This is a genomic window from Brachybacterium tyrofermentans (genome assembly GCF_039526165.1).
Lineage (GTDB): Bacteria > Actinomycetota > Actinomycetes > Actinomycetales > Dermabacteraceae > Brachybacterium > Brachybacterium tyrofermentans.
In genome coordinates this window covers 114682-171794 of record NZ_BAAAIR010000016.1, presented here as the reverse complement: position 1 = coordinate 171794, position 57113 = coordinate 114682, and the positions used below count along the sequence as shown (strand labels likewise).

48 protein-coding genes and 1 pseudogene (2 of these 49 only partly in view) are annotated in these 57113 nt (G+C 70.6%); 21 read left to right on the top strand and 28 right to left on the bottom strand.

Features of this window, described 5'->3' with window-relative positions; translation table 11 throughout:
• Positions 1–103: the beginning of a Gfo/Idh/MocA family protein gene (locus ABD093_RS03810; RefSeq protein WP_343922565.1), read on the bottom strand. Its footprint begins 1091 nt before the window's first position; 103 of the gene's 1194 nt are visible here — the first part of the coding sequence; its start codon is at positions 101–103; the stop codon falls past the left edge of the window.
• 339 nt (positions 104–442) lie between these two features.
• Positions 443–2053: an MFS transporter gene (locus tag ABD093_RS03805; RefSeq protein ID WP_193117623.1), complete on the bottom strand. Its 1611-nt coding sequence runs from the start codon at positions 2051–2053 to the stop codon at positions 443–445.
• A 431-nt stretch (positions 2054–2484) separates the two neighbouring features.
• Here ABD093_RS03805 and iolD point away from each other — a divergent pair, with 431 nt between their 5' ends.
• From iolD to ABD093_RS03780, 5 genes are all read left to right on the top strand, one after another.
• Positions 2485–4395 (top strand): 3D-(3,5/4)-trihydroxycyclohexane-1,2-dione acylhydrolase (decyclizing), encoded by a 1911-nt coding sequence (gene iolD, locus ABD093_RS03800; RefSeq protein ID WP_193117624.1) that lies wholly within the window; start codon positions 2485–2487, stop codon positions 4393–4395.
• A gap of 323 nt (positions 4396–4718) precedes the next feature.
• Positions 4719–6215, top strand: a complete 1497-nt coding sequence (locus ABD093_RS03795) for a CoA-acylating methylmalonate-semialdehyde dehydrogenase (RefSeq protein WP_343922562.1) — start codon at positions 4719–4721, stop codon at positions 6213–6215.
• A 57-nt stretch (positions 6216–6272) separates the two neighbouring features.
• Complete coding sequence (locus tag ABD093_RS03790) at positions 6273–7223, top strand: TIM barrel protein (RefSeq protein WP_343922560.1); 951 nt, start codon at positions 6273–6275, stop codon at positions 7221–7223.
• A 16-nt stretch (positions 7224–7239) separates the two neighbouring features.
• Positions 7240–8109: a sugar phosphate isomerase/epimerase family protein gene (locus ABD093_RS03785; RefSeq protein WP_343922558.1), complete on the top strand. Its 870-nt coding sequence runs from the start codon at positions 7240–7242 to the stop codon at positions 8107–8109.
• A 58-nt stretch (positions 8110–8167) separates the two neighbouring features.
• Entirely contained in the window at positions 8168–9355 is a 1188-nt protein-coding gene (locus ABD093_RS03780) for a Gfo/Idh/MocA family protein (RefSeq protein ID WP_193117627.1), read from the top strand.
• A 76-nt stretch (positions 9356–9431) separates the two neighbouring features.
• Here the strand turns inward: ABD093_RS03780 and ABD093_RS03775 are convergent, their stop codons facing one another.
• The 7 genes from ABD093_RS03775 to ABD093_RS03745 form a co-directional block, all read right to left on the bottom strand.
• Positions 9432–11066 carry an ATP-binding cassette domain-containing protein gene (locus ABD093_RS03775; protein WP_343922555.1) on the bottom strand — a complete coding sequence of 545 codons (1635 nt, stop codon included), beginning with the start codon at positions 11064–11066 and terminating at the stop codon, positions 9432–9434.
• Positions 11066–12787, bottom strand: a complete 1722-nt coding sequence (locus ABD093_RS03770) for an ABC transporter substrate-binding protein (protein WP_343922553.1) — start codon at positions 12785–12787, stop codon at positions 11066–11068. Before ABD093_RS03770 ends, ABD093_RS03775 begins: the two co-directional genes overlap by 1 nt.
• On the bottom strand, positions 12784–13833 hold the full coding sequence (locus ABD093_RS03765; protein WP_343922551.1) for an ABC transporter permease: 1050 nt from the start codon (positions 13831–13833) through the stop codon (positions 12784–12786). The genes ABD093_RS03770 and ABD093_RS03765 overlap by 4 nt, the downstream gene beginning before the upstream one ends.
• Positions 13833–14768 (bottom strand): ABC transporter permease, encoded by a 936-nt coding sequence (locus tag ABD093_RS03760; protein ID WP_343922549.1) that lies wholly within the window; start codon positions 14766–14768, stop codon positions 13833–13835. Before ABD093_RS03760 ends, ABD093_RS03765 begins: the two co-directional genes overlap by 1 nt.
• A gap of 215 nt (positions 14769–14983) precedes the next feature.
• Entirely contained in the window at positions 14984–17266 is a 2283-nt protein-coding gene (locus tag ABD093_RS03755; RefSeq protein ID WP_343922547.1) for a four-carbon acid sugar kinase family protein, read from the bottom strand.
• A 184-nt stretch (positions 17267–17450) separates the two neighbouring features.
• On the bottom strand, positions 17451–18851 hold the full coding sequence (locus tag ABD093_RS03750) for a GntP family permease (protein ID WP_343922545.1): 1401 nt from the start codon (positions 18849–18851) through the stop codon (positions 17451–17453).
• 208 nt (positions 18852–19059) lie between these two features.
• Complete coding sequence (locus tag ABD093_RS03745) at positions 19060–20079, bottom strand: 3-hydroxyacyl-CoA dehydrogenase family protein (RefSeq protein ID WP_343922543.1); 1020 nt, start codon at positions 20077–20079, stop codon at positions 19060–19062.
• Between the two features lie 436 nt (positions 20080–20515).
• Between ABD093_RS03745 and ABD093_RS03740 the strand changes: the two genes are divergently transcribed.
• The gene (locus ABD093_RS03740) at positions 20516–22000 is read left to right on the top strand and encodes an Nramp family divalent metal transporter (RefSeq protein ID WP_343922541.1); all 1485 of its coding nucleotides are present in this window, start codon (positions 20516–20518) and stop codon (positions 21998–22000) included.
• 104 nt (positions 22001–22104) lie between these two features.
• On the top strand, positions 22105–22539 hold the full coding sequence (locus tag ABD093_RS03735) for a hypothetical protein (protein ID WP_343922539.1): 435 nt from the start codon (positions 22105–22107) through the stop codon (positions 22537–22539).
• A 121-nt stretch (positions 22540–22660) separates the two neighbouring features.
• Here ABD093_RS03735 and ABD093_RS03730 read toward each other — a convergent pair whose 3' ends face one another.
• The 3 genes from ABD093_RS03730 to ABD093_RS03720 all read right to left on the bottom strand — a co-directional run bounded on the left by ABD093_RS03730 (position 22661) and on the right by ABD093_RS03720 (position 25993).
• Complete coding sequence (locus ABD093_RS03730; RefSeq protein WP_343922537.1) at positions 22661–23512, bottom strand: fumarylacetoacetate hydrolase family protein; 852 nt, start codon at positions 23510–23512, stop codon at positions 22661–22663.
• 238 nt (positions 23513–23750) lie between these two features.
• Positions 23751–24935, bottom strand: a complete 1185-nt coding sequence (rhmD, locus tag ABD093_RS03725) for an L-rhamnonate dehydratase (protein WP_343922535.1) — start codon at positions 24933–24935, stop codon at positions 23751–23753.
• Positions 24932–25993, bottom strand: coding sequence for a zinc-dependent alcohol dehydrogenase (locus ABD093_RS03720; RefSeq protein ID WP_343922533.1), 1062 nt, complete (start codon positions 25991–25993; stop codon positions 24932–24934). Before ABD093_RS03720 ends, rhmD begins: the two co-directional genes overlap by 4 nt.
• Before the next feature lie 439 nt (positions 25994–26432).
• Between ABD093_RS03720 and ABD093_RS03715 the strand changes: the two genes are divergently transcribed.
• Entirely contained in the window at positions 26433–27194 is a 762-nt protein-coding gene (locus tag ABD093_RS03715) for an SDR family NAD(P)-dependent oxidoreductase (protein ID WP_343922531.1), read from the top strand.
• A 324-nt stretch (positions 27195–27518) separates the two neighbouring features.
• Here ABD093_RS03715 and ABD093_RS03710 read toward each other — a convergent pair whose 3' ends face one another.
• Genes ABD093_RS03710 through ABD093_RS03695 form a run of 4 tightly spaced genes read right to left on the bottom strand, consistent with a single transcriptional unit; the run spans position 27519 to position 30836 of the window.
• Complete coding sequence (locus tag ABD093_RS03710; protein WP_343922529.1) at positions 27519–29111, bottom strand: tripartite tricarboxylate transporter permease; 1593 nt, start codon at positions 29109–29111, stop codon at positions 27519–27521.
• 1 nt (position 29112) lies between these two features.
• Positions 29113–29745 carry a tripartite tricarboxylate transporter TctB family protein gene (locus tag ABD093_RS03705; protein ID WP_193117643.1) on the bottom strand — a complete coding sequence of 211 codons (633 nt, stop codon included), beginning with the start codon at positions 29743–29745 and terminating at the stop codon, positions 29113–29115.
• The gene (locus ABD093_RS03700) at positions 29742–30563 is read right to left on the bottom strand and encodes a tripartite tricarboxylate transporter substrate binding protein (RefSeq protein ID WP_343922603.1); all 822 of its coding nucleotides are present in this window, start codon (positions 30561–30563) and stop codon (positions 29742–29744) included. Before ABD093_RS03700 ends, ABD093_RS03705 begins: the two co-directional genes overlap by 4 nt.
• A gap of 36 nt (positions 30564–30599) precedes the next feature.
• On the bottom strand, positions 30600–30836 hold the full coding sequence (locus tag ABD093_RS03695) for a hypothetical protein (protein WP_343922527.1): 237 nt from the start codon (positions 30834–30836) through the stop codon (positions 30600–30602).
• A gap of 329 nt (positions 30837–31165) precedes the next feature.
• On the opposite strand from ABD093_RS03695, the gene ABD093_RS03690 reads away from it, so the two are divergent.
• A complete protein-coding gene (locus ABD093_RS03690) occupies positions 31166–32182 on the top strand; it encodes a LysR family transcriptional regulator (protein ID WP_343922525.1) in 1017 nt (338 codons plus the stop codon).
• 171 nt (positions 32183–32353) lie between these two features.
• The gene (locus tag ABD093_RS03685) at positions 32354–33607 is read left to right on the top strand and encodes an MFS transporter (protein ID WP_343922523.1); all 1254 of its coding nucleotides are present in this window, start codon (positions 32354–32356) and stop codon (positions 33605–33607) included.
• A gap of 342 nt (positions 33608–33949) precedes the next feature.
• On the opposite strand, the gene ABD093_RS03680 is transcribed toward ABD093_RS03685, so the two are convergent.
• The 6 genes and pseudogenes from ABD093_RS03680 to ABD093_RS03660 form a co-directional block, all read right to left on the bottom strand.
• The gene (locus ABD093_RS03680) at positions 33950–34744 is read right to left on the bottom strand and encodes an SDR family NAD(P)-dependent oxidoreductase (protein ID WP_193117647.1); all 795 of its coding nucleotides are present in this window, start codon (positions 34742–34744) and stop codon (positions 33950–33952) included.
• Between the two features lie 100 nt (positions 34745–34844).
• Positions 34845–35801 (bottom strand): annotated as a pseudogene (locus ABD093_RS19685) (2-hydroxyacid dehydrogenase); the annotation flags it as partial.
• On the bottom strand, positions 35798–37081 hold the full coding sequence (locus ABD093_RS03675; protein WP_193117649.1) for an alpha-hydroxy acid oxidase: 1284 nt from the start codon (positions 37079–37081) through the stop codon (positions 35798–35800). The gene ABD093_RS03675 and the pseudogene ABD093_RS19685, both read right to left, overlap by 4 nt.
• A 110-nt stretch (positions 37082–37191) precedes the next feature.
• A complete protein-coding gene (locus tag ABD093_RS03670; protein WP_343922520.1) occupies positions 37192–37995 on the bottom strand; it encodes an SDR family NAD(P)-dependent oxidoreductase in 804 nt (267 codons plus the stop codon).
• 46 nt (positions 37996–38041) lie between these two features.
• Positions 38042–38962, bottom strand: a complete 921-nt coding sequence (locus tag ABD093_RS03665) for a sugar phosphate isomerase/epimerase family protein (RefSeq protein WP_193117651.1) — start codon at positions 38960–38962, stop codon at positions 38042–38044.
• A gap of 310 nt (positions 38963–39272) precedes the next feature.
• On the bottom strand, positions 39273–40052 hold the full coding sequence (locus tag ABD093_RS03660; RefSeq protein WP_193117652.1) for a FadR/GntR family transcriptional regulator: 780 nt from the start codon (positions 40050–40052) through the stop codon (positions 39273–39275).
• A gap of 270 nt (positions 40053–40322) precedes the next feature.
• Here ABD093_RS03660 and ABD093_RS03655 point away from each other — a divergent pair, with 270 nt between their 5' ends.
• From ABD093_RS03655 to ABD093_RS03625, 7 genes are all read left to right on the top strand, one after another.
• Complete coding sequence (locus ABD093_RS03655; protein WP_343922518.1) at positions 40323–41207, top strand: sugar phosphate isomerase/epimerase family protein; 885 nt, start codon at positions 40323–40325, stop codon at positions 41205–41207.
• 152 nt (positions 41208–41359) lie between these two features.
• Positions 41360–42262, top strand: a complete 903-nt coding sequence (locus ABD093_RS03650; protein ID WP_193117654.1) for a phosphogluconate dehydrogenase C-terminal domain-containing protein — start codon at positions 41360–41362, stop codon at positions 42260–42262.
• 62 nt (positions 42263–42324) lie between these two features.
• Complete coding sequence (locus tag ABD093_RS03645) at positions 42325–43824, top strand: GntT/GntP/DsdX family permease (protein WP_226850229.1); 1500 nt, start codon at positions 42325–42327, stop codon at positions 43822–43824.
• A 225-nt stretch (positions 43825–44049) separates the two neighbouring features.
• Positions 44050–45765 (top strand): dihydroxyacetone kinase family protein, encoded by a 1716-nt coding sequence (locus tag ABD093_RS03640; RefSeq protein ID WP_193117655.1) that lies wholly within the window; start codon positions 44050–44052, stop codon positions 45763–45765.
• 42 nt (positions 45766–45807) lie between these two features.
• A complete protein-coding gene (locus ABD093_RS03635; RefSeq protein ID WP_343922515.1) occupies positions 45808–46278 on the top strand; it encodes a ribose-5-phosphate isomerase in 471 nt (156 codons plus the stop codon).
• A 249-nt stretch (positions 46279–46527) separates the two neighbouring features.
• Complete coding sequence (locus ABD093_RS03630; protein ID WP_343922513.1) at positions 46528–47307, top strand: triose-phosphate isomerase; 780 nt, start codon at positions 46528–46530, stop codon at positions 47305–47307.
• A 393-nt stretch (positions 47308–47700) separates the two neighbouring features.
• Complete coding sequence (locus ABD093_RS03625) at positions 47701–48450, top strand: hypothetical protein (protein WP_343922511.1); 750 nt, start codon at positions 47701–47703, stop codon at positions 48448–48450.
• A gap of 51 nt (positions 48451–48501) precedes the next feature.
• On the opposite strand, the gene ABD093_RS03620 is transcribed toward ABD093_RS03625, so the two are convergent.
• From ABD093_RS03620 to ABD093_RS03610, 3 genes are all read right to left on the bottom strand, one after another.
• A complete protein-coding gene (locus ABD093_RS03620) occupies positions 48502–49218 on the bottom strand; it encodes a GntR family transcriptional regulator (RefSeq protein ID WP_343922509.1) in 717 nt (238 codons plus the stop codon).
• A gap of 174 nt (positions 49219–49392) precedes the next feature.
• Positions 49393–50394, bottom strand: a complete 1002-nt coding sequence (locus tag ABD093_RS03615) for a Gfo/Idh/MocA family protein (protein ID WP_343922507.1) — start codon at positions 50392–50394, stop codon at positions 49393–49395.
• Positions 50388–51383: a Gfo/Idh/MocA family protein gene (locus tag ABD093_RS03610; RefSeq protein ID WP_343922505.1), complete on the bottom strand. Its 996-nt coding sequence runs from the start codon at positions 51381–51383 to the stop codon at positions 50388–50390. The genes ABD093_RS03615 and ABD093_RS03610 overlap by 7 nt, the downstream gene beginning before the upstream one ends.
• A gap of 233 nt (positions 51384–51616) precedes the next feature.
• Between ABD093_RS03610 and ABD093_RS03605 the strand changes: the two genes are divergently transcribed.
• Together ABD093_RS03605 and ABD093_RS03600 are read left to right on the top strand one after the other, a co-directional pair.
• On the top strand, positions 51617–52054 hold the full coding sequence (locus ABD093_RS03605; RefSeq protein ID WP_343922503.1) for a VOC family protein: 438 nt from the start codon (positions 51617–51619) through the stop codon (positions 52052–52054).
• Between the two features lie 64 nt (positions 52055–52118).
• A complete protein-coding gene (locus ABD093_RS03600; protein WP_193117662.1) occupies positions 52119–52697 on the top strand; it encodes a sugar O-acetyltransferase in 579 nt (192 codons plus the stop codon).
• 15 nt (positions 52698–52712) lie between these two features.
• On the opposite strand, the gene ABD093_RS03595 is transcribed toward ABD093_RS03600, so the two are convergent.
• Together ABD093_RS03595 and ABD093_RS03590 are read right to left on the bottom strand one after the other, a co-directional pair.
• Positions 52713–53963 carry a nucleoside permease gene (locus ABD093_RS03595; RefSeq protein WP_343922501.1) on the bottom strand — a complete coding sequence of 417 codons (1251 nt, stop codon included), beginning with the start codon at positions 53961–53963 and terminating at the stop codon, positions 52713–52715.
• 50 nt (positions 53964–54013) lie between these two features.
• The gene (locus ABD093_RS03590; RefSeq protein ID WP_343922499.1) at positions 54014–55348 is read right to left on the bottom strand and encodes an aminotransferase class I/II-fold pyridoxal phosphate-dependent enzyme; all 1335 of its coding nucleotides are present in this window, start codon (positions 55346–55348) and stop codon (positions 54014–54016) included.
• Between the two features lie 155 nt (positions 55349–55503).
• On the opposite strand from ABD093_RS03590, the gene pdxS reads away from it, so the two are divergent.
• A complete protein-coding gene (pdxS, locus tag ABD093_RS03585; RefSeq protein ID WP_343922497.1) occupies positions 55504–56412 on the top strand; it encodes a pyridoxal 5'-phosphate synthase lyase subunit PdxS in 909 nt (302 codons plus the stop codon).
• Entirely contained in the window at positions 56406–57002 is a 597-nt protein-coding gene (gene pdxT / locus ABD093_RS03580) for a pyridoxal 5'-phosphate synthase glutaminase subunit PdxT (RefSeq protein WP_343922602.1), read from the top strand. The genes pdxS and pdxT overlap by 7 nt, the downstream gene beginning before the upstream one ends.
• Positions 57003–57057: 55 nt before the next feature.
• On the opposite strand, the gene aceB is transcribed toward pdxT, so the two are convergent.
• Positions 57058–57113 carry the end of a malate synthase A gene (gene aceB / locus ABD093_RS03575; protein ID WP_343922495.1) on the bottom strand. Its footprint extends 1639 nt past the window's final position, so only the last 56 of its 1695 coding nucleotides appear in the window; the start codon falls outside the window, past its right edge; the stop codon is at positions 57058–57060.

Below are 57113 nucleotides of genomic sequence, written 5' to 3'. Positions count from 1 at the left end.
GGCCCAGGTCATAGACGGTTCCGGCCTGGCTCCAGGCGTTGGCGTGGGTCCTGCCGGCCATGCCGGTGCCGATGACGGCGACGGAAAGGGGTGAAGAGGTCATGTCGGGTCCTTTCCCGGGAAGGTGCGGGTCTTGTGTGGTGGTGAGGGGTGCGTGGTGGTGCGGGGTGCGGGGTGGTGCGGGGTGCGGGGTGCGTTGGGGTAGGTGGCTTCGGGGCGGTCGAGGCCGGCGGGAGGCGGTCGGAGGTCGGCGGTCGGCGGTCGGCGGTCGGCGGTCGGCGGTCGGCGGTCGGCGGTCGAGATGGCCTGACGCGTCGGTATGAGGGGTCGATAGCGACGCGTCAGACCTCATCGGCGCGAGCGCTCGGCGCGTGAGCTCGGTGCGTGAGCTCGGTGCGAGAACTCGGTGCGTGAGCTCGGCACGAGAGCCCAGCGCGAGAGCTCAGCGCAGGCGGATCACGCCGCCGGCCTCGCGGAACTCCCATTCGATGCGCTCGAGGGTGAACTTCTTGGTCTCGGGGATGCGCAGGAAGTACCAGATCACCGCGAAGATGTTGATCGCCGCGAAGATCCCGTACGTGGCGACCGGGCCGATCCCGTCCATCATCACGGGGAAGGTCACGGTGACCGCGAGGTTCGCGATCCACAGGATCATCACCGCGAAGCCGTTGGCCGCGCCGCGGATCGCGTTGGGAAAGATCTCCGAGAGCATCACCCACATCACCGGTCCGGGGCCGGACTGCATGCCGAGCATGAACAGCACGATCACCAGCACCACGAGGTAGGGCACGAACGGCGGGATGTCCGGCGAGACCGCCCCGTCGGCCGTGATGTACGGATCGATGCCGAGCAGGAAGATCGCGGTCATCGCGATGAGCGACAGGGTCAGGATGGTCTGGCCCACCAGGAGCACCTGGCGCCGGCCGAAGCGACGCAGCGCGAGCAGGCCCGCGGCCGAGCCGATCACCGAGGCGAGACCGGTGAAGACGTTGAGGATGATCGAGGCCTGGGCGTCGAAACCGGCCGCCATCAGCACCTTCGGCGCGTAGTACATCATCGTGTTCACGCCGGTGAGCTGCTGGAGGATCGCGAAGATGCCGCCGAAGATGATGATCGAGCGCAGCCACGGGACCCGCAGCCCGGCCCGCAGGGTGAGCTTGTCCCGCTTCTCCTCCGCGCGACGGTTGGCCTCCATCTCGGCGACCTCGACGGCCACGTCGTGCGTGCCCTCGATGCGCACCCGCTTGAGGTTCGCGATCGCCTGCACGAGCTCCCCGCGACCCACGTGCCAGCGGGCCGATTCGGGCATCATCCGGATCCCCAGCCACAGCGCGATCGCGGGGATCGAGCAGAGCACCAGCATGAAGCGCCAGGCGTGGCCGTTGCCGTCGGAGACCGCGACGCCGCCGATCCCGGCGAGCAGGCTCCAGGAGGCGGATTCGCCGGCCTCGTAGGTGCCGGAGGGATCGTTGGCCACGACGGCCTCCGGGCCGCCCTGGAGCGAGGCGATCAGGGCGTTCATCCCGAAGGCGATGAACTGTCCGGTGACGATCATGAGCTGGTCGACGGCGACCAGCATGCCGCGCTGCTCCTTGGGCGCCGTCTCCGAGAGGTAGACGGGCACGGTGGTCGAGGCGCCGCCCACGGCGAGGCCCAGCACGAAGCGCGCCGGGTACAGCACCCAGAGGCTCGGCGAGAGGGCGCAGGCCACAGCGCCGACGAAGAAGACGACGGCGAGGATCAGGAGGTTGTGCCGGCGCCCGTAGCGGTCCGAGAGCCGGCCGCCGATGATCGCGCCGACGGCGCAGCCCGCCAGCAGGAAGCCGCCGACGAGGCCCTCCTCGAGGGAGGTCAGGGCGAGGCCGCCGGCCTCCTTGGGCATGTACATGTAGGGCAGGGCGCCGGAGATGACGCCGGTGTCGTAGCCGAAGAGGAAGCCGCCCAGGCAGGCGACGACGGCGAGCAGGCCGATGGAGCGTTTCGGCCCGGCGGCGGGGGTGGTGCGGACGAGCTCGGCGATGCGAGTGCGTTCCGCATGGTGCGACTGGCTCATGTTCCCTCCTTGGAACCTGAGTCCGGTGCGGGACCTCGGGGATCGCGGGGATACACAGGTCTCACCGGAGGCCGGTCGGGGACCGGCAGGGAGTCGGGGAGCCGGGCACGAGCACTCTCGCGGAAGACGTCCATGTCCTACAGGAGTCGCCCTCAAGGCATCTCATGTCCGGTCGAAGTGAGTGTTCGTCACTGACTTGGAGGCAAGCTAGCACAGCGGTCACCGGCGACGGAACCCCTCTATCCCCACTGGGGTCGGCAGCGAGCCGCCCACCAGGGACGACACGGCACAGATCTTGTCCTGACAAACTCTTGACAAGTGCGGGGAACGCTCGGCATGCTGGTCACATCTGAACTCACCGTCGAGTCCCAGCGACAGATGGTGTCACCCAGGGCCCGCCCTTGCGACGGAGCCCGCATCACGGAGGCAGCATGAGCGTCCCCTCGTCGACCCCCGCCGGCACCGTCCGGCTCACCGTCGCCCAAGCCCTCGTCCGGTTCCTCGCCGCCCAGTTCGCCGAGCGCGACGGCGTGCGCGACCGGCTGATCCCCGGCACCTTCGGGATCTTCGGCCACGGCAACGTGGCCGGCATCGGCCAGGCCCTGCTCCAGAACGCCACGGATCCGGCCGACGGGGAGAACCCGATGCCGTACTACCAGGCGCGCAACGAGCAGAACATGGTCCACACCGCCGTCGCCTACGCCCGCACCACGAACCGCCTCCAGGCCTTCGCCTGCGCGGCCTCCATCGGCCCCGGCTCCACGAACATGATCACCGGGGCGGCGCTCGCGACCGTGGACCGCATCCCCGTGCTGCTGCTGCCCAGCGACATCTTCGCCACCCGCACCGTGGACCCCGTGCTCCAGCAGCTCGAGGACGAGACCGCCGGGGACGTCTCCGTCAACGACGCCTTCCGGCCCGTCTCCCGCTACTTCGACCGCATCTCCCGGCCCGAGCAGCTGATCCCCGCGGCGCTGCAGGCCATGCGCGTGCTCACCGATCCCGCCGAGACCGGCGCCGTCACCCTCTCCCTCCCCCAGGACGTGCAGGCCGAGGCGTTCGACTGGCCGCTGGAGTTCTTCCGCGAGCGCACCTGGCACGTGGCCCGGCCGGTGCCCGAGCCCGCCGCCCTGCAGCGCGCGGTCGACGTGATCCGCGCGGCCCGTCGGCCCGTGCTCATCGCCGGCGGCGGCGCCATCTACTCCGAGGCGAGCGAGGCCCTCGCGGCCTTCGCCGACGCCACCGGGATCCCGGTGCTCGACACCCAGGCGGGCAAGGGCGCGCTCAGCGCGGACCACCCCCTGGCGATCGGAGGCGTGGGCTCGACCGGCAACAACGCCGCCAACGAGCTCGCCGCGGAGGCCGACGTGATCATCGGCGTGGGCACCCGCTACACCGACTTCACCACCGCCTCGCACACCGCCTTCCGCAACCCCGAGGCGCACTTCGTGAACCTCAACGTGAAGGCCTTCGACGCCGCGAAGCACTCCGCGACCATGGTCGTGACCGACGCGCGCACCGGCCTGGACGCCCTGCGCGCGGCCCTCGGCGACCATCGGGCTCCTGCCGAGCACGGCGAGCGCGCCCAGCAGCTGCGGGCGCAGTGGGAGGAGCTCATCGAGCCCTGCTTCCAGCCCCACGACCAGGAGCTCCCCGCGCAGACGGAGATCTTCGGCGCCCTCAACGACATGATGGGCGACGAGGACATCGTCATCAACGCCGCCGGTTCCATGCCCGGTGACCTGCAGGCGCTGTGGAAGGCCCGCTCCCCCATCCAGTACCACCTGGAGTACGGCTACTCCTGCATGGGCTACGAGCTGCCGGCCTCCCTCGGCGCGAAGATGGCGAGCCCCACCAGCGAGGTCGTCGCGATCATCGGCGACGGCACCTTCCAGATGGCCCCGCAGGAGATCGCCACGATCGTCGCCGAGCGGGTGAAGGTCATCCTGGTGATCCTGCAGAACCACGGCTGGTCCTCGATCGGCTCCCTCTCGGAGTCCCACGGCTCCCAGCGCTTCGGCACCAAGTACCGGATGCGCAACGAGGAGACCGGGATGCTGGACGGCGAGAAGCTGCCCTTCGACATCCCCGCGAACATCCGCTCCTACGGCCTCGAGGTGCAGGAGGTCTCCGACACCGCGGCCTTCCGCGAGGCCTACCGTCGCGCCGAGGCCTCCGCCGAGGCCACCGCGATCGTGGTGAACACGAACCTGTACGGCCCCAACCCGCCCGGCAACAGCTGGTGGGACGTGCCGGTCTCGCAGGTCTCGCGCCTGGAGTCCACCCAGCAGGCCTCGACCGCCTACGAGGCCGAGAAGGCCCCGCAGCGCCACTACCTCTGACCCCTCCGCCCCGGTCGCGCCCGGCCCGGCCCGGCCACATCCAGCCAGCCAGCCAGCCAGCCAGCCACAGCCAGCCACAGCCAGCCAGCCAAGGCCCGGCCACATCGCATCGACTGGCGGATGGTGTGCAGGCAGCGTCAAATAGGCGCTTGCTGCACACCCTGCGCCACTGGATACGACTGCTCGTCCCTCGCCGTCCACCATCCCCGGCCCTGACCCCGGCCGCAGCCCGATCCCCGGCCGCAGCCCCGACGCCGGCCCCGGTATACGCCCCAGCCCCACCACAGACCACCCCTCACCGCACGACCCGCAAGGAGAACACCATGGGACAGAACGTCCAGCACTGGATCGACGGCCGCGAAGAAGCCGGCACCGGCTCCACCCAGCCGATCCTGAATCCCGCGACCGGTGAGCAGATCCGCACCCTCCATCTCGGCGACGCCTCGACCGTCGACCGTGCCGTCCAGGTCGCCGTCGCCGCGCAGCGCGAGTGGGCGAAGGTCTCCCTGGCCAAGCGCACCCAGATCTTCTACCGGATGCGCGAGCTGCTCATCGCCGCGACCGACGAGATCGCCACCGTGATCTCCCAGGAGCACGGCAAGACGGTCGCCGACGCGAAGGGCGAGATCGCCCGCGGCCTGGAGACCCTCGAGTTCGCCACCTCCATCACCCAGGACCTCAAGGGCGGCTTCTCGGAGAACGTCTCGACCGGCGTCGACGCGCACACCATGCGCCAGCCGCTCGGCGTCGTCGCCGGCATCACGCCGTTCAACTTCCCGGCCATGGTGCCCTTCTGGATGCACCCGATCGCCCTGGCCACCGGCAACGCCTTCATCCTCAAGCCCTCGGAGCGGGACCCGTCGGCCTCGAACATCGTGGCCCGTCTCTACCAGGAGGCCGGCCTGCCCGACGGTGTCTTCCAGGTGGTCCACGGCGGCAAGGAGACCGTCGACGCGCTGTGCACCCACGACGACATCTCCGCCGTCTCCTTCGTGGGCTCGACCCCGATCGCGAAGCACGTCCACGCCACCGCCTCCGCGGCCGGCAAGCGCGTCCAGGCCCTCGGCGGCGCCAACAACCACGCCGTGGTGATGCCCGACGCGAACATCGAGTTCGCCGCCGGCCAGGTCGCCTCCGGTGCCTTCGGCTCCGCCGGCGAGCGCTGCATGGCCGTGCCGGTCGCGGTCACCGTCGGCGACATCCACGAGGAGTTCCTCGCGGCCATCAAGGCCGAGGCGGAGAAGCTCGTGGTGGGCCCCGGCGACGCCGAGACCACCGACATGCCGCCCGTCATCACGCAGGACGCCCGCGACCGCGTGATCCGCATGACCGACGAGGCCGAGCAGGCCGGGGCCACGATCGTCGTCGACGGCCGTGGACTGGTGGTCGAGGGCTTCGAGAACGGCAACTTCGTGGGGCCGACGGTCATCACCGATCTGGACCGCAGCCACGCCACCTACACCGACGAGGTGTTCGGGCCGCTGCTCGTGGTCATGCACGTGGACAATTTCGACGAGGCCCTCGAGCTCGTGAACTCCTCGCCCTTCGGCAACGGCACCGCGATCTTCACCGACTCCGGCCACTACGCACGCCGCTACCAGGAGGAGGTCGAGGTGGGCATGATCGGCATCAACGTCCCGATCCCGACCCCCGTGGGCTACTACTCCTTCGGCGGCTGGAAGGACTCCCTGTTCGGCGAGCACCACGCCCACGGTCCCGAGGGCCTCAGCTTCTACACGAAGCAGAAGGCCGTCACCACCCGCTGGCCCTCGCAGAACGAGACCGTCGAGGCCTCGATGAGCTTCCCGACCCACGACTGACACCACGGGAACCCCCACCGGGGAGAACCCCGCCACGACCACCGAAGGAGCTGCGACGTGACCTCTTCCGACGCCCCGCGCATCGACCGTTCCCGCAATCCCGACGCCCCGTTCGACAAGCTCACCATCGGCGTATGCCCTGATCAGTGGGGCGTGTGGTTCCCCGAGGACGAGAAGCAGATCCCGTGGCGCACCGCTCTCGGCGAGATGGCCCAGGCTGGGTTCTCCGTGATGGAGACCGGGCCGTGGGGCTACTTCCCCCAGGATGCGAAGCAGCTGCAGTCCGCGATGGACGAGCACGGCTTCCGCGTCGTGGCCGGCACCGGCTGGGGCATTCTGCACAAGGAAGGGGCCTGGGCGGAGACCGAGCGCACCTTCCGCGCGATCGCCGAGACCCATGCGGCCGTGGGCGCGGAGTACATGGTGCATCTGCCGCCGATGTACCGCGACGAGAAGACCTGGAAGTTCACCGACGATCGGGAGCTCACCGGCGACGCGTGGAAGCGCTACGTCACCAACGCGAACGAGCTGGGTCGGATCATGAAGGAGGACTACGGCCTGACGATGGTGCTGCACCCCCACGGGGACAGCCACATCGAGACTCCCGAGGAGATCGCGCGGGTCTTCGAGGCGACGGACCCGGAGCTGGTCTCGTTCTGCCTGGACACGGGCCACATCGTCTACGGCGGCGGCGATCCGCTCGCGATGATCGACGAGTACCCCGAGCGCATCGGCTACGTGCACATCAAGGCCTTCGACCCGGACCTCGCCCGTGAGGCGCACGAGAAGGACTGGCCGTTCGGGGAGGCCGTCGCGAAGGGCGCCTCGGTGTGCCCGCCGAAGGGTCTGCCGAACATGAAGGACCTGGTCGCGAAGCTCGCCACGATGGACAAGGAGCTCTACGTGATCTGCGAGCAGGACCTCTACCCCTGCGAGCCGGGACTGCCGCTGCCCAACGCGATCGCGACCCGTGAGTTCCTGGCCGGGTGCGGCCTCGGCGTGAAGTGAGAAGGAGAGCGATCCGATGGTGAAGATCCTGCTGGACCCGTCCATGTACCACCCGCACCTCTCTGTCGCGCAGGAGCTGCACAAGGCTCGTGAGCTGGGCTTCAACTACCTCGAGCTGTCCCCGCGCGCGGACTTCCACCAGTGGCATCACTACCCCAAGGTGGATCGCCATCAGATCGCCGAGGTGAAGCGGGCGATGGCGGAGACCGGTGTGAAGATCTGGTCCTTCAACCCCGTCTTCGACTGGGCGGCGCCGGATGAGCAGGAACGCCAGGCGCAGGTGCGCAACTGGAAGCGTCTGCTGGAGATCGCCGACGCCCTCGAGGTGCCGCTGATCGCCACCGAGTTCTCCGGCGACCCGAACCGGGCGCTGCAGAGCGAGCACCAGTTCTACCGGTCGATGGAGGAGCTGGTCCCCGTCTTCGAGAAGTACGGCCTGGAGTGCACGATCGAGGCGCACCCCTACGACTTCGTGGAGGAGAACGACCAGGCCGTGCAGATCATCCGCGGGGTGGACCGCGACTGGCTGAACTACGAGTTCTGCTTCCCGCACGCCTATCACGTGGGCCGCGGGAACCGGGATCCGCGCGAGATGATGGACTACGCCGGGGACCGCCTGAAGCACCTGCACATCGCGGACGTCTTCGACCACACCGCCAACGTGGGCAACCGCTACATCATGAACCCGCCCGGCGTCGACGCCCGCATCCACCAGCACAACGAGATCGGCAACGGCGAGATCGACTGGGACTCCGCCTTCACCTACCTGCGCGAGCGCGAGTACGACGGGCCGATGTCCGTGTGCGTGTTCGGGTGGGAGGAGGAGGCCGACGCCGTCAACGTGCGGATGCGCGAACGCCTGCTCGCGGAGTTCGACGGCGACTGACCACGGGGCCGACGGGGCTACGCGTACCCGCCCCACCACACGACCTCAGGAGAAGACCATGCAAGACATCGGCATCGGCGTGATCAGCCTCGGCTGGATGGGGCGCCTCCACTCCACCTCCTACCAGCGGATCCCCTCCCGCTTCCCCGAGCTCGGGCTGCGGCCCCGTCTGGTGGTCGCGGCGGACCCGCTCGAAGCGAATCAGCTCGCCGCCACCGAGCAATTCGGCTTCGAGAAAGCGGTGGCCAGCATCGATGAGGTGCTCGCCGATCCTGACGTGGAGGCCGTCTCGATCTGCTCGCCGAACTTCCTGCACCGCGACTTCGCGATCAAGGCCGCCGCGGCGGGGAAGCCGTTCTGGATCGAGAAGCCGATGGGCGTCTCCGCCGCGCAGTCCCGCGAGATCCACGACGCCGCGGCCGCCGCCCGCGTGGCCACCGCGGTGGGCTTCAACTACCGCCACGCCCCGGCCGTGCAGCACCTGCGCTCCCTCGTCGCGGATGGCCGTCTGGGCCGGATCACCAACGTGCGATGCTGGCTCAACGCCGACTACGCCTCCTCCCCCGATGGCGCCCTGACCTGGCGCTACGACCGGGAGAAGGCCGGCAGCGGCGTGATCGGGGATCTCCTCTCGCACGGCGCGGACCTCGTCAAGTACGTGACCGGGCAGCACATCGAGGAGGTCACCGCGACCTCGGACATCTTCATTCCGGAGCGTCCGATCCCCACCTCGGCCGGAGTGGGACACGGCGGCATCGAGGTGGGCGAGGAGCGCGGCCCCGTGCAGAACGAGGACTGGGTCGCGGCTCTCTCCCGGCTCTCCGGCGGCGCCCACGCGACGCTGGAGTCCTCGCGGGTGGCCCGCGGGCACCGCAGCGACTACGCCCTGGAGCTGTTCGGCACCGAGGGTTCGGCCCGCTGGTCCTTCACCCGGATGAACGAGTTCGAGGTGATGCTCAGCGACGGTGAGGGCGCCGGCGGCGGGAGCAGCAGCACCGAGCACGGCTACACGACCGTTCTGGCCGGCCCCGGGCACGGGGACTACGCCCGCTTCCAACCCGGCCCGGGCATCCCCATGAGCTTCGATGACCTCAAGACGATCGAGGCGGCGGAGTTCCTCTCCGACATCGCCCACGGCACCCATCTCGCCCCGAACGCGGCCGACGGCCTCGCCGCCGCCGAGGTGTGCGAGGCCGTGGTGCGCTCCGCGGCCAGCCGGGCGTGGGAGACCGTGCCCCGGCCCTAGGCCGGAGCCCGGAGCCGAGCCAGAGGCAGGGGCAGAACCTGGATCCTGGTCTCATACCTGGAGCCGAAACCCGGGCCTACGCCGCCTCGCCGCCATCCTCGCGCAACCGCCGCTCGGGGTCGGGGACGCTCGCGAGCAGGGCGCGCGTGTACTCGTGCTGCGGATCCCCGAGCACCTCGCGCGCGGTGCCCTGCTCTACGGCGCGACCGGCGCGCAGCACGGTCACGTGGTCCGCGAGAGAGCCCACCACGGCCAGGTCGTGGCTGATGAACACGCAGGCGAAGCGGGTCTCGGCGATCGCGTCGCGCAGCACGTCGATCACGTGCGCCTGGATGGTGACGTCCAGGGCGCTGGTGGGCTCGTCGGCGATGAGCAGCGCCGGTTCGAGGATGAGCGCGCGGGCGATGGAGACCCGCTGGCGCTGACCGCCCGAGAGCTCATGCGGGAGCCGGCTCACGTACGAGGCGGGCAGGTGCACGATCTCCAGCGCCCGCTTCACCCGCCGGGCGATGTCGGTGCGGGAGATGCCGCCGGCCAGCTGCAACGGCTCCCCGATGCTCCAGCCCACGGTGCGGCGCGGGTTCAGCGAGGAGGCGGGGTCCTGGAACACGAGCCCCACCCGCGCGTACGCCGCCCGGCGCTGCGAGGCGCCGAGCGTGCGCGGGTCCACGCCCTCGATCTCGAGGGTTCGCGCCTGTGCGGGGACCAGGCCGGCCAGGGCCTTCCCCCAGGTGGACTTCCCGGAACCGGACTCCCCGACCAGGCCGTGGATCTCCCCGCGGCGGATCTCCATGCCGACGTCGTCGAGCGCTCGGTGCGAGCCGCCGCGCCGGTGGTACTCCACGCTCAGCCCCTCGACCCGCACGACGGGATGCTCGCCCTCCCGCCGCTCCGGCACTGCTCCCCCGTCGGCCCGCTCGAGGCTCTCGGCGAGCCGCGGAACGGCGGACAGCAGGGCCTGCGTGTACGGGGCCTCGGGCGCGGAGAGCACCTCGCGCACCGGTCCCGTCTCGACCACGTCGCCGTCCTTGAGGACCACGACCTCGTCGGCGATCTCGCCCACCACACCCATGTCGTGGGTGATGAGCAGGACCCCGATCTGCCGCTCCGCCACGATCCTCACCAGCAGGTCGAGGATCCCGCGCTGCACGGTGACGTCGAGCGCCGTGGTGGGCTCGTCGGCGATGAGCAGGGCCGGGTCGCCGCTGAGCGCGAGGGCGATGACCACCCGCTGCAGCTCGCCGCCGGAGAGCTCGTGCGGGTAGGAGGCGGCGGAGCGGTCCGGATCCGGCAGGCCGACGGAGGACAGCAGCTCCCGCATGCGGGTCTCCGCCCGTGCCCGGGAGCGGATGCCCTCGCGCACGGCGAGGACGTGCCGGAACCCCTTGGACACCTTCATCACCGGGGACAGCGACTGCCCCGGCTCCTGGAAGATCATCCCGATCTGCCCGGACCGGATCCGGCGCATCTCCGCGGCCGAGCAGCCGACGAGCTCCGCCGCGCCCAGCCGGGCGCTGCCGCGCACCTCGGCGCTGCGCGGCTGGAGGCCGATCGTGGACAGGGCCGTCATGCTCTTCCCGGACCCTGACTCGCCCACCAGCGCGGTGATCCGCCCCGCGTGCACGGTGAGGTCCAGGCCGGTCACGATGGACCGGCCTGCGATGCTCACCTGCAGGTCGCGGAGGGCGAGGAGCTCGTCGGCAGTGCTCATCAGCCCAGCGTGACCGTGAGGTAGTTCGGGTACGCCGGGAACTCGCCGATCACGAAGTTCTCCACGCCGGAGCCGTGGATGAAGGAGTTCTTCGAATAGATCAGCGGCACCACGGGGGACTCCTCGAGGATCTGCTTGTCCACGGCGGCCCACTTCGCATGCGCCTCATCGGCGTCGATCGTGGAGGAGGCCTCGAGGATCGCGGCATCGACATCCGGGTTCGCGTAGCGCGCCAGGTTGTAGTTGCCGTCGCCGATCTGGCTGGAGTCGAACAGCGGGGTGAGGTTGGCGTTGGGCGAGGGGACATCGGGCTGCCAGGAGCTGAGCACCAGGTCGTAGCCGGTGCCGTCGCCCGCAGTCACCTCGGAGGAGTAGGCGTTCTCGTCCAGCGGCTGGATCGTCACGGTGATCCCAGCGCGCTTGAGGCCCTGCTGGATGGACTCGGCGGCACCGGTCTGGTCATCGGTGATCACCAGACGCAGCGAGATCTCTCCGGCCCCGGCCTCCTTGAGCAGCGCGGCGGCCTTGTCGACGTCGCCGGTGGGCTCGTCGGAGTACAGCGAGTACTCCTCACGCCCGGCGATGCCCGGGGTGATCAGCGTGGTCGCGTAGTCACCGGAGATCTCGCCGCCCTTGGCGGTGCGGTAGGCCTCCTTGTCCACGGCGTACTGGATGGCCTGGCGGACCTTGACGTCCTTCAGCGCGTCGGACTCGGTGTTCAGCGCCAGGTACTCCAGCGCACCCGGGCCGGAGGTGACCAGGCGGTCCCCGACCTTCGGATCGTTCTGCGCCTGGACCAGCTGCGCGGTGGGCACGAAGGTCGACAGGAACGAGTCCTGGGCATCCGAGCGGTCCGCGATGATCGACTGCGCGACGACGCTCGCATCCTGGGCGAGGGTGAACTCGATCGAGTCCGGGCCGCCGAGGCGGGCCTGGTCGGTGTCCACGTCCCACTTCTCGTTGCGCACGAGCACCGCCTTGCTGCCCGGTGCGTAGGACTCCAGGCGGTACGGACCGCTGGCGACGGGCTCCGTCGCGTAGGTCTCGGGCTCACCGGACTCCTCGGGGACCGGGGCGAACGCGGGGGTCGAGGCGATCCAGCCGAAGTCGCCGTAGGGGCGGTTGAGGTGGAAGACGAGGGTGAGGTCGTCGGGCGTCTCGATCGAGTCGAGGTGCTTGTCCGAGAACGGGCCGGCGTAGTCCTCGCCGCCCTCGAGCAGCACCTTGTGATAGGTCAGGCCGCCGGTGAGCTCAGCCGCGAAGGACCGCTCCAGGCCGTACTTCACGGTCGCCGCGGTGATCGGGGTGCCGTCCTCGAACAGCAACCCCTCCTGGAGGGTGAACGTCCAGGTCGTGCCGTCCTCGGAGGCGGTGCCGACGTCGGTCGCGAGGTCGGGGATCAGCTCGGTGGGGGCGTCGGCCGAGGTCTTCCAGGCGGTGAGCCGGCGCGCGGTCAGGCCCAGCGTGGTGATCGCGAGGTTCTGGCTGGTCGCGGGGTCGAAGCTCATCTCCTCGCCGGTGGAGAAGATGGTCAGGGTGCCGCCGCTCTCGCCCCCGCCGCCGCCGTCGGAGGAGCCACCCGATCCGCCGTTCGAGCAGGCGGCGAGGGCTCCCACGCCGAGCACGAGCGGAGTGGCGGCGAGGATGCCGCGTCGCGAAAAGCGGGCCGCGGTCTGCGGGGTCTGCGAAGGCTTCGAGGGCTTCGAGGGCTTCGTGGTCATGGGGTCGTCTCCTGGGGGGTCTGGTCAGGCAGGGTGGTGGCGGTGGAGGGGCGGCGCGAGCGGCCGCCCTGGGCGAGCCGACGGTCCAGCAGCGGCCGCGCGAGGTCGGCGCTGAGGTTCGCGAGCACGATGAGCAGCGATCCCACGAGCGTGGTGCCGACGATGACCGGCAGGTCCGCGGTGGAGGTCGCATCCAGCAGCAGGGCGCCGAGGCCGGGCTGGCCGAAGATCCGTTCGGTGATCACGGTGCCGCCCAGCAGCGCCCCGATGTCGAGCGCGATGAGCGTGGTCAGCGGCAGGGCGAGGTTGCGCAGGGCGTACCGGTCGATCCGTCGTTCGGACAGGCCGCTGGCGCGTGCGGTGCGCACATAGTCCAGGCCCAGCTGCTCGATCATCGAGGACCGCACCAGCCGGGCGTAGATGGCGCCGTTGAGGAAGGCGAGCGTGGCCCAGGGCAGCACCAGGTGCCGTGCCCACTCCAGCGGACCCTCGGTGAACGGCTCGTAGCCGCCGCTGGGAAGCAGGTCCAGGCGCAGTGCGAACACCACCACGGCGAGCAGTCCCACCACGAAGGCGGGGGCCGACGCGGCGATCACGGACACGCCGGTGACCACCCGGTCCAGGATCCCGCCCTGGCGCCGTGCGGCGAGCGCCCCGGCGGCGATGCCGAACACGGCCTGCAGGGCCACGGCGCCGAGGGCGATCGAGAGGGACACCGGGAAGCGGTCCGCGAGCAGCGCCGTGACCGGCTGGTGGAGCTGGAAGGAGTACCCGAGGCAGGGAGCCGCGCACTCGACGATCACGTCGGCCGACCCGAACGTGCGCCCGGTGAAGATCGCGACCAGGAAGGTGCCCAGCTGCACCCACCAGGGCTTGTCGAAGCCCATGAAGCCGCGGGCCGCCTCGAGGTCCTCGGGCGAGCAGGGCTTCCCGCACATCCGCAGGGCAGGGTCGATGGGGGCGACGTAGAAGATCGCGAAGGTCAGGCCGACGACGACGAGGAGCACGCCGAGGCTGCGCGCGACGCGCTGCAGGGAGAGGGCCATCAGCGCACCCCCCGGGGGTCGAGGGCGTCACGCAGGGTGTCGCCGAGGATGTTGAAGGAGAACGTCACCACGAACAGCGCGGCGGCGGGGAACAGCAGGAAGGCCGGGTCCACGAGCAGCCAGCTGATCGCGTCGCCGATCGAGCGGCCCCACGACGGGGTGGGCGGCAGCACGCCCACGCCGAGGAACGACAGCGTGGCCTCGGCGCTGATCCGGCCCGGAAGGGAGATGCACGAGTAGACGATCACGGTCGAGGCGACGTTGGGCAGCACCTGGTGACGGAAGAGGTGGCCGAAGCGGGCGCCCATCACCCGGGAGGCGACGACATAGGGCTGCCGCACGATCACGCGGGTCTCCGCGGCGACCACGCGGGCGATGCCGGGCCAGCCGAACATGCCGATGACCAGGGTGAGCAGCAGTGCGCGAGGCGCCTCGAGCGGGAACAGGGCGCTGAGCGCGATGGCGAAGATGAGGAAGGGGAAGCCGAGGGTCACGTCGGTGGCGAAGTCCACCAGCTTCTCGACGATCCCGCCGACGGCCCCGGCGACGATGCCGAGCACCACCCCGATGACCGTGGCCAGCACGGTCGAGGCGATGCCCACCAGCAGTGATACCCGCGCCCCGTGGACGACCAGGGAGAACAGGTCACGCCCGGTCCCGGGCTCCACCCCGAACCAGTGCTCTGCGCTGACTCCGCCGAAGAAGCCCGTCGGTGAGGTATCCGGCCCCAGGGCGTCCGCGTGATAGGTGAACGGGTCGTTCCCGGACAGCGCGCTCAGCTGGCTCGCGAAGATCGCGGACAGCAGGCTGATGACCACCACGACCGCGGCGGTCGCCGGCACCGGGCGCAGGAAGGAGCGCCACACAGGGGCGCGGGAAGGTCGCTCGTCCGTGGAGGCGGCGGCCTCGACCGGAAGAGCATCACTGGTCGTCATCACGGATGCTTTCGGTTGTGCAAAGTTCAGCGTTGGAAAGTATTGCACCACCGCGCGCCGCGGAGCCCGCGACCTCGTCACAATTCGACAACTCCGCCGCCCGGTCCACCGACCGCCGGTTCACACGGCCGTCGGAGTCACTGCCTGCTCAGCGCCTCAGGCACCCGGGCACCGTCGACGGCCCCTGCACCTCCCCGTGCCCGCGCTCGGCACTCTCACTCCCCGCGCAGCACCCGGTACACGATCGAGTCGTCCTTGCGGTCGTGGCCCAGCTCGCTGCCGCGCTGGTAGATCGCTTCGGCCGACGCCGCGAGCGGCACCTCCTGGCCCACCTCTCGGGCGGCCTCGCTCACCAGGCCCATGTCCTTGACGAAGATGCTGAGCGCCGAGCGGACCTCGTCGAACGCTGCGCCATCGCGCGCGCCCTCGACCATCCGCCCGCCGCGGTCGCCGAACATGAACGATGCGGCGGCGCCGGTGTTCAGCACCTCGTGGACCTGCGTCAGGTCCAGCCCCATGGAGTCGGCGAGCGCGAGGGCCTCCCCCGCCGCGGCGATGTGCACGCCGCACAGCAGCTGGTTGACGACCTTGAAGCGCTGGCCGTCCCCGGGGCGCGGACCCACGACGGGGGCGTTCGCGGCGAGGGCGTCCAGCAGCGGACGCACCGCCGCGACGTCGGGCTCCGCGCCGCCGACCATGATCAGCAGGTCACCGGTCCCGGCGCGGGCCACACCCCCGGAGACGGGCGCGTCGACCACATGCGTCGTGATGCCCTCGAGCGCGGTGACGGTCGCCTCGATCGCGGCGGGGCCGACGGTGGACATGATCAGCAGCGTGGTGTCAGCGGTGAGCGCGGGGGCGATGCCGCCAGTGCCCGGGGCACCGCTGGTGCCGTCGCCGAACAGCACCGACTCGAGCTGGGCGGGAGTCGCGACCATGACCACGACGATGTCCGCGCCGGTCGCAGCCTCGAGCGCGCCGTTCACGGGGGTCGCAGCGTCAGCCACCGCCTCGCGGGCGTCGGAACTCAGGTCGAAGGCGCGCACGGCGAACCCCGCGGCGCCGGCGGTGCGGACCATCGGCGCCCCCATCGCGCCCAGGCCGATCCACCCGATCGTGGCCGGGGCACGTGCCGCGTCCGGTGCGGGCGCGACGGCGGCGACGGCGGCGGTGAGGCGGTCCACGACGTCGGCGAGGGCCTGCTCGCCGCCCACGTTGCCGGGGAACACCACGTACGGCGCACCCATCACCTCCTCCGGCGCCTCCTGCGCCGAGAACAGCGAGACCTGGCCGGGCCAGAACTGGCCCTCGACCCGGGCGCGCCGGATCCCGAGCCCGTTCGCGGCGACCTCGTGGGAGGTGATGCCACCCTTCGCGACCACCCACGCCGGCTTCACCGACCGCACGCGCCGCACCACCTCGACCACGGCGTCGGACACGCTGCGGGCGATCGCGAGCGACTCGGCGGGATCGTCGGAGCGCACCAGGTCACGGCTGGTGTAGAGCACGCAGTCGTCCTCCTGCAGGGCCGCCCGCAGCCTCTCGACGACCTCGCCGAGGTGCTGCTCGCGGCGGTCATCGAGCAAGGAGGGCACGTGGAGCTCGACCTCGACCAGGGTGCCGCGCTCCTGGACGGCGCGCAGCTGGGTGGTGGTCAGGCCCACGTGCGAGCCGACGACGACCAGTCCGTGGGCCAGGCGTCCCGCGGGGATCGTGATGGAGGCGGGGTCCACGACCTGCGCGCCGCTCTGCCCGGCCAACGGGCGCACGAAAGATGGCCCACAGCGGGTGATGAGGGTGCGGCCCTCCGCCTCGAGCAGCGAGACGGCCTCCGCGACGACCTCCATGTCGGAGTACTCCGTCGCGTTGACGACGACCCAGCGGCGATCGCGGGCGGCGGCAAGGATCTCGTGGACGCGGCCGACGCCGCCGGTGCGGATGTCGTCGAGCCCGATGCTCAGCACGTCGGCCGCACGCACCGCTCCTCCGGAGCGCTCCTCGAGGAACTCCCGCAGGTCGGAGCGGGTGTAGCCGAAGGTGGCGTCGCGAGCGAAGTCGGTGTCCTCGACGCGGCGCGGCACTCCGTCGACGACGGCGTAGTGCACATCGCCCTCGGTGTACCGGCCGGCCTCGAGCATCGCCGGGACCAGCAGGATCGCATCGACCGCGACGTCATGGGCGGCGAGCTCGTCCGCGATGGCGACGGGCTCGGCGATGACGTGCCCGCGCAGCGTGGAATCGGAGCGGGAGACGACGTGCAGGCCCTCCCGGGCGACGGGATCCGCGAGCACGCCGGCGACCAGGCGACGGTTCAGGGAGACGGCGTCGGCCTCATCGAGCGCCCGGGTGTTGGTGAGCACGAAGCACGTCGATCCGGGCTCCGTGAGCACCTCGGCGGGGATCGCGGGGTCGAGGTCGAAGGCGACATCGATCCCGGCGACGCACTGCGAGCCGGTGGGGTCGTCGTCGAGGACGAGCAGGCGACGGGAACCGGCCATGATGGTGGTCCTTTCCGGGACGGGCAGAGCGGTGGGGCGAACGGGCAGGGCAGGAGAAGCTGGCGAACGGTCGGACCAGAAAGCACGGGACGTATCCAGGGAATGATCCCCCATCGGGCATCAGCTCCACGAACACGTCCCGTGCTCACGAGGAGCAGTCGCCCACCCTCTCGCACCCGGCCGGTCAGGCGGCGATGACGAACACCACCGCGGACAGGGCGAAGCCGACCAGGGAGATGCTGGTGCCCACGACGGACCAGGTCTTGAACGTGGTCACGGTGTCGAAGCCGCAGAACTTCCCGATCAGCCAGAAGCCGGAGTCGTTCACGTGCGACCAGCCGATCGAGGCGGCGCCGATGGTGATGACCATGGCGGCCACGGCGATCGTGCTGAAATCGCCGGCCATGATCGCCGGGGCCATGATCGAGGCACCGGTGGTCGCGGCCACGGTGGCGGAACCCTGCGCGATGCGCATGGCCATGGTGACCAGGTAGGCGGCGACGATGAGCGGCAGGCCCAGGGCGTCGAGGCCGTTCGCGACCTCCTCGCCGATGCCGGTCTCGGTGAGGATGGCGCCGAACGCGCCGCCCGCGCCGGTGATCAGGATGATCGAGCAGACGGGGGCGAGGGCGTCGTCGACGAGCTCCTCGAGGAGCCCGCCCACCTGCTGCCCGCGACGACGGCGCGGGATCACGTAGAGCAGCACCATCGCGAGCAGCGCCGAGAGCGCGAGCGCGACAGGGGTGGCGCCGATGAGCCGCGAGATCTGGAAGGCGAGGTTGTCGGCGCTCACGGTCCCCTGCGCCTCGAGGGTGGAGAAGGCCGTGTTGAAGAAGATCAGGAACAGCGGCAGCAGGAGCACGATCACGATGGCGCCGAAGGCGGGGCGCTCCTCGGCCGGGACCTCGCGGGGCTCGCCGAGCAGGGCCGGAACGGGCGTGTCCGGGAAGCGCTTGGAGATCGCACGGGCCACCAGGTAGCCGCCGAAGTACCAGGTGGGCAGGCCGATGAGCAGACCCATCAGCACCACGAGGCCGATGTCGGCCCCCATCACCGTCGCCGCGGCCGTGGGGCCGGGGTGCGGGGGCAGCAGGGCGTGCATCATCATGAACGACGCGATCGACGGCAGCACGTAGAGCATGAACGAGCCGCCGAGGCGGCGGGCCACGGTGTAGATGACCGGCAGCATCACGATGAAGCCGGCATCCAGGAAGATCGGGAAGGCGTAGAACAGGGAGGCGACGGCGAGGGCGAGCGGTGCGCGCTGCTCCCCGAAGGTGTCGAGCATCTTGTCGGCCAGCACCTGGGCGCCGCCGGTGGTCTCGATGAGTCTGCCCAGCACGGCGCCGAAGCCGACGAGCAGGGCGACGGTGCCGACGGTGGTGCTGAAGCCGCCGATCACCACGTCGATCACGTCGCCGACGCCGATGCCGGCGGCGAGGCCGGTGGCGACCGCGACGATCAGCAGCGAGAAGAAGGCGTGCAGGCGCGCCTTGATGATGAGCACGAGCAGGATGACGATCGCGACGGCGGCGATCGTCAGGAGCAGCCAGACCGGCCGATCCGCGAGGACGAGTTCTTCCACGGGTGGGTCTCCAGACGTTGAGGAAGCACGCCGAGCAGGAGCCCTGACGCCGGAACGCCCGGGGCTCGGACGGTGCCGGGCCCCGAGCGTTCGGCTCAGGTCCCGGGCAGCGGTGCCCGGTCGACGGGCGATGCCCGTCGGGTGTGGTTGGTAATCGGGAGGTGTTCGTCGGCGGGCAGGTCCCGGCCGACGGGGATCTCCCCGAGGGTCACTCCGCCGTCGGCGTGGCCTTCGGGGCCGGGCCGAGCTCGGCGAGGAGCTGCGACATCTTCGCGTAGGCCTTGTTGCGGTAGGCGATCAGCTCCGCGGAGGTGCTCTCGTCGTAGTCGCCGAGCAGGCCCTTGCCGTTCTTGACGCCCTTGCGATCCGCCGCGACGGAGTCGGTGAGGATCTGCGGGGTCGCGAGGCGGTCGCCGAAGGCGTTCTCGAAGGTCACGAAGCAGTTCGCGTAGATATCGAGCCCGGCCTGGTCGGCGATCGCGAACGGACCGAAGAAGCCCAGGCGGAAGCCGAAGGTGGTGCGCACGATGGTGTCGACGTCCTCAGCGGTGGCGACGCCCTCCTCGACGACGGCGGTGGCCTCCTTGAGCAGCGCGTACTGAAGGCGGTTGAGCACCATGCCGGGGGTGTCGGCGACCTGGGCGCCCTGGTTGCCGGACTTCTCCAGCAGCTCCTTGACGGCGGCGACCGCCTCGGGGGTGGTGTCCTTGCCGGCGACCAGCTCGACGCCCGGGATGAAGGGCGCCGGGTTGGAGAAGTGGACGGTGAGGAACCGCTCGGGGTTCGTCACGGCGCTCTCGAGCTCGCTGACCGGGATGGTCGAGGTGTTGGTGCCGATGATCGCGTCGGGACGGGCATGCTGCGAGATCTTCCCGAGCACGTCCCGCTTGACATCGATCCGCTCGAAGACGGCCTCCTCGATGAAGTCGACGTCGGCGACGGCCTCTTCGATGGTCTTGCCCGCGGAGATGTTCTTCGCCACGAGGTCGGCGCTGCCGGGAGCGTAGAGGCCCTGCTCCTCGAACTCACGCGCTTCCTTCTGGAGACGCTCGAGGGAGGCGTTGGCGTTGTCGACGCTCACGTCGGCGATGGTCACGTCGAAGCCGGCCATGGCGAGGACCTGGGCGATGCCGCCGCCCATGTAGCCGGCGCCGATCGGGGGCCGACGCCATGATGCCTGCGCGCAGGGAGCGGTGGCCGCCCGAGCGCTGCGCGATACCCCGAGCATAGCGATCCTATTGGATTCTTGCTAGATCACCTCTCCTGCGGGCACGCGCGTCTCGCACGCCGATCACGACGCCACTCCCGCCCCGACACCGCCCGACCTCGCACAGATGACCACCGGGTAGCCAGGCACCTGCGCCGATCCGCAAGGAGTGGCGAACCTCCTGCGGAGTGCACGGACCTCTGACCGGACCGTCGGCGGCGACGATCCTCGGATCGCGTCGGATCGCCGATCCTGTAGGAACTGTTTGACAGAGAGCCCGTCGCCCCCTAGCGTCAACGACGACGTGAGCGAGGTCTCACAGCATACCGCGAGGGGCAGCGCTGCCCTCCGTTCGAGTACGAGGTCGGACGGCACCGCGTGATCCCCGGACCTCCCCCACGCCATCCCGCGCTCTCGACAGCGCCTCCTCCCCGCCTCGCCGAAGGACAACACCGACATGACCACAGGACAGCCCGAGAAGTTGGGCCTCGAGGAGCTCCGGTTCCCCGAGGCCGACCCCCGCCTCAAGAAATGGAGCTTCGGGAACCTCATCGCGTTCACCGGGCCCGGCATGATCCTCGCCTCCGTGACCATCGGCAACGGCGAGATCTTCTCCGCCTCGCGCGGCGGTGCCGTGTTCGGGACGGTGATCATCTGGACCTTCGTGCTCTGCGCGATCATGAAGGCCGCGATCATCTACTCCGGCGGCCGCTACATCGTGCTCACCGGTGAGCACCCCTTCCAGCGCTGGGCGCAGATCATCCCCGGTCCCAAGAACTGGCTGGCGCTGCTGCTCGGCGTGCTCGCCGTGGTCTGCTTCCCCTCCTGGGCGGTGGCCTACTTCAAGGGCCTCGGCCAGTGGTCGAACTGGACCTTCCACACCGACATCGACCCCATGGTCTGGGGCATGTTCTGGGGCATCGTCGGCTTCGCGACGGTGTTCCTGCGCAGCTTCAAGATCGTCGAGAACTTCCAGACCGTCGTGGTCGGCCTCATGATCGTCTTCGCGTTCGTGGCCGTATTCGTCTCGAACCCGCCGTGGGCCGAGGCGTTCAAGGGCCTGATCCCGAGCGTGCCCAGCGAGTATCCCGCCTGGGTGCGCGACGGCTTCCCCGACGTCGCCTCGCGCCCGATCCCGCTGGAGATCATCGCCTATCTCGGCGCCCTCGGCGGCGGCACCTACGACTACATCGGCTACGTCGGCTCGCTGCGTGAGAAGCGCTGGGGCCTGCTGGGCGTTCCCAATCATGCCGAGCTCGAGGAGAAGCTGCGCCGCCTGGACACCGACCAGGCCCGCATCCCCCTGTCGACGGACCCGGAGAACGTCGCGAACGGCCGGGCCTGGCTGCGCGCCGTGAAGCTCGACGTGCTCGCCTCCTTCGTCTCGGTGACGATCCTGGCGCTCACCTTCATCATCCTCGGCGACGTGGTGCTGGGTACCGGGGCCGCGGAGACGGTTCCCGGTGACGACGACATCCTCACCGATCAGGCGGCCTTCTTCTCGGTGATCTCGCCGGTGCTGGTGTACCTCTACCAGCTCGCGATCTGGGCGGCGTTCTTCGGTTCGCTGCAGGCCCTGTTCTCGACGATCTACCCGTACACCTTTCGCGAGAGCTTCGCCCCGAGCTTCAAGGCCCTGCGGGATCCGAAGAACTGGCAGAAGGTGCGCATCGGCGTGGCCGCGTACACCTTCCTCGGCGCGACGGTGCTGCTGTTCAGCGGCATCAGCTACACCGCGGTGATCTCCTTCGCGGGAATCCTCGGCGGTGTGCTGTCCCTCGGCGTCTGGGGCTTCGCCCAGCTGTGGACCGAGCACAAGGTGCTCCCGCCGCAGTTCCGGATGCACAAGGCGGCGCAGGTCCTCGTGGCCGTCAGCTCGCTGGCGCTGTTCGTCTTCGGGCTCATCGCACTCGTCCAGTTCTTCCAGGACTTCCTGGGATGAGCACCCTGAGCACCCCCGCCACGGGCGCCCCTGCGGCAGGTACCGCTGCGGCGGGCACTTCTGCCACCGGCACCTCACCGACCGCCATGAGAGGATCCGGGACCATGCGCACCCCCATCTATCTGATCGCGATCGCCTCGTGCCTCGTGCTCTCGTGGCTGTTCGCCGCGCGGGAGAACTGGATCGGGTTCGCGCTCGTGCTGATCGGGGCGATCGCCTACTCGGCCCGCCTGATCACCGTCTCGCGCGCCGAGCGCAAAGCGGCCGTGGAGGCCGCACGGGGTCCGAAGGTGCGCACCTCGGCGGAGCAGGAGGCGCTCAAGTCCGAGCTCGGGCAGATGCGTGACGCCTACGAGCGCAACCGTCGGGTGATGCTGCTGATCGCGGTGCTGGTCGGCGGCCTGGCCACCGTGGCCTGGGCCTGGAACCCGGCCTTCGCCCTCGCGCTGTTGATCTTCGCGATCCCCGCCCTGCTGCTCGCCTGGCGCAACACCAAGGCGGTGCGCCGGATCGACGAGGGCCTCTCCTCCGCCCGCTGACCGACGCGCTGACCGGTGCGCCTGCCCCGTGGCGGGCGTGAGCGCCGGACCGCACGACGACACAGAGAACCGCCCCGACAGCCAGATGGCCGTCGGGGCGGTTCTCGTTGAGGTCGACCGCTCAGCGGCGCTGGACGAACACCGAGCGCTGGTCGCCGAGACCCTCGATGCCGATCTCGACCACGTCGCCGTCGCTCAGGTACGGGAAGCGGCCGGAGAGGGCCACGCCCTGCGGGGTGCCGGTGTTGATGAGGTCGCCGGGCGAGAGCACCATGTACTGCGAGAGGTGGTGCACCAGCTGCGCCACGGTGAAGACCATGTCTGCGGTGGTGGAGTCCTGGCGGGCCTCGCCGTTCACGCTCGACCACAGGCGCAGGTCCTGCTGCTCGACCTCGGCGGCGGGCACCAGGGCGGGGCCGACGGGGTTGAAGTTCTCGGCGCACTTGCCCTTGGACCACTGACCGCCGGACTCGGCGATCTGGAAGTCCCGCTCGGAGACGTCATGGCTGGTCACGTAGCCGGCGATGACGTCGAGGGCCTCCTGCTCGTCCTTCAGGTAGGAGGCGCGCTTCCCGATGACCACGCCCAGCTCGACCTCCCAGTCGACCTTGGTGGCGCCGGGCGGGATCGGGACCTCGTCGTGCGGGCCCACCACGGTGTTGGGGTGCTTGAAGAAGACGATCGGGGTGGTGGGCGCGTCGGCACCGGACTCCGCGGCGTGGGCCGCGTAGTTCTGGCCGATGCAGATGACGGCCTCGGGGCGGGCGATGGGGGCGCCCACGCGCTCGGACTCCACGTCCTCCCACACGGGCAGCTCGCCGACCTGCTGCGCGGCGGCGACGCGGGCGATGCCATCGGCCGCGAGGAACTCGCCGGTGATGTCGGCGGTGACATCGTCGAGGCGGTAGGTCACGCCCTCGTGCACGAGGGCGGGCTTCTCCTGGCCGAGGGGGCCGAGTCGTCGCAGTTCCATGGTTTCTCCTTCGAGGGGGTGAGGTGCAGATCGAGGTCGCCGGTGTCTTCAGGACCGTCAGGGTCTTCGCGGCCGACGAGCACGGAGGGCGTTCGGACCCACTGTGCCAGGCACCGGGTGGTTCAGGTGGCCCCGACCGCAGAGCGATACGTCCGATGTCTGAGCGTCTCGCGAGGTGCCGGCCGCGGGACGGCGCCCTGGTCGCCACGGGTCGGATGCCGGTCGCAGGGCCTCCGGATCAGTGGGTGTAGGGGCGCTGTCGTGGGATCTCGGGGTTGAACTCGACGCCGAAGCCGGGGGTGTCCGGCACCCGGATCTTCCCGTTCTCCGGCACGGGCTCTCCGAGCAGCATCGGGGAGAACATCGGGACGATCTCCTCGGCAGTCGGATGCATCATGAGGAACTCGCTGAACGGGCTGTTCGTGCGGGTGATGACGAAGTGGTACGAGTACACGGACGAGCCGTGGGGCACCACCATCGCGCCGTGGGCGTCGGCGAGCGCGGAGATCTTGAGCAGCTCGGTGATGCCGCCGCACCAGCCCACGTCGGGCTGGATGATGTCCGCCGCGCCCATCTCGAGCAGCTGGCGGAATCCCCACCGGGTGGCCTCGTGCTCGCCGGTCGTGATGAGCATGCCCTGCGGGACGTTCTTGCGCAGCTGCTGGTAGCCCCAGTAGTCGTCGGGGATCAGCGCCTCCTCGAGCCAGCGCAGCCCGTGCTCGTGCGCCCGGTGCGCGAGCCGCGTCGCATAGTCGACGTCCAGCGACATCCAGCAGTCGTACATGAGCCAGAAGTCGTCGCCGACCGTCGAGCGCATGTCCGCGAGCAGGGCGATGTTCTTCTCCATTCCCTCCTCGCCGTCGGCCGGCCCGTGATGCAGCGGCATCTTGCCGCCCAGGAAGCCGAGCTGCTGCGCGATGTCGGGCCGTGCGCCGGTGGCGTACATCGACAGCTCGTCCCGCACCGGCCCGCCGAGCAGGGCGTACACCGGCTCCTGGCGCAGGCGTCCCAGCAGGTCGTAGAGGGCGAGGTCCACGGCGCTGATCGTGTTCAGCACGATGCCGCGGCGCCCGTAGAACAGGGTCGAGCGGTACATCTGGTCCCAGATCCGCTCGATGTCGGTGACCGCCGCGCCCTCGAGGAACCGCGCGAGATGCTTCTCCACGATCCAGGCCCCGAGCTCGCCGCCGGTGGAGACCGCGAAGCCGATGGTGCCGTCGTCGGCCTCGAGCTCGACCATCAGCGTGCCCAGCACGTTCAGCCCGAAGGACTGCCGGGAGTCCGCGTACTCGGGGTAGACGGACATGGGGGTCGCGATGTGGTCGTCGATCCAGTGGTCGGCGCCCTGGTCGTGATAGTCGGCGCCGCCACCGGTGACGGTGTAGGCGCGCACGTGGGCGATGGTGCGCTGATGGGCGCTCATACGGCGGCCCCTTCCTCATCGAAGCGTCCCTCATCGAAGCGGACCAGGATCTTCCCGGCCGGTCCCTTCCCGGCGGCGAGAGCGGTGAAGGCCTCCTGGGCCCGCTCGGGCGGCACCACGGCGCTGACCAGCGGGGCGACCTCCTCGGCGTGCTCGCCGATCCAGGCGGTGGCGTCGGCGAAGTCCTGGGCGGAGTAGGTGAAGGAGCCCACGACGGTGCGCTCCTCGGTGCTGATCGCGAAGGCCGGCAGCTCGAGGCGGGGAGAGCCCATGCCCACGAGGACCACACGGCCGCCGAGGGTCGTGGCCGAGAGGGCGTCGGCCATGGTGGGGCTGAGGCCGACGGCGTCGATCGCGAGATCGGCCGGGCCGCCCAGCGCCTCGGCGACGAGGTCGGCGGTGGATCCGGCCGACGGGTCCAGCACCTGCGCGCCGAGCGAGGCGACGAGCTCGCGGCGTCGTGGGTCCATCTCCGACAGGGCGATGTTCTCCACGCCGGCCCGCTTCAGGGCGATCACGACGCTCTGCCCGATGGGGCCACCGCCGATGACCAGCACCTTCTCCTCGGGAGCAGGGCGACCCAGGCGCACGGCGTGCACGGCGACGGCGAGCGGTTCGATGAGGGCGCCGAGCTCCAGGGGCATCGCCGGGTCCAGCAGCAGCACGTTGCGGGAGGGCACCACCACGTAGTCGGCGAAGGACGCCTGGATGTCCCGGGCGACGCCGATGACGTGCTTGCCCGGAGCATGCTGCTCACGGCCGCGATACTCCTCGGCCTGCTCCGGGGGGACGACCACCGGGTTGAAGGTGGCCGGCGCCCCGAGGGGCAGGGCCGCGGCGTCGACGCCGTCACCGAGCGCAGCGATCGTGGCGGAGGATTCATGCCCCATCACCTGCCCGGGAGCTCGGCGGCCGTTGTCCCCGGTGAAGCCGTGGAAGTCGGAGCCGCAGATGCCCGTGGCGCACAGGCGCAGCAGCACCTCCCCGGGGCCGGGCTCCGGGCGTGCGGTCTCGACAAGATCGAGACGATGGAAGTCGGTCAGGACGAGTGCTCGCACGGGGGCTCCTCCGCGATGGGGTTCGACGCTCAGGAATCGATGCTGACGCGATACAGGACGACGACCCCGGGAGACCCCGGAGACAGCGGCCCGGAGCACGACTTCGTGCACGACGGGCATCCATTCCGGGCGCAGACATCGGATGTTATTGTCCGGTGGGGGCCGGGAGCCGAGGCTCCGGATCACGCCCTTCGGACGCTATCAGCGCGCCGGGCGGCGGGACCTGTCCTCGCGATCCGCGTTCCGGGAACCCTCTATCCGATATCCACAATCTCTCTGCGACGCCTCTCCCACCAGCGCGAACGCAGTCCAGGCGCACCGCCACGACCCGGATTGCGGGCCGCTGCTCTCCGACGGCTGCAGAAGCCCGGGTCGGACCATTCCAGCCCACCCCAATCCCCATATCCTGTAGGCACGACCACTCGACGAGGAGCTCCCCATGACCGCTGTGACCGAACCAGAATTCGCCGGCCTGAAGGCCATCGTGACCGGCGGCGGCGCCGGCATCGGCGCGGCCACGATCCGTGCGCTGCAGGCCCGCGGCGCGGTCCCCGCAGCGCTGGACCTCGACCCGTCGGGCGCTCCCGAGGGCGCCCTGCAGATCCAGGTGGACGTCACCGACTCGGCCGCCGTGACGGCCGCGGTGGACCAGGCGGCCGCAGAGCTCGGCGGGATCGACATCGTCATCAACAACGCCGGGATCGGCGCCCAGGGCCAGGTCGACGCGAACGACGACGCCGAGTGGGCGCGCGTGCTCGACGTCAACGTGGTCTCCGTGGCCCGCGTGACCACGGCGGCCCTCCCCCACCTGCGGAGGTCCCAGGCCGCAGCGGTGGTCAACACCGCCTCGATCGCCTCGATGCTGGGCCTCCCCGAGCGCGTGCTCTATTCCGCCTCCAAGGGCGCCGTGCAGGCGATGACCCTGGCCATGGCCGCGGACTGGGTGGCCGAGGGCATCCGTGTGAACGCCGTGGTGCCCGGCACCGCGAACACCCCGTGGATCGGTCGCCTGCTCGAGAAGGCGGACGACCCCGAGGCGGAGCGTGCCGCCCTCAACGCCCGCCAGCCGCACGGCCGCCTGGTGGAGCCCGAGGAGGTCGCCGAGGCGCACTGCTACCTCGCCTCCCCGCGCAACCGCTCCACCACCGGCGTGCTGCTCCCCGTCGACGGCGGCATGACGAATCTGCGCACCCGCTCCTGAGCGCCACGTCGACACGTGCCCCTCGTCGCGAAGCCCGCTGAGCGTCACGTCGACACCTGCCCCGCGTCGCGCGGCCCGCTGAGCGTCGATGGCGCGCCAGAGGTCCGCTGACGCTCGATTGCGTACCTGGAAGTCCGCCGAGCATCGAAAGCGCGCCTGGAGGCCCGCTGACCGTCGAGAGTGCACCACGTGTCGGTGAGGGGCCGCTCACCGACACGTGGTGCACTCTCGAACTCGTCTCGACTGCTTCGGCCTCTCCTGACCTGCGCCCGCCACTACCCGGAAGAGTCGCTCCGAGGAAGAGTCGCTCCACAGCGGACGCGATCAGGCCCTCACGTCGGCGTCGTCGTCGGTGACACCGGCAGCCTCGGCGTCCGCACCTGCGGCCTGGTCCTGCGCGGCCTTGAGGACCGTGGCCCGCTCGGCACGACGGCCCAGCCAGCCCATCATCGGTGCCGAGGCGATCGCGAGGATCACCAGCACGATGAGCACCGCGCTGATCGGCCGCGTGAAGAACTCGGTGAGGTCCCAGTTCGTCTTGATGACCGACTGCATGAAAGTGCGCTCCACGATCGGGCCCAGCACGATGCCGAGCACCACGGGCGCCAGGGGGATGCCGCCCTTCTCGAACAGGTAACCGATCACCCCGAAGATCACCATCAGGCCCACCTCGAGGTAGCCGTTGTTGATGGCGAAGGCACCACAGATCGAGATCGACACGATCAGGCCCATCAGCACCGACCGCGGGATCCGCAGCACGAAGCCCGAGGCCCTGATCAGCAGGAAGCCCAGCGGGAGGAGCAGCAGGTTCGCGATGATGAAGATGATGTACAGGGAGTACAGGGTGTCCGTCTGGTAGAGGAACAGGTCCGGACCAGGGGTGATGCCCTTGACCAGCAGCACGCCGATGAGGATCGCAGTGATGGTGTCGCCGGGGATGCCGAAGGCGAGCGTGGGGACGTACGCCGAGGCGATGCCCGCGTTGTTCGCACTGGAGGCGCCGGAGATGGCCGCGATCCGCTGGTCGTCCGCCGCGTTCTTCCCGGGCCGGATGCGACTGGTGGAGCGGGTGAACGCGTAGGCGATCCAGGCCGCGATGTCGGCCCCCGCACCGGGCAGGGCCCCGACGACGCCGCCGATGATCGAGCCGGAGCCGACGCGACCCTTGTTGCGCCAGATCGCGCGGAAGGTGGGCCGCACCATGCCGGCGCCCTCGATCCGCGGGATGGGCATCGATTCGCCCTTCTTCGCGGTCACGGCCCGGAGCACCTCGGAGAGGCCGAACAGGCCGATCATCGCGGCGATGAAGTCGACACCTCGATACAGCTGCTCGTCCCCGAAGGTGAAGCGCGGGAAGCCGAGCGTCACGTCCAGGCCGACGGTCGAGACCAGCAGACCCACCATCAGGGCGATGCCGCCCTTGAGCTGGGCACCCTTGGAGACGATGACCGCTGCTGTGAGGCCGAGGACGGCCACCCAGAAGTACTCGTAGCTCGTGAAGCGCAGGGCGAACTCCCCGAGGATCGGGGAGACGAAGATCAGCATGATGGAGCCGAACAGGCCGCCGAACACCGAGGCGACGAGCGAGACGCCGAGGCCGAGGGCGCCCTTGCCGTTGCGGGTCAGCGCGAAGGCGTCCTCCGTGTAGGCGGCCGACGACGGGGTGCCGGGTATGCGCAGCAGGGCGCTGGGCACGTCACCGGCGAAGATCGACATCGCGGACATGGTGATGATCGCGGCGATCGCCGGAACCGGGTCCAGGAAGAAGGTGAAGGGCACCAGCAGAGCCGCGGCCAGGGTCGCCGTCATGCCTGGCAGGGACCCGATGACCAGGCCGAACAGAGCGGCCAGGATCATCACCAGGATCGTCGTGGGATCGGCGACCAGTTCGAGGGCGCTTCCGAAATTCTCGATCATGTCAGAACCCCTGGATGAAGCCGTCGGGGAGCTGGACCATCAGGGCCAGCTCGAACATGGACCACAGGCCGAGGGACGCGAGCACGCCCGTCGTCAGCGCCAGCCACCACTTCGCGCGCAGGGACCACACGATCGCGGTGACCAGGATGGCCATGGTGAGCGGGAAGCCGAGGATCTCGGCGAACAGCACGTAGAAGACGATCCCGCCCATGAGGACGGCGCCGTTGATCCAGCGTCGCGCGCCGTCGGAGCCGATGTCCGTGTCCAGCACCGCGACGGTCTCCAGCTCGGAGACGGGGACGTCCCCGTCGGATTCCGGGACCGAGGCCGACGCCAGCGACAGGGAGTCGTCCTCGGGGGAACCGGCGCCCGCGGCGACCGCCGCGAGCTCGGCGTGATGCCGTCGCTCGCGGCGCGCAGCGAGCACACTGGTGAGCGCCAGCAGCGCACCGAACAGGATCAGCAGGCCGCCGATCATCATCGGGAACAGGCCGGGGCCGGGGATCCCTTCGCGGATGTACGGCATGGAGGCGCCGTAGGGGATCACGACGGCCCCGACCGCGACGGAGGCGGCGCTGATCACGAGGTTGCCGCGTGTCGCCCCCGTCGCGCTCATGGTGTCGCCGGCGGTCATTTCGCCAGGCCTGCTTCCTTCATGACCTCGCCCTTCTTGGCGTCGTCCTCTGCCATCAGGGCCTGGAAGTCCTCAGCGTTCGCGTACTTCACGCCGAGGCCCGAGTCGGTCATGAAGTCGTTGAAGGAGTCGGACTCGGCGATCAGGCCGAGGTGGCACTCGAGCTCCTCCACGACGGTGGCGTCCATGTCCTTGGGGCCGGCGATCCCGCGCCACACGCTCATGGAGTAGTCGGAGCCGGTCTGCTCCTGCAGGGTCTCGACGTCGGGGAATGCCGGGTCGCGCTCGCTGCCCATGACGCCGAGCGCCTTGGCGCGGTCCGAGTCGAGCATGGTCTTGGACTCGCCGAGGGCGTTGGTGGTCATGTCGATGCCGCCGGCCACGAGCTCCTGGAGGGCCGGGGCGGCTCCTTCGGAGGGCACGAAGTTCACGGCGTCGACGGGCAGATCGTTGTCCAGCAGCATGCCCAGGAGCGCGAGATGCCAGATGCCGCCCTGGCCGGTGCCGGAGGCGGTGACCTCGCCGGGGTGCTCCTCGATGTAGGTCAGGAGCTCCTCGGCGGTCTCCCACTCGGCGTCGGCGGCGACCGTGATGCCGGCGCCGTCCTCGTTCATCTGCGAGATCGCGGTGAGGTCCTCTCCGCTGATGTCGGTCAGACCCTGGTGGTGCATCATGCCGATCTCCACGGTGACCAGGCCGATCGTCTGCCCGTCGGGCTCGGCGTCGACCATCGCCTGGTGGCCGACGACGCCGGATCCGCCGGTGCGGTTGACGACGTTGACGTTGGAGTCCATCTGGGTGGAGAGCTGCTCGCCGATCAGGCGGGCGACGCCGTCGGTGCCGCCGCCGGCGGCTCAGGGGACGATCAGCTCGACGGGCCCGCTGGGGTACTCGGCGTTGATGTCGTTGCAGCCCTGGACGGCCGTGTCGTCGGCGGCGCCCTCCTCGGCCCCACCGGAGCAGCCGGCAGCCACGAGGGCGAGCGCCGCGGCCCCGGCGATGCCGGAGAGCAGACGGCGGGCGGGCCGACGAGCGGGGTGCTGCGGAACGGATCGGGTGGGGGTGCTGGGGGTCGGAACGGTGCGCGTCATGGCGGACTCCACTTCATCGTGCGGGTCGGGGGATGCGAGGCTCATCGCGAGGATGCGGAACACGTCGGCGAGGGTGAGCCACCTGCACAGCGGTGTGCTGGGGTCAGTCGGCGGATCCTCCTCATCGAGGTGTCTCGAAAACTACCAACGCCAGGGCCCATGACTCCCCTGGCGGCGATCCGCGATCCGAAAATCCTATATACGATATTGGTAAGGTGTGTCACAGAAGGTCCATGACCAGCACCGACGCTGTCACCGGCGATATCCGTCGACATCGGATCGTGACCACGAGATCGCGCCCACCTGACCCACCCGACTCTGGAGGATGCATGCCCCGCGTCGAACAGACCGACTGGCTGGAGACCTTCGTGGCCGTGATCGACCACGGCAGCTTCTCGGCCGCCGCCCGCGCGCTGCACCGCGCCCAATCCCGGGTGAGCACGCACGTCGCCTCCCTCGAGCGCGCGCTCGGCGGCACCCTCGTGGATCGCAGCCACCGCCCCATCGGGCCGACGGAGCTGGGTGTCGCCTTCCTTCCCCATGCCCGGGCCGTGCTCGAGGCCCTCGAACGCGGCGCCGAGGCCGTCGAGCAGCACACCGCCACCCTGCGCGGGCGAGTCGTCATCGGCTGTCACCCCAGCGTGAGCGCTGGTTTCCTGCCCGCGGTCCTGGCCGCCGTGCACGCCGAGCATCCCCTGCTGCGGATCGAGCTCACCGAGCACACCACCCCGGATCTGGTCTCCGGGATCGGCGCCGGGCGCTTTCACATCGCGATCCATTCCCTCGCCGCGGATCCCCCGTCGGACGACCTCCAGAGCGTGCACCTGTGGACCGAGCGCTTCGTGGCGATCGTGCCTCCCGGGCATCCGATCCTCCCGCCCGGTCCTCTCCCCCGTGAGGGGCTGGACCCGCAGACCCTGCTGGCCCATCCCCTCATCGCGGTGGCCCAGCCCGGTGCCGCGGCGGATCCCGATACGGGCAGCGCGCTGCAGGCATGGGGCCTGGAGATCCCGCTGGCCTGGCAGTCCGAGCAGCCGCAGTCGGTGGTGAACCTGGCCCGCGCGGGGCTCGGCGTCGGCGTGCTGAACGCCCTGGCCGCGAGCGTCTCCGACACCTGCGACATGGTCGTGGCCCCGGTGGGCTCCCTCGCCGAGGGTCGAGACGTGGCGGCCACCCGGGACCGCCGGATCGTCTCCTCGCCGAGCGTCGACGTGGTCTACCAGGCGATCCTCGACACGCCGGCGCCTCCTGGCGTCCGGCCGACGGGGCCCCGCTCGGAGCCCGGCCGCGACGCGGGCGCGGCGCAGACATCGGAGCCGACTGCGGGCGGCCTGCGTCGTCCTTGACGGCGCGACAGAAACCATAGATCCTATAGGCCCATCTCCAGCGCTCATCTGCCGAGCCCTCGAGGCCGCCTCGTCGCCGGTACCGGAACCCGGCGCGTCCGGACCACCGCACGACCTCCCGGACGCCCACGAGGCACTCCCCTTCTCGTAACGACGCGACAAGGAGTTCCTGTGCACGACGCCCCTCGCCTCACCCGCGCCCACCTCATCTGGGCCGTGGGGGTGTTCGCCTACCTCTGCGCGGTCTCCGGCCGGGCCTCCTTCGGGGTGGCCAGCGTGGAGGCCTCGGCGCGCTTCGGGGTCGACGGGGCGGTGCTGAGCCTGTTCGGCGTGGTCCAGCTGGGCACCTACGCAGCCGCCCAGATCCCGGCGGGCGTGCTGCTGGACCGGATCGGACCCCGACGGATGATGGTCCTCGGCGCGGTGACCATGGCCGCCGGGCAGGTGCTGCTCGCCCTCGCGACCGACGTCCCCACGGCTCTCATCGCCCGGCTGCTCACGGGGGTCGGCGACGCCGCCACCCTGATCAGCATGGTGCGGCTCATCGCCACCTGGTTCCCGACCGGGCAGGTGCCTCTGTTCACGCAGCTCGCGACCATGATCGGCCAGTTCGGCCAGGCCGTCGCCGCGGTCCCCTTCCTCGCGCTGCTGGTGAGCGCGGGGTGGACCGCCGCGTGGTCCTCGCTGGCCTTCCTGCTGCTGCTGAGCGTGCTGCTCGTGATCGCCGTGGTGCGCGACGAGCCGCCGGGCGAGCCGGACGCCGCTCCTCCGGCACCGATCAGGCCCGCCCAGTTGCTGCGCGACGTGTTCACCTCGCGCGCGGCATGGTCAGGTTTCTTCCTGCATGCGCTGACGCTGGCCTCGGTCAACGCGTTCCTGTTCCTGTGGGGCGTGCCGTACCTGACCAACGGCCACGGCCTGAGCCCGGCGGAGGTCGGCGCGCTCCTCACCGTGAACGTCGTGATCATGGTGGCGATCGGCCCGCTGATCGGCGTGCTCACCGGCCGCTTCCCCCGCCACCGCGCCCGATTGGGCTGGATCGCCGGCGCCATCCTCTCCATCGTGTGGGTGGGCACCCTCCTGGCCCCGGGCCCGCTCACCGCCTGGCAGCTGATGCCGCTGATCATCGCCCTGGCCGTCGGCTCCGCGACCTGCTCCGTCGGCTTCGACCTCGCCCGCACGGGCGTTCCCCGCCGGGCGATCGGCACCGCCACGGGCATGGTGAACATCGGCGGCTACTCGTTCTCCCTGCTCTCCGTGCTCCTGGTCGGCGTGCTGCTGGACCTGCTCGCGCCCGACGGCGCCGCGAGCCTCGACGACTACCGCCTCGCCCTCTCCTCGATGGGCGTGCTGATGGGCGCCGCCGCGCTGGGGCTGCTCCTCACCACGAGGCGCCGGGCCGACGACCAGCCTGCGCGCTCCTGAAGGCACCTGAGCGCGCGTACGTTCGCTGAGCTCGCCTCAGCTCGCCTCAGTACGCCTGAGCATGCCCCGGAGAGCCAGTCTCCGCGTGGCCTGGGAATCAGTCCCCACACCCGCGCATCGCACCTCGCACCTCGCACCTCGCACTTCGCCGCACCAGCTGTCGAGCCTGCACCACGTGTCGTTGAGGGCGGCCTCAACGACAGGTGGTGCAGGGTCGATCGCCGGGCGGCCCAGAATCACGCGCCAGGGAACCGTCGTCTGGAGAGATGCGGGCAGGACCGTGCCGCCCGCGAACGGCCGCCCGCGAACGGCCGCCCGCGGATGGCCGCCCGCGAACGACAGTCAGCCGACGCGCAGGCCGCCGTTGAGGTTGTAGGTCGCGCCGGTGGTGAAGCCGCCGTGCGGGCCCACGAGGAAGGCGACCAGCTCGCCGAGCTCCTCGGTGGTGCCGAGCCGGCCCACGGGGGTGCGGGCGACGAACTGCTCGCGTCGCTCTCCCTCGAGCGGGCCGCCCATGATGTCGGTGTCGATGTTGGCCGGAGCGATCGCGGCGGTGGTGACGCCGGTGCCGGCGACCTCCTTTGCGAGGCCACGGATCAGGCCCTCGACGCCGGCCTTGGAGGCCGCGTAGGCGGAGGTGGAGAAGTTCCCGCCGCCGTCCTGCGCGGCGGTGGAGCTCATCGCGACGATCCGGCCCAGACCCTGCTCGAGCATCCCGGGCAGCACGCGCTGGGCGAGATGGAAGGTGCCCAGGGTGTTGATCGAGAGGGTGCGCAGGAAGTTCTCGCTGGTCATCTCCAGGAACGGAGTGGGGTTCGCGATGCCGGCGCTGCACACGAGCGAGCCGATCGCGGGAGCCGCCGCCTCCTGCTCGACGGCCGTGATCGCAGCGTCGACCGAGGCCTGGTCGGCGATGTCCACACGTGCGGTGACGACATGAGGCGAACCCGCCGCGCGGGCCTCCTCGGCGACGCTGCGGAGCCCGGCCTCGTCGAGGTCGAGCAGAGCGAGCGGGCGACCCTGCCGGGCGAGGGTCAGCGCCACGCCACGTCCGATGCCGCGCGCCGAGGCGGCGCCGGTGACGACGGTGGTCAGGTCGACGATGCGGGCCTCGTCGGCCGCGGAGCGCTCGGTCATCGNCGCCCAACGCCGGTGCCCCGTCGGCCCCGCGCGACGAGGGCGTGCCGTCGGCCCCGCTCGGCCCGTCGGCCGACGCCTGCGGGGTGTTCACGATGTTGCGCGGAGCCCGGCCGCTGGCGACGGCGGTGACCTCCCCGAGCACCTCGGCGCCGGTGTTGTCGGCGAAGTCCTTCGTCCAGCACAGCGCGTGCGGGGCGAGCACCACGTTCTCCAGCGCGAGCAGGGGGCTGCTGGCCGGGAGCGGCTCGACCTCGAAGACGTCGAGCCCGGCCCCGGCGATCGTGCCGTCCTGCAGGGCGGTGATCAGGGCCGGCTCATCGACCACGGCGCCGCGGGCGATGTTGATGAGGAATGCGGAGTCCTTCATCCGGGCCAGCTCCGGGGCACCGATCAGGTGACGGGTCTGGGAGTTCGCGGCGACCGTGACGATCAGGTAGTCGCTGCGGGCGATCACCTCATCGAGCTCGAGCTGGGTCGCGCCGACCTCGGCGCAGAACTCGGGACGGGCCGACCGGTTCCAGGCGATGACCTCGAGGTTCAGGGCGCGCAGCTGGCGCACCGTCTCCTGCCCGATGCCGCCCAGACCGATCATGCCGATGGTCGCGGTGGCCAGGCCCGGGCCTCTGTACTCCGCCTTGCGGTCCCAGTCGGCCTCGCGGACCAGGCGGTCCTTGGGCAGCAGGTTGTGGGCGAGGGCGAACAGGAAGGTCAGCGCGGTGTGGGCCATCGGCACCCGCAGCCCGGTGGGAGCGTTGGTGACGGTGATCCCGGCGGCATCGCAGGCCTCGAGGTCCACGGAGTCGAAGCCGGCACCGAAACGGGCCACGTGCGTGAGCGTGGTGACGCCCTCGAGCTGCGCGGCGCCGAAGGGCGTGCCGCTGAGCAGCAGCACAGCATCGAAGCCCTCGAGCGCCCCGGGGCTGATCGGGACCTCGACCCGGGACCATTCGATCCCCTGCTCGGCGAGCGTGCCCAGGCCGATGTCGCCGTAGATGGTGGAGCCGTCCGCTTCGGAGTAGTCCGCAGTGACGGCGAGCTTCCAGGGGCGGCTCATGCGCTCGGCCCGTCGGCCGTCGTGCCGGATTCCGGCTCGCGGTGCAGGCCCGTGCCGTGCCAGGCCTCGGGGTAGTCCACGAAGCCGCGGTCCAGCGCGTCGATGCTGGTGGCGCCGAGCTGACCCATGGCCAGCTCGAGCTCCTCGTCGAGGATGTCGAGCACGCGCAGCACGCCCTTCTCACCGCCCGCGGCGTTGCCGTAGCCCCAGGCACGGCCGATGGAGACCAGGTCCGCACCCACCGCGAGGGCCTTGGCGATGTCGTCGCCCGTGCGCACACCGGAGTCGAACACGACGGTCATGTCCTCGCCCACGGCGTCGACGATCGAGGGCAGCACGCTGATGGTGCTGGGCGTCGAGTCGAGCTGGCGGCCGCCATGGTTGGAGACGTAGATGCCCTGGGCGCCGACGTTCCGGGCCCGCTGCGCATCCTCGGGGGTGAGGATGCCCTTGATGTACACCGGGCCGTCCCACTGACGCCGTACATCCTCGATGTCTGCCCAGGTCAGGGTGAGGTTCGTGAGGTAGCGCTTGACGAACTCCTGGTGGGAGACGGCGTTGTCGCCCTGAATCTCGCCGGCAAGGTTGCGGAAGCCGATCGTCGGAGGCTTCATGATCGCGCGGGTCCAGTTGAGGTGGCGCACCGCCTGCACCGCGTTGCGCGGAGTGATCTTCGGGGGGATCGACATACCGTTGCGGTGGTCGCGGTACCGCTTGCCGTTCAGGGGAACATCCACCGTCACCACGAGCGCCTCGGCGCCGATGGCCTTCGCCCGGGAGATCAGGTTCGAGACGATCTTGGGGCTCTTGTACATGTACAGCTGGTACCAGAGCGGGCCGGTGGCCTCGTCCGCGAGCTCCTCCATCGCCCAGTTCGAGGCGGTGGAGATCGTGAAGGGGATGTTCGCCTTGCCGGCCGCGCGCACCGCGCCCAGCTCGCCCTCGCCGCCGATCATGCGCTGCAGGCCCAGCGGCCCGAGCACATAGGGGCGCTGGAGGTCCATGCCGTCGACGGAGGTGCTGATGTCGATCGTGGAGATGTCCGTCAGCCAGCGCGGACGGAACCGCACCTCGCGCAGGTCGCGGGTGTTCGCATCCAGGGTGATCTCGTGGTTCGAGGCCCCGTCGACGATATCGAAGGCCATGGTGGGAAGGCGCTTCTTCGCGAGCTGCCGGATGTCCTCGATGGAGGGGGCGGATTCCATCGGGTCCAGGCGGAAGCCGCCCGCGGCGAGCATCTTCGCGAATTCGAGGGCACCGGAAAGTGTCGAGTCGGCCAAGGGGTCTCTCCTTCGAGTCGGTATGGCTGGTCCTGCTGTCCTGCTGTCCTGCTGTGCGACGGTGCACGAGGTGCGGCCCCGGGGTGGTCGCCCCGGGGCCGAGGGGTCTCTCAGTGCATGTGCTTGCCGCCGTCGACGTTGATCGACGTGCCGCTCACGAAGCTGGAGTCCTCGCTGACCAGGAAGTTGATCAGGCCGGCGACCTCCTCGGGCTGGCCCACGCGCTGCAGGGGGATGTTGGCGCTCATGCCGGCCTTGCGGTCGTCGGTGAGCGTGCCACCCATGATGTCGGTGTCGATCGGGCCGGGCAGGATCACGTTGGCGGTGATGCCGTACTGGCCCAGCTCGCGGGCGGCGCCACGGGTGAGGCCCTGCACGGCGGCCTTCGCGGCGGCGTAGCCCGTCTTGGAGAAGGTGCCACCGCCATCGAGGGCGGTGATGGAGGCGGTGTTCACGATGCGACCGCCGAAGCCGCCGTCGATCATGCGCGTCGCCGCGGCCTGGATCATCAGCAGGGTGCCCTTGCCGTTGACGTTCATGACCTTGTCCCAGATATCCGAGGTGATCTCGAAGATCGAGTGGGGGCTGGGGATGCCGGCGAGGTTCACCAGCGCGGCGATCGGCGGCATCTCGGCGTCGATGCGCGCGAAGGCGGCGTCCACAGCGGCCTGGTCGGAGATGTCGACGCCGACGCCGATGACCTTCTGGCCGCTCTCCGCGGGAAGCTCGGCGGTCAGCTCGGCGGCGAAGGCCTCCGTGGCGGCGCCGTCGATATCGGCCGCGACGACGCTCCACCCCTCGGAAGCGAGCTTGCGGGCGACGCGACGGCCGATGCCGCGCTCGGCGCCGGCACCGGTGACGATCGCGGTGCGCTCGTCGGGGAAGGGCTGGATGCGGTTGATCTCGAGAGTCATGCGTGAACTCCTTTGTTCGGAAGGGATTGTTCTGGCGGGTTGCGGATCAGGCGAGGGCAGAGGCCAGCACCTGACGGATGTACTGCACGTTCTCGGCGATGACGCCGAGGGAGTCGGAGCCGTAGTGCTCGCAGCAGAACGGACCGGAGTAGCCGAGCTCGAGGGCGCGGAGGATCACCTGGCGGTAGTTGATGTAGCCGTACTTCAGCGGCATCGGGGCCGAGGAGTACGCGCCGGTGGCCGGGTCGAGGTCACGGGTGTAGTTCTTGATGTGCCAGAAGTTCGAGTGGGGCAGCACCTTCTCGAACATGTCCGCCCACGGCTCGACCTCGCGGTGCAGGCGCACGAGGTTGCCGATGTCCGGGTTCAGGCCCACGGCCTCGTGACCCACGTCCTTGACGAAGGCCACGGCTTCGTCGGCGGTGCCCACGTAGGTGTCCTCGTACATCTCGAGGCTGACCTCGATGCCCTGGTCGCGGGCGGCGTCGCCGAGGGTGCGGATCCGCTCGATGGCGAGGTCGCGCAGCGCCGGGTCGTCGACGTGGCCGTCGGCCAGCCAGAACCAGATGGCCTTCTGCTGAGCCTCGGTGGTCGCCTGCATGAAGCCGGTGTTGACCACGCTCACGCCGAAGCTGGGGGCGAGGTCGATGAAGCGCAGCGCGTCGGCGACGTTCTGCTCGCCGTTCTTCACGTCCACGACCGAGTTGCGGGTCATGGAGATCGAGGAGAGGGTCATGCCCTCGCCGTCGAGCACGCTGCGGAACTCCTCGACGCGCTCGTCGGAGAGCTTCGCGAGCGGCAGCCAGGCGTCGGTGGGGTCGATCTGGTCGACGCCGAGCGCCTTGACCTGGCGCAGCTGGGAGGCCCAGACCGAGGAGGAGGCCTCCAGGGTGGGGGTGCCGTCCGTCGTGGTGCTGCCGAACGACAGCATGTTGGCTCCGATGGGCCAGTTCTCCGCTGTGAACATCGTTGTCCTCTTTCCTCGTGACGTCTCGTTGCCGTCGATCCTATAGGATCGTTCGCCATCGTGGGAAGGCTTTCCGCGAGAAATCGTCGATCGCCGTTCGACGGCACTGGTGACACGACGACGTCCAGCGGGGTCGGGTACCGAGCACGAGGTCGCCCTGACGGCACGGCGACGTGGCGGGCAGGAGCAGTCGCGAGAAGCGTCGATGACCTCCTCCCGGGTCGGTGGTCACCCAGAGGCGGACGACGCGCCTCGGTCCACGCTTCCCCGCGTGCCGTTCATCGAGCCGTCGTCCCACGTGGACGCCAGGTCAGGCGCTTGGCGTGGTATCCCGCAGGAGCCGCTCCGCGGCCGTAGCCATGTGCTGCTCCATCGCCATTCCAGCCGCGGCGGCATCGCCGGCGGCGACGGCCTCGGCGATCATCCCGTGCTCGAGGATCGCCCGGTCGATGTCCTCCCGGTTGTCGACCGACCGTTCGAACCAGACCCGCAGAAGGGTGCGCGTGGTGGCCAGCAGCTCGCCGACGAGGGCGTTGCCGCCGATCTGAGCGAGGACGCGATGGAAGGCGACGTCGGCGGCCACGTACCCCTCGGGGTCGTCGGCCGCAGCCCGCTGATCCTCGACGATCCCCGTCAGCTCCGCCTTCTGTTCGGCGGTGGCGGTGAGCGCGGCGAGCTGGGCGGCGCTGCGCTCGAGGGCACCGCGCACCACGCTCAGCTCGGCGGTGCGCTCCTGGTCCATCAGCAGCGACCAGCTGAGGGTGCTGGGGAGCAGCTCCGAGGTGCCCGAGCGCAGGTAGGTGCCCGACCCGGCGCGGGTCTCCACCACACCGAGCACCTCGAGAGCGGAGATCGCCTCGCGCACCGCGCTCCGGCCCACGCCGAGCTCTTCGGCGAGCGCACGCTCGCCCGGCAGGCGATCACCGGGGCGCATCGACTCACCGAGCAGGAGATCGAGCAGGCGGTGCGCGACGGCGCTGCTCGGAGAGCGGTTCAGGCCTGTGGGAACGATCCGGCGAGCCCCGAAACGGGCAGGCGACGCGCTGTCGTCGTCCGACGGTTCGGCGGCATGCAGGGATGGGGTGGTCACAACGTCTCACAGTACCGGCACGGCCCAATCGACCGACGTCCGAGGCGTCTCTGCAAGGCGGGCCGGCCTCAAGATCCTCTCCGCAATTGGCCAACCGGTTGACCAATTACCATTTGTGGCGCTAGTGTCGGCGAGGTCGTCGGCAACACCGGCAGCATCCACCGGCACGACCGGCACAACCTCCAGCGCGGCGCCACAGCAGCCCGGTCTGAGAGCCCAGCCGCGACGAACTTCCTGAACACCGCGATTCCCACGATGGAGTGACCGCGCATGACGCACCCCTTCCCGATCGGCATCGGCACCTATGCCCTGTTCTGGGAGTTCGAGGGCCGCAACCCCAAGCCGTTGAGCATCGCCGGCATGATCGATCGCGCTGCCCAGCTGGGCTGCGACGTCTTCCAGATCTGCGATGACCCCCGCGTCGAGCAGCTCGACGCCGCCGAGCTGCGGGAGCTGCGGGAGCGCGCCGAGATCCTCGGCGTCGAGCTCGAGCTCGGCACCCGCACCATCGGCCGCGAGCACCTGTCGCGCTTCCTCGACATCGCCGAGGCGCTCGGCGCGCGCACCCTGCGCTCGATGATCCAGTCACCGGAGATCGCCGAGGGTGCCGAGTCCGCGGTGGAGGAGCTGCGAGCTGTCCTCCCTCGCCTGGAGGCCCTCGAGGTCACCCTCGCCCTGGAGACCTACGAGCAGGTGCCCACCACGACCCTGCTGCAGGTGATCGAGGCGGTCGGTTCCCCGCTCGTGGGGATCTGCCTGGACCCCGCGAACTGCGTCTCCGCGCTCGAGCACCCGAAGCAGGTGGTCGAGTCGTGCGCGCGCCGCACCGTGAACCTGCACGTGAAGGACTTCGCCTTCGCCCGTCAGGAGGGCTGGGTCGGCTTCACCTTCTCCGGCGCACCGCTCGGGGACGGGCTCCTCGACCTCGAGCACGAGCTCGCCGCCGTGTACGGCGAGGCCGCACCGGCCACCGGACGTCGCGCCGCCCAGCCCCACCGGGAGGGTCCGACCGGGGAGCACCGCACCCCGAGCGCGATCGTCGAGCACTGGCTGCCCTGGCAGGGAGACCTGCAGAGCACTCTGACCGCCGAGCGGGCCTGGACCGACCGCACCCTCGCGGCCCTGCGCGCCTGGGGCGACGCCCGCGTCGGCTGAGCCGCAGGCCTCGCCCCACTGCCCCACCGCCCCACCGCGTCTGGCCCCCCGCACCTGCACCTGCCTCTGCACCCGACGTCACCACCGCCAGCGGCCCGCCCGGGCCGATCAGAGCGCCCCACCCGGGGCACCACCCACGAAGGAGTCATGCCATGACCAGCAGCAAGGAACTCAACCCCCTCTTCGGCAAGTCCGTGGAGCTGGACCCCTCGATCTCGGTCGCCGTCGTCGGAGCGGCCGGCAAGATGGGCACCCGCGTCTCGAACAACCTCAACCTCACCGACGCTCCCGTGTACTACGTGGAGGCCTCCGAATCCGGCCAGCAGCGTCTGGCCGAGCTGGGCCGTGAGGTCACCGAGCTCGAGGACGCCGCGAAGGCCGCCGACGTGGTCATCCTCGCGATCCCCGATGTCATCCTCGGGAAGGTCTCCGAGCAGGTCGTACCCCTCATGAAGGAGGGCTCGGTGCTGCTCACCCTCGACCCCGCCGCCGCCTATGCCGGGTTGCTCGCCGAGCGCGAGGGCATCCACCAGGCCTGCGCGCACCCGGCCCATCCGTCGGTCTTCCTCGAGCGCACCACCCCCGAGGAGTGGGCCGACACCTTCGGCGGCATCGCCGCGCCGCAGGAGGTCGTGGCCGCCTACGAGGGCGGGGACGAGGCGATCCGCGAGCGCACCGCCGCCGTGATCCGCGCGATCTACGCCCCCGTGATCGACGTGCACTGGGTGACGATCAAGCAGCTCGCCCAGCTCGAGCCCACCCTGGTGGAGACCACCGGCTGCATGATCGGCCAGTTCCTCAAGGACTCCATGGACCACGCGATCCACGAGGTCGGCATCCCCGAGGACGCCGTGAAGGCCCTGTTCTACGGGCACATCTTCATCTCGCTGACCAATGCGCTGCGCGGCTCGAACCCGTTCTCCGACGCCTGCCTGCGCGCCATGGACTACGGCCGCGAGTCGATCATCAAGCCCGACTGGACCAAGGTCTGGGACGACGCCGAGCTCGACAAGGTCCTCGCCACGATGCTCGACCTCGACACAATCGAGCGCTGACCAGCACCCCCTCTGCCGGGGCGCCCTGACCCAGGTCGCCCCGGCCCACCGAGAAAGGCCCGATGATGTCGCCATTCCTCCTGCTCGGGATCGCCGTCGCCGCGATCGCGATCCTCCTGTTCACGGTCATAGCGCTGAAGTGGCCCGCCTATGTGTCTCTGCTGGTCGTCTCCGTGCTGACCGCCCTGGCCGCCGGCGTCGCGATCCAGGACGTCGTCCCCCTCATGATCGAGGGGATGGGCGGCACCCTCGGCAGCGTGGCATTGCTGGTGGGGCTCGGGGCGATGCTGGGCGGCATCATCGAGAAGACGGGCGGTGCCGAGGTGATCGCCCAGCGCGCCGCCGAGGTGCTGGGCGAGAAGCGCCTCGCCCAGGCGCTGCTGATCGCCTCCGGGCTGGTCGCGATCCCGATCTTCTTCGACGTCGCCTTCATCATCCTGGTGCCGATCATCTTCGCCTTCGCCAAGGCGGCCGGGCATCGTGCTCCGATCGCGATCGGCATGCCGGTCGCCGTGCTCATGGTGTTCATCCACAACACGGTGCCCCCGCACCCCGGAGTCGTCGGCTCCACGACGCTCCTCGGCCAGGACCTCATGGGCCTGGTGACGCTGCTGGGCATCGCGCTCGCGATTCCCATGGGCGTCCTGGTGCACGTCGTCGGCACGAAGGTCATCGGCTCCCGCGCCTTCTCCCTCGATCCCGAGATCTCACAGAAGTACGCGATAGCCGGCGCAGCGAGCGTCTGCGCAGCAGGATCCGGCGCATCGGGCGGGCGCACCACAGGCTCCGCGCCCTCGGCCCTCGACACCGCCCCGACGGACGGCGAGGTCCTGACGGACCGCGAGGTCCCGACGGACGGCGAGGTGCGAGCGGATGGCGAGACTCATCGGCGTCCCCCGGCGACGCTCGTGATCGCCCTGATCCTGCTGCCGATCGTGATGATCGCCTGCGGCACGGTGGGGACTCTCGTGTTCCCCGACGGCAGCTCGGCGGCGAACATGCTCTCCTTCATCGGCGCTCCCGCCTTCGCACTGCTGGTCGCCACCCTGATCGCCATGTACCTGCTCGGCGTCATGCACGGCTGGGGCAGGCAGCAGATCAGCGAGGTCATGGACGGCGCGCTCGGCCCCGCGGCGATCGTCATCCTGGTGACCGGAGCCGGCGGAGTGTTCGCCAAGGTCCTCACCGAGACGGGTGTGGGCGACGCCGTCTCCGGGCTCCTGCTCGACGCGGGTGTGCCGATCCTGCTGCTGGCCTTCCTGGTCGCCCTGGTGTTCAAGGTCGCCCAGGGCTCCGGCACCGTCGCCACGCTGTCCGCTGCGGGGATCATCCAGAGCACCGTGCTCGCCGGCGATTACTCCTCGCTCCAGGTCGCGCTGATCATCCTGGCGATCGGCCTGGGCTCGCTGACCCTGTCCCACATCAACGACTCGGGATTCTGGATCGCGACGAAGTTCCTGGGGCTGTCGGTCGCCGATGGGCTGCGCACGTGGACCGTGCTGACCACGGTGCTCGGTGTCAGCGCGATGGTGATCCTGAGCCTGGTCTGGCTCATCGCCTGACGGCTCCGCCTGCTTCCCCCGATGCGGCCGCATCGACCGACGATCCCCGCACCCCGGCGACGGCCGTCGCCGACCCTGCACTCCAGCTCTTGATCCCGTCGCTGTCCCACCCCGAACTTTTCCTATAGGATCGTGGGGACGACGGGGTCACCGACCCCACCCGTTCGACACCGACTGCGCGCCGCCGGTCCCCCGATTCGGACGCCCTGTGGAGGAATCTCACCGATGACGTATCTCTTCAACGACCCCGCCGACTTCGCGACCGATGCGGTCCGCGGCCTGGCTCTGTCCCACCCCGACCACATCGCCGTCGTGCACGGCGGCGTGGTGCGTCCGACCGCGACCCCGAAGGGGCAGCCCGCCCTGGTGATCGGCGGGGGCTCCGGCCACTATCCCGCCTTCGCCGGCTGGGTGGGCCCCGGCATGGGCCACGGCGCCCCGTGCGGCAACATCTTCGCCTCTCCGTCGGCCTCGCAGGTGTACTCGGTGGCCCGCAACGCCGAGAACGGCGGCGGCGTGGTGCTCGGCTTCGGCAACTACGCCGGCGACGTCCTCCACTTCGGGGCGGCCGCGGAGAAGCTGCGCGCCGAGGGCATCGACGTGCGCATCATCAAGGTCAGCGACGACATCGTCTCCAACACGCCGGAGAACCACCGCGACCGCCGCGGCATCGCCGGTGACCTGCCCGTCTTCAAGATCGCCGGCGCGGCGATCGAGGCCGGCGCGGACCTCGACGAGGCGGAGCGCATCGCCTGGAAGGCCAACGACGCCACTCGCTCCTTCGGCGTCGCCTTCGACGGCTGCACCCTGCCCGGCGCCTCCGAGGCCCTCTTCCATGTCGCCGACGGGCAGATGGGCGTGGGTCTGGGCATCCACGGCGAGCCCGGTGTGCGCGACGAGCCGATCGGATCGGCCGACGAGATCGCTGCGCTGCTGGTCGAGGGCGTCCTCGCCGAGCAGCCCGAGCGCGCCGCGGACGGCTATCGGGGCCGCGCCGCCGTGATCGTCAACGGCCTGGGCACGGTGAAGTACGAGGAGCTCTTCGTGGTCTACGCGAAGGTCGCCGAGCTGCTCGAGGACGCGGGCATCACGCCGGTGCGCCCCGAGGTCGGCGAGTTCATCACCAGCCTCGACATGGCCGGGCTGTCCCTGACCCTGGTGTTCCTTGACGAGGAGCTGGAGCAGCACTGGCTGGCCCCCGTCGACACCCCTGCCTTCCACCGCGGCGCCACGCCCGCCGTGGAGCGCCCCCGTCGCGAGACCTTCTGGGAGGCCGGGGCCGACGAGACCCCCGAGTCCACCGAGGAGTCCCGCGAGGTCGCGACCAGGATCGCCGGCGTGCTGGACCTGTTCGAGGCCGTCTGCGCCCGCGAGGAGGCCGAGCTGGGCCGGATCGACGCGATCGCGGGCGACGGCGACCACGGCCAGGGCATGGCCTACGGCACCAAGGGCGCCGCGGCCGCCGCGAAGACGGCCCTCGCCGACGGCGCCGGAGCCCGCACCTTGCTGGTCCGCGCCGGCGAGGCCTGGTCCGAATCCGCCGGCGGCACCTCCGGCGCCCTGTGGGGCGGCGCGCTGATCGCCGCAGCGAGCACCTTCGCCGACGACGCCGGCAGCTCGCCCCGCACGATCGTCGAGGCGGTCGACGCGGGCATCGACGCGGTGCTGCGCCTGGGCGGGGCGACGGAGGGCGACAAGACCATGGTCGACGCCGCGATCCCCTTCCGCGCCGCCCTCGCCGACGCGTTCACCGGCGACAACGCCTCCGCGGCGATCCTCTCGGCCGCCGGCGTGGCCCGCTCTGCGGCCGACGCCACCGCCGACATCACCGCGAGCCTCGGCCGGGCCCGCGTGCTGGGCGACAAGTCCCTCGGCACGCCCGACCCCGGCGCGATCTCGTTCTCCATCCTCATGACCGAGCTCGGGCAGCACCTGGCCTGACATCCTGGAACCACCTCACCTCACCACTCGAAGGAGACCCTCATGGCACTGAGAATCATCGTCGGCGGCGACAACGCCGGCTACGGCTACAAGGAAGAGTTCAAGGCCCTGCTGGAGGCCGACGACCGCGTCGAGTCGGTTCTCGACGTCGGCGTCGGCTCGGCCGACGACGGCACCTTCTACCCCAACGTCGCCGTCGCGGCCGCGGAGAAGGTCGCCGCGGGCGAGGCGGACCGGGCGCTGCTGGTGTGCGGCACGGGCCTCGGCGTCGCGATCGCGGCGAACAAGGTCCCCGGGATCCGCGCCGTGACCGCGCACGACCTCTACTCCGTGCAGCGTTCCGTGCTCTCCAACAACGCGCAGGTGCTGTGCATGGGCCAGCGCGTGATCGGCCTCCAGGCCGCCCAGGAGCTCGTGAAGGTGTGGCTCGACCTCGAGTTCGACCCGGAGTCCTCCTCCGCGGCGAAGGTCGACGCCATCTGCGCCTACGACGGCTCGCTCGACCAGGCCTGACCCGCCCGACCCCGCCCGCAGCCGTGCTCCGAAAGGTTCCACCTGGATGGCACCTTTCGGAGCACGACCGGCCGAATCGCCCCGGCGAGAGTCCCCACGGCGCACCGGGAGTCACCGGAGCGCACCGGGACACCGGAGACTGATACCGGCGTCACCCCTGCGCGGCGTCGGGAACGGCGCCGCGGGCTGGACGCACGGTGACCTCCGCAGGACCCGGAGCACCCCTCGAACGACACGGAAGGATCCCGCATGAGCACCTTGTGGATCGGCACCAGCTGGAAGATGACCAAGACCCTGGCCGAGGGTCGGGCGTGGGCCGAGGGCCTGCGCGACCAGTTGGGCGGCCAGGACAACCTGGACCGTGCCGCCCCGACCGGCGTGCAGCCGTTCGTCATCCCGTCGTTCACCGCGACCACCACCGTGCGGGAGGTCCTCGGCGAGGACTCCCCCGTGCTGCTCGGGGTGCAGAACGCCCATTGGGAGGACGCCGGCGCCTGGACTGGTGAGGTGTCCGTGCCGCAGGCCAAGGATGCCGGTGCGCAGATCGTCGAGATCGGTCACTCGGAGCGTCGTGAGCACTTCGGCGAGACCGTGGAGACCACGCGGCTGAAGGTCGCCGCGGCCCTGCGCCATGGCCTCACGCCCCTGCTGTGCATCGGCGAGAGCCTCGCGGTGAAGGATGCCGGCGGCTCCTCCGAGTTCATCCTGGAGCAGGCCGCCGGGGCTCTGGGCGGGCTCAGCGCCGAGGAGCTCTCGCGTGTGGTCATCGCCTATGAGCCGATCTGGGCGATCGGCGAGAAGGGCCGACCGGCGACCGTCGAGGAGCTGATCGAGCCCTTCGCCGCCCTCGGCGCGCAGTACACCGGGACGGTCGCCGGGATCCTGTTCGGCGGCTCCGTGAACCTCGACAACGCGGCGGACCTGCTCCGGATCGACCATGTGACCGGCCTGTTCGTCGGCCGTACCGCGTGGGAGCTGGGCGGCTACCTCGAGCTGCTGCGCATCGCCGAGGCCCACGCAGGATCCTGAGCGCCATGCCCCCCGGGGAATCGGGGGATGGCCCCCAGGCCCTGCTCGGGGTCCGGCGATACCCTGAGAGCAGTCGGTGACGAGAGACGACGCCGGCCCCCGCACACGGGTCCTGCACCGGGGTCCGGTCGATGGGTCCAGCATCTGGGTCCTGTACACGGGTCCTCCGCAGAGGCTCCGCACGAGGGCCCAGGCCGTCGTCCCCGCCGCGGACGTCAGCTCAGTCCCACGAGAGGCCTGGGGGTGCCCATGAGCGAGCAGTTCCGGACGAATGCTCAACCTGATCGGCGGGGTCGTATGCCCCGCCCCCATCCCATGCCCCGAGGCAGGAACATGGGCTGGTCGGCGACAGCGAGACACCGCCCCTCGTGGGGCCCACCCGGCGATCCGCTCGTGGGGACGGTCCATGCCCCGCTCTCGACGGCGATCGCCGTGCCGCGTCGGCGCGGGCGGTGGCTCACCACCGTCGTGCCCACCGTCCTCGGCGGCACGTTCGGGATCAGCAGCTTCATGGTGCTCGGGGTGAGCAGCCTCATCGGGGGCGCCGGCCTGGTGGCTCCGCTGCTCGCGGGCCTGGGGGTCGGCATCGTCGTCGGCGGCGGCACGGCCTTCCTGCTGCGCAACCGCACGCAGAAGCCGGTGCGGCTGGGCGGCGCCGCCGAGCTGCCGGCCGGGACCCGTGTCGTGCTCGAGAAGATCGTGCACTCCACGAAGCACCAGCGACGGAGCCTCACCCGGATGAGGCGAGCCAGGCCCGGCCCGGCGGTCAGACCCGTGCTGAACCGGGCGGAGCTGCTGCTGCAGCGGATCAATGCCCTGGTGGGCTCCGCCGCCCTGCAGTCACGTCGTGCGTCCGACGACGACGTGCTCATGCTGGAGGGCATGGCCGCGCGCTACGTCCCGGAGCTGGTGCGTGCCCTCGAGGACACCGTCGGCTTCCTCTCCCCCGTCACCGGCGAGGCACGGGAGAAGGCCCTGGCGAACCTGCAGAGCATCGACCAGCAGCTGTCGGCGCTCGGCGAGGAGCTGGATCGGATCGAGCACGACATCGTCGCCGGGGTCACCCGCTCGCTCGACGTTCACTCCGAGTTCCTGAGGCGCCGCCTGCCCGAACAGGGCAGGAGCCCTGTCGAGGATCGCTGACGCCGACGGCGACGCGCACAGTCGGCGCCACCCTGAGAAGGACGACGCCGGTCAGACGGGGTCGGTCGCTCCCTGCGCCTCGACCTCGCTGGTCCGGATGGACCGCACGAGCACCGCGTCGAGGTGGTCGGCGAGCGCCTTGAGCGCCGCATCGTGATGGTGCTGGCGCACCTTCGCCAGGATCGTGCCGTGCTCCTCGTACGCCTCACGGGCATCGAGCTGCAGCGGACCGCCCTCCCAGGTCTGGCGCATGCGGTGCGTGTGGGTGCTCAGGCTCTCGAACATCTGGGCCAGGTAGCGGTTGTCCGCGTGCTTGTAGAGCACCTGGTGGAAGCCCCAGTCGGCCTGGAAGTGCTCATGGACCAGCTCGTAGGAGACCTCGCCGGTCCGTTCGGCCGTCTCGATGCGCTCGATGATCTCGGCGTGATGGGTCTGCGCCGCCTCGAGGCCCGCGAGCAGGTCGTCCCAGTGCTCGAAGGCGCGGTCCAGCACGGCGAGCTCGATGGTCTTGCGCGCCTCCAGGAGCTCAGTGATCTGCTCCACGTCGAGCATCGGCGCGACGACGTACCCCCGCAGCGCGACGTACTCGACCAGGCCGGAACGCTCGAGGGACACCATCGCCTCGCGCACCGGGGTGGGTGAGACCTCGAGGTCCCGGGCCAGTCCGTCGATGCTCAGGCGGGAGCCCGGCGCCCACCGGGCCTCGAGCAGACGCTGGAGGATGAGCTCCTCGACCTCGTCGCGCAGCACCTGTCGTCTGATGGCCATCTGATGATTCCCTTCGAGCGCGGGGGTCCGGACGTCAACGGCCGAACCCCCGCAGCGGTGGTCCCGATTTCCCATAGGATACCCAGCCGTCCGGGCCGACTGCTGGGGATCCGGGCAACCGGTACGCCGAGCCTCCGCGAACCCGACTCCCCGGGAGCCGGGAGTGCAGGGCCCTCAGGCCCGCGTCAGCTCCACGGGCTGACCCGTGCGCACGGACTCCTGCGCCGCAGCGACCACGCGCACCGTGCGCAGGCCCACGTCGCCCGAGGGCTCCACGGCCGTGCCCGCGCGCACGGCCCCGAGGAATGCCTCGAGCAGGGCCGCGTCGGAGTCCACGCCGTAGGGCAGCCACTGGCCGGGCCCGCCGACGTGCTCGGCGAAGGCGTCGACCTGGAGCTGACCGCCGGTGCCCACGGCCTGGATCCGGAGGCCGCCCCAGGTGGGGGCGTCGGCCGGCTGCGACCAGGAGCAGTCGATGGTGGCGACCAGGCCCGAGTCGTAGGTCAGGGTGACGAGCCCGCCGGTCTCGGCGCCCTCGCCGGCCCGGTCCGCCCAGAGGATGCGGTTGCTGGTGGCGTGCACCGTCGTGGGCGGGCCGACCATCGAGTCGAGGATCTCGGCGATGTGCACGGTGTGGTCCACGAGGGAGCCGCCGCCGGCGAGCTCCACGTCGGTGAACCAGGCGCGGGTGTCGGGCAGCTTGCCGTTGTTGGTGCCGGTGATGCCGATGACCTCGCCGAGGGCGCCGTCGGCCACGGCGGCGCGCAGGGTCTCTACGGCCGGGGCGAAGTGCACCGGGAAGGCGGTCATGAGCACCACGCCCGCCTCGGCGCACGCGGCGACCATGGCTTCGGCGTCGGCGACGTTCGTGGCCAGCGGCTTCTCGCACAGCACGTGCACACCGCGGCGGGCCGCCTCGAGCACGAGCTCCTTGTGGTGGGCGTTCGCACTGGTCACGACGATCGCGTCGGGCCCCTCGGGCCAGGCGTTCCACGCCTCGTCGTAGGAGCCGACCACCGTCACCCCCTGCACATCGCCGAACCCGTCGGGATCGGCGACCACCAGGTCGATGTCGGCGCGCGGCTCGAGCCGGGCCGCGTACGCCCCGGCGTGGGTGTGCGCGCAGCTCATGAGGGCGATCTTCAGCGTGCCCGTGCTGGGCGATGCGGTCAGCATGTGATGCTCCGTCCGGTGCGCAGGGACTCGAGGGCGGCGCGGGACACCTCGACGGCGTAGGCGCCGTCGGCCGCGCTGACCCGGGTGGGGGTTCCGGAGCGGAGGGCGGCCGCGAACTCGAGGATCTCCTCGGCGTAGGGGCTGCGCATGCCGCTCACGTCGGGCAGGAAGCCGTCTCCCGCGGCCTGCTGCTCGGTGGCGACCCCGTCGAAGACGACGCCCGGATCACCGGCGGAGTCGTACTGCAGGCGGCCCGCATCCCCGGCGAGGTCGAAGGTGTAGCGGAAGGTGGTGCCGGGCGGGCCCCACAGGCCGCGGCAGTGGCTGATGGCGCCACCGGTGTGGGTGAGCACGGCGTGGGCGGTGCGCACGGTCTCGGTCGAGCTGGAGATCGACTGCTGGGCGTAGACCCGCTCGACGGGCCCGGCCAGCCAGATCGCCTGGTCGATGTCGTGGATCATCTGGTCCATGATGATGCCGCCGGACTGCGATTCGTCGGCGAACCAGGGCTGCGTGGGGAAGGATCCGGTGCGCTCGAAGCGGAGCACCGCGATCCGCCCGATGGTGCCGGCCTCGACGGCGGCCCGGGCTGCGGCGTACTGCGGGAAGAACCGCACCACATGCGCGGGGAACAGACGACGACCTGCGCGGTCGGCGTGCTCGACGACGGCGCGGGCGTCCTCGGTGGTGAGCGCGAGCGGCTTCTCGCACACGGCGTCCTTCCCGGCGTCGAGCGCCTGGTGGACGATCTCGGCGTGCACGGCGGTGGGGGTGCAGACGTCCACGACGTCGACCGCGGCGAGGAGGTCCTCGAGGGTCGCGTGGACCGTGGCCCCGAACTGCTCGGCGTACTCCTCCGCCCCGTCGAGGCTGAAGCAGTGCAGCTCGGCACCGGTCTCCAGCCATCCCGGGGTGTGGGCGCGTGAGATGCCGCCCGTTCCGATGACGCCGACGCGAACTGGCGCGACGGGTGGTGACGACGTGGTCATGGTCAACCTTCCGGGCTGGACGGACCCTATTTACGAAAGCGGTTTGCGTAATCCTTCCCGGTGTCCCGGGCGGTGTCAAGAGTCGCGAGCGGTCGAGACGTCCGCCGGAACGGCGATCGGCGGAACGCCCGCAGGGTACGGCGACAGGAGCGGCAGAGACGCCGAGGCACGGCACGGCGGCAGGAGCGTCGGCCCGGCCGCATATGCTCTCGCCACCTGATGAAGGGACCACCATGACCACCCTGTGGAAGCTCACGATCGACTGCTCCTCCCCCGCGCTGCTGGCACGCTTCTGGTCGGAGGCGCTCGGCTACGAGCCCGCCCCGGTGCCGGCCGGCTACGCCAGCTGGGAGGCGTGGCTGATCGCCTATGACGTGCCCGAGGACGAATGGGACGACGGCGCCTACCTCCAGGATCCGACGGGCGCGGCACCCTCGATCTCCTTCCTGCGGGTCCCCGAGGCGAAGACGGTCAAGAATCGGCTTCACCTGGACGTCCAGGCCGGGGGCGGACGGCAGATCCCCCAGGATCAGCGGTGGCCACGGGTCGCCGCGGAGGTCGAGCGCCTCACCGGCCTCGGCGCGACGGTCCTCCAGCAGCACGACGGACCCGACGGCCCCGACCACGTCGTCATGGCCGATCCCGAGGGCAACGAGTTCTGCGTGGTCTGAGGGCGCGCCGTCGGTCCAGGATCGAGCCCTCACGACCCGGCCGCGGCCCGCTACCCTCACTGCCATGAGCAGCATTCCTGACCCGGCCGACACCCGCACCCAGCGCGAACGAATGCTTGCCGGCGACTGGTACATCTCCGACCAGGAGCTCGGGACGCTCCAGCTGCAGGCGGCTCAGCTCGCGGATCGGTACCACCGGGCGTGGCTCGATGACGCCCCGGAGGCCCGTGACCTGCTCCAGGAGCTGCTGGGCGGGGTCGGTGAAGAGACCGTCGTGCGCCCGCCGATCTCCCTGGACTACGGCAGCAACGTCACCCTCGGAGCCCGCACCTTCGTGAACTACTACCTCACGGCGGCCGACGTCGCGGCGATCACCATCGGCGACGACTGCCAGATCGGCCCGAACGTCCAGCTGCTCACGCCGATCCACCCCACCGACCCGGGGCCCCGGCGGGAGGGCCTGGAGCGCGCCGAGCCGATCACGATCGGGGACAACGTGTGGCTCGGCGGCGGGGTCACCGTGCTGCCCGGCGTGAGCATCGGCGACAACTCGGTCATCGGAGCATCCGCCGTGGTCACGAAGGACATCCCGGCGAACGTGGTCGCCGTCGGCAACCCCGCCCGGGTGATCCGCGAGCTCTGAGATCGGGCACAGCGCCTACGTCGCGACGTCGGCCCTGCCAGCCCCGTCGCCCCCGCCGATCGCGTCGGCCGTCTGCTGCTCCCGGAACATGCTCCCGAAGAAGATCGCGACCAGCAGCGCGAGCGCGGCCGGCACCAGCCAGATCGGGATCCAGTCATGCGTGCCGTCGGCGGCGAGGAAGGCGTCGACGATCGGCCCGGAGATCAGCGAGCCGATCAGCAGGCCCACGCCGTAGGTGGCCAGGGAGATGAGGCCCTGCGCAGCCGAGCGCACCCGCGCGGGGGCGAAGCGGTCCGTGTAGATCTGCCCTGCCACGAAGAAGAAGTCGTAGCAGACGCCGTGCAGCAGCAGTCCGATCACCACGAGCCACAGCAGGGAGCCGGAGTCACCGAGAGCGAACATCGCATAGCGTGCGGCCCAGGCGAGCATGCCTATGAGCAGGGTCTTCTTCACACCGAGCTTCCTCAGCATGAGCGGCATGAGCAGCAGGAACCCGGCCTCCGAAAGCTGCCCGAGGGACTGCACCGCAGCGGCCCTCGGCACCCCGATCTCGTTGAGGTAGAGGTTGGTGAAGTTGTAGTAGAACGCCAGCGGGATGCAGATGAGGATCGAGGCGATGAAGAAGACCAGGTAGGAGCGGGACTTCAGCAGCGCCAGGGCATCGAGGCCCAGGATGTCCCGCACGGTGGCGGGGCCGTCGCTCGGCTCCGGCGGGGTGTGCGGGAGGGTGAAGGCGTAGACGCCCAGCAGCGCCGAGCCGATCGCGGCCATGACGAAGGTGTTCGAGAGCGCCCCGCCGGTCTCCCAGCCGAGCCAGCCGATGAGCAGGCCCGCGATGATCCAGCCGATCGTGCCGAACACGCGCACGCTGGGGAACTGCCGCTCCGGGCTCTCCATGCGGCGGAACGAGATCGAGTTCGCGAGCGCCAGGGTGGGCATGAAGGACACCATCGCGAGCAGGGCGAAGACGAAGAAGGGACCGAAGTCCTCCTGGCGCCCGGCGAGGAACAGCATCACCGCGCTGAACAGGTGCAGCACGCCGAGGATGCGCTGAGCGGCGAAGAAGCGATCGGCGATCAGGCCCACGATGAAGGGGGCGAGGATCGCGCCGAGACTCTGGGTGAGGAAGGCGAGCGCGATCTGGCTGCCCGTCGCCTCGAGATCGCTGGCGAGGTAGGTCCCCAGGGTGACGAACCAGGCGCCCCACACGAAGAACTCGAGGCACATCATGGCCGAGAGGCGGGTGCGGGTCAGCGAATCCAGCATGCCGAGGACCTTAGCCTGTGAACTGGGTCACCGAGAGGAGTTCCGTGCACTCAGGCGGCGTCGCGGGCCGCGTCCGCGACGTCGGCGGCGAGCGCCCCCGCGTCCTCGTCGGAGAGGTCGTGCACGGTGAGCCGCAGGTGGCGCGAGGATCCCGCCTCGGGCGCGAGCCGGAAGTCGTACCCGGTGCGCACGAGCCACCCCCGCCGCATGAGCCGCTCGGCGACCTCACGGGCCGGGGCCGGGACGGGCACCCACAGGCTCATCCCGTCGCCGGCCTCGACCGGCAGGCCCAGCGCGGTGAGGCGGGCGGCGAAGCTCGCGTTCCGCTCGGCGTAGTGGGCGCCGGCGCGGCCGATGAGCGCCAGGGAATCAGGGTCCCGCATCACGGCGTGGGTGATCCGCTGCAGCAGATGGCTGACCCAGGTGGTGCCGGGGCTGAGCCGCTGCGCGAGCCGGCCCGCGGTGTCAGGGTCGGTGGCGGTCACGGCCAGGCACATGTCGGGGCCCACGAACTTCGAGACCGATCGCAGCAGCGCCCAGCGCCGATGCCCCGGACCGATGATCGAGTGGAAGGGCCGCTGGGAGAGGTAGGAGTAGTAGTCGTCCTGGATGACCAGCACGTAGGGATGTTCGTCGAGCACCTCGCGCAGCTGGGCGGCGCGCTGCTCGCTGAGCGAGGCCCCGGTGGGGTTCTGGGCGCGCGGGGTGCACACGACGGCGCGCACTCCCTGCTCCAGGGCGGAGCGCAGGCCCTCGACGGTCATCCCCTCGGCGTCGACCGGGACCGGCACCGCACGATATCCGCCGAGGCGGGCGATGTGGATGCTGGCCAGGAAGCACGGGTCCTCGAGGGCCACGGCGTCGTCCCGCATGAGCGCCTGGGCGAGCAGCCGCTCCACGGCGTCGACGGCGCCGCTGGTCAGGGTGAGCCGCACGTCGGCGGGGTTCCCCGGGGCGTCCGGTGTCATCCAGTCCCGGGCCCACTGCTCGAGATCGCGGTCGATCACGGGTTCCCCGTAGAGCACCGGGCGGCCCGCGGCGGCGGCCAGCGCCGGCGCGAGGTCCGGGATCAGGCGCGGATCGGGGTTGCCCGTGCCGACATCCCGGAGGGACCCGGCGGCGGCGAAGCCCTCCTGCGCGACGGCCTGCCGCTGCGCGACCCGCGTGCCGGCACGCCCCTGAGAGACGACCACGCCGGAGCGGGCGAGGTTCCGGTAGGCGGCCACGGCGGTGTTGCGGTTGACCTGCAGCTGCTCGGCGAGGGCGCGCACAGAGGGCAGGCTCTGCCCCGGGGCCAGCTCGCCGCGGTCCACGAGGGCCCGCACGCTGTCGGCGATCTCCACGGCGGTCCCACCGCTGATCACCAGGTCGTCGTCGTTGCTCACCCGGCCGAGTCTAGGCGGGGTCGGCGGTCGCCCACGGACATCCGTCGACGCTTGACCCATGCCGTGCTACTTTTTGGCCTAGGTCAATGTGGTGCAGGGAGGGCCGACGCGTTCGATGCCGTCAGCCCGCGCCGCGCGAGCGACAAGGACACCTCATGAACAGCACCCCCACCACGGGCACTCCCACCACCGGCACCGGAACCGTCAAGCGCGGGCTCGCGGACATGCTGAAGGGCGGCGTCATCATGGACGTCGTCACCGCGGAGCAGGCGAAGATCGCCGAGGACGCCGGCGCGGTCGCCGTCATGGCCCTCGAGCGGGTCCCCGCGGACATCCGCGCCCAGGGCGGGGTCTCCCGCATGAGCGACCCCGACATGATCGACAGCATCATCGAGACCGTCTCGATCCCGGTGATGGCCAAGGCCCGCATCGGCCACTTCGTCGAGGCGCAGATCCTCCAGGAGCTCGGGGTGGACTACATCGACGAGTCCGAGGTGCTCTCCCCCGCCGACTACGTGCACCACATCGACAAGCAGCGCTTCACCGTGCCCTTCGTGTGCGGCGCGACCAACCTCGGCGAGGCCCTGCGCCGCATCACCGAGGGTGCTGCCATGATCCGCTCCAAGGGCGAGGCCGGCACCGGCGACGTCTCCGAGGCCACCAAGCACATCCGCACCATCACCGCCCAGATCCGCGAGCTGGCGGCGAAGAGCGAGGACGAGCTGTACCTCGCGGCCAAGGAGCTGCAGGCCCCGTACTCGCTGGTCAAGGAGGTCGCCGAGACCGGCACCCTGCCGGTGGTGCTGTTCACCGCGGGCGGCGTCGCGACCCCGGCGGATGCCGCGATGATGATGCAGCTGGGGGCCGACGGCGTCTTCGTCGGCTCCGGGATCTTCAAGTCCGGCAACCCCGAGCAGCGGGCCGCCGCGATCGTGAAGGCGACCACCTTCCACGACGACCCCTCGGTGATCGCCGAGGCCTCCCGCGGGCTGGGCGAGGCGATGGTCGGCATCAACGTGGCCGATCTCCCCGCCCCGCACCGCTTGGCCGAGCGCGGCTGGTGACCACCGCGACCCGCGTCGGCATCCTGTCGCTGCAGGGCGACGTGCGCGAGCACGCCCGGGTGCTCACCGAGCTGGGCGCGCAGGTCGAGTTCGTGCGCCGACCGGGCGAGCTGGTCGGCCTCGACGGCCTCGTGCTGCCCGGCGGGGAGTCGACGGTGATCGACAAGCTCTCCCGGGCGTTCGGGATCCAGGGCCCGCTGCGCGACGTGATCGCGGGCGGCCTGCCCGTGCTGGGCACCTGCGCAGGGCTGATCCTGCTCGCGAACCGTCTGGCCGACGGGATCGCCGGTCAGGAGACGTTCGGCGGTCTCGATGCGACGGTGCGACGCAACGCCTTCGGCGGTCAGGTCGAGTCCTTCGAGACGGAGCTGGAGGTGCCTGCTCTCGGTCCGCCGACGATCCGGGCCGCCTTCATCCGGGCCCCGGCGATCGAGGAGCTCGGCCCCTCGGCGACAGCACTCGCCTCCCTCCCTGACGGCCTGGTGGTGGCCGCCGAGCAGGACGGCCTCCTGGGGATCGCCTTCCACCCGGAGTCCACCGGGGAGACCCGGTTCCACCAGCGGTTCCTGGACCGGATCCGCGGCGCCTGAGACGACGAGAGGGACCGCCGGGCGTCCTGCCCGGCGGTCCCTCCCCGCCCTCGATTCACCGGAGCTGGAGCTCGTACGCGGCGGTCGTGAGGAAGGCCGGGAACGTCTCGC

What these genes read in the sequence shown, in the direction of transcription:
- ABD093_RS03755 (WP_343922547.1), bottom strand. Translation starts at nt 17,266, where the DNA reads ATGGCCGGTTCCCGTCGCCTGCTCGTCCTCGACGACGACCCCACCGGC.
- ABD093_RS03740 (WP_343922541.1), top strand. Translation starts at nt 20,516, where the DNA reads ATGACCACAGGACAGCCCGAGAAGTTGGGCCTCGAGGAGCTCCGGTTC.
- ABD093_RS03735 (WP_343922539.1), top strand. Translation starts at nt 22,105, where the DNA reads ATGCGCACCCCCATCTATCTGATCGCGATCGCCTCGTGCCTCGTGCTC.
- ABD093_RS03665 (WP_193117651.1), bottom strand. Translation starts at nt 38,962, where the DNA reads ATGTTCACAGCGGAGAACTGGCCCATCGGAGCCAACATGCTGTCGTTC.
- ABD093_RS03680 (WP_193117647.1), bottom strand. Translation starts at nt 34,744, where the DNA reads ATGACCGAGCGCTCCGCGGCCGACGAGGCCCGCATCGTCGACCTGACC.
- ABD093_RS03620 (WP_343922509.1), bottom strand. Translation starts at nt 49,218, where the DNA reads ATGGCCATCAGACGACAGGTGCTGCGCGACGAGGTCGAGGAGCTCATC.
- ABD093_RS03645 (WP_226850229.1), top strand. Translation starts at nt 42,325, where the DNA reads ATGATGTCGCCATTCCTCCTGCTCGGGATCGCCGTCGCCGCGATCGCG.
- ABD093_RS03650 (WP_193117654.1), top strand. Translation starts at nt 41,360, where the DNA reads ATGACCAGCAGCAAGGAACTCAACCCCCTCTTCGGCAAGTCCGTGGAG.
- rhmD (WP_343922535.1), bottom strand. Translation starts at nt 24,935, where the DNA reads ATGAGCGCCCATCAGCGCACCATCGCCCACGTGCGCGCCTACACCGTC.
- ABD093_RS03760 (WP_343922549.1), bottom strand. Translation starts at nt 14,768, where the DNA reads ATGACGACCAGTGATGCTCTTCCGGTCGAGGCCGCCGCCTCCACGGAC.
- ABD093_RS03805 (WP_193117623.1), bottom strand. Translation starts at nt 2,053, where the DNA reads ATGAGCCAGTCGCACCATGCGGAACGCACTCGCATCGCCGAGCTCGTC.
- ABD093_RS03605 (WP_343922503.1), top strand. Translation starts at nt 51,617, where the DNA reads ATGACCACCCTGTGGAAGCTCACGATCGACTGCTCCTCCCCCGCGCTG.
- ABD093_RS03670 (WP_343922520.1), bottom strand. Translation starts at nt 37,995, where the DNA reads ATGACTCTCGAGATCAACCGCATCCAGCCCTTCCCCGACGAGCGCACC.
- ABD093_RS03765 (WP_343922551.1), bottom strand. Translation starts at nt 13,833, where the DNA reads ATGGCCCTCTCCCTGCAGCGCGTCGCGCGCAGCCTCGGCGTGCTCCTC.
- ABD093_RS03635 (WP_343922515.1), top strand. Translation starts at nt 45,808, where the DNA reads ATGGCACTGAGAATCATCGTCGGCGGCGACAACGCCGGCTACGGCTAC.
- ABD093_RS03780 (WP_193117627.1), top strand. Translation starts at nt 8,168, where the DNA reads ATGCAAGACATCGGCATCGGCGTGATCAGCCTCGGCTGGATGGGGCGC.
- ABD093_RS03730 (WP_343922537.1), bottom strand. Translation starts at nt 23,512, where the DNA reads ATGGAACTGCGACGACTCGGCCCCCTCGGCCAGGAGAAGCCCGCCCTC.
- ABD093_RS03695 (WP_343922527.1), bottom strand. Translation starts at nt 30,836, where the DNA reads ATGACGCGCACCGTTCCGACCCCCAGCACCCCCACCCGATCCGTTCCG.
- ABD093_RS03775 (WP_343922555.1), bottom strand. Translation starts at nt 11,066, where the DNA reads ATGAGCACTGCCGACGAGCTCCTCGCCCTCCGCGACCTGCAGGTGAGC.
- ABD093_RS03595 (WP_343922501.1), bottom strand. Translation starts at nt 53,963, where the DNA reads ATGCTGGATTCGCTGACCCGCACCCGCCTCTCGGCCATGATGTGCCTC.
- ABD093_RS03615 (WP_343922507.1), bottom strand. Translation starts at nt 50,394, where the DNA reads ATGCTGACCGCATCGCCCAGCACGGGCACGCTGAAGATCGCCCTCATG.
- ABD093_RS03630 (WP_343922513.1), top strand. Translation starts at nt 46,528, where the DNA reads ATGAGCACCTTGTGGATCGGCACCAGCTGGAAGATGACCAAGACCCTG.
- ABD093_RS03785 (WP_343922558.1), top strand. Translation starts at nt 7,240, where the DNA reads ATGGTGAAGATCCTGCTGGACCCGTCCATGTACCACCCGCACCTCTCT.
- ABD093_RS03710 (WP_343922529.1), bottom strand. Translation starts at nt 29,111, where the DNA reads ATGATCGAGAATTTCGGAAGCGCCCTCGAACTGGTCGCCGATCCCACG.
- ABD093_RS03655 (WP_343922518.1), top strand. Translation starts at nt 40,323, where the DNA reads ATGACGCACCCCTTCCCGATCGGCATCGGCACCTATGCCCTGTTCTGG.
- ABD093_RS03795 (WP_343922562.1), top strand. Translation starts at nt 4,719, where the DNA reads ATGGGACAGAACGTCCAGCACTGGATCGACGGCCGCGAAGAAGCCGGC.
- ABD093_RS03745 (WP_343922543.1), bottom strand. Translation starts at nt 20,079, where the DNA reads ATGCTCGGGGTATCGCGCAGCGCTCGGGCGGCCACCGCTCCCTGCGCG.
- ABD093_RS03770 (WP_343922553.1), bottom strand. Translation starts at nt 12,787, where the DNA reads ATGACCACGAAGCCCTCGAAGCCCTCGAAGCCTTCGCAGACCCCGCAG.
- pdxS (WP_343922497.1), top strand. Translation starts at nt 55,504, where the DNA reads ATGAACAGCACCCCCACCACGGGCACTCCCACCACCGGCACCGGAACC.
- iolD (WP_193117624.1), top strand. Translation starts at nt 2,485, where the DNA reads ATGAGCGTCCCCTCGTCGACCCCCGCCGGCACCGTCCGGCTCACCGTC.
- ABD093_RS03690 (WP_343922525.1), top strand. Translation starts at nt 31,166, where the DNA reads ATGCCCCGCGTCGAACAGACCGACTGGCTGGAGACCTTCGTGGCCGTG.
- ABD093_RS03705 (WP_193117643.1), bottom strand. Translation starts at nt 29,745, where the DNA reads ATGACCGCCGGCGACACCATGAGCGCGACGGGGGCGACACGCGGCAAC.
- ABD093_RS03610 (WP_343922505.1), bottom strand. Translation starts at nt 51,383, where the DNA reads ATGACCACGTCGTCACCACCCGTCGCGCCAGTTCGCGTCGGCGTCATC.
- ABD093_RS03600 (WP_193117662.1), top strand. Translation starts at nt 52,119, where the DNA reads ATGAGCAGCATTCCTGACCCGGCCGACACCCGCACCCAGCGCGAACGA.
- ABD093_RS03715 (WP_343922531.1), top strand. Translation starts at nt 26,433, where the DNA reads ATGACCGCTGTGACCGAACCAGAATTCGCCGGCCTGAAGGCCATCGTG.
- ABD093_RS03640 (WP_193117655.1), top strand. Translation starts at nt 44,050, where the DNA reads ATGACGTATCTCTTCAACGACCCCGCCGACTTCGCGACCGATGCGGTC.